Raw genomic sequence first — 57,671 nt, 5'->3', positions numbered from 1 at the left:
GTCAAGCCCACCCGTCATCTCTTTCCTGTACCGTGCAATGAATGGGACAGTATTCCCTTCTTTCATTAACGCGATAACTTTTTGTACAATACCGGTATTAACTTCTGTTTCTTTTGCAACCCATTGTTCTATTTCAATTGCCACCATATGTTCCTCCTTCATGTACGAAACTAATTTTACCAAAGATAGCGTAAAATGAAAAAAGCCAACCAGATTCGGCTGACTTATCACGCGTCATATCGTATCGCAATTAACGTTGTATCATCATACCTAGATCCGCCAACAGTATATTCATAGTCCATAACAATTTGCTGTGCATCTTTGTTCAGGAACATCCCCTTCGACAAGTCAGCATCAGAGACACCATCCGAAAACATGATAAAGTTCATTTCAGAATCCAGCTTATCGCTTACCACTTTGAATGGCCGGTGATAGCCTGCCAAATAACCTGCATTTGGTATATTACGTTTCTTTTTGCCATTTTTTAAGATAGTTAGCACACCAATGTTTCCAATTGAGGAAAAAGAATACCGTTGTGACAGGAAATCCAGTTTCAGAATACCGATAACCACGCCTCTTTTTCCTGATAATTGTTCATTGCACCGTTTAATTAATTGTTCAATTGTCGTATGAATATTACTTCGAATAATTTCCGTTACAATCCGCGATGATTCCATGGCAAATTCACCGCTGCCGAGTCCATCTGCTAGGACACATAAAAATTCATGCTCTGTTTCGGTGTAAAAATAGCTGTCACCACAGTAGTACTGTCCTTTCTTGGCCTTCTGGTAAACAGCTACATCCACTTTTCTTCGTTGATCAGTCAATCAAGAACCTCCGAGCTTTCCGATTGAATAGCTTCCCGCAGTTTTCTTAATGAACGGCGCTGCAGTCTTGAAACATGCATCTGGGAAATCCCAAGCAACTCCCCTGTTTCTTTCTGGCTCATCTGATCAAAATAAGTGCAGCGCAGAATTTGCTGTTCACGTTCAGATAGCACCGGTAAAATTTTCTCCAGCAGCATTTGCTGATCAATCGTATCATAACCATCTTCACTGTTTCCTACAAGATCAAGGATAGCAACCGTACTACCATCGGAGTCAGCTTCAATTTTCCGGTCGACGGAAAGTGCCTTATAACTTTTGCCCATTTCCATCGTTTCCAGTACTTCTTCTTCTGCCACTCCAAGATGGTCAGCAATTTCACGGATTGAAGGGGAATCCTGATTGGAGGTGGTCAATTCTTCGACAGCTTTTTTGATTTTCGGACCAAGTTCTTTAATTCTTCGCGGTACATGAACACTCCAGGTTTTATCCCTGATAAACCGTTTGATTTCACCTATAATTGTTGGAATTGCGAATGATTCAAATGACTTGCCATAGGACGCATCATACCTTCGCACTGCAGCCAGCAGTCCAATCATGCCCACCTGAACAAGGTCTTCATGAATCGTGCTGTTCTTTGAATACTTTCTGGCGATGGATTCGACTAAATCATTATATGCCAGGACAACCTTCTCCTGCATCGCTTCATCTGTCGGGTCCTGCTGGAGATGTTCGATCCATTGGTAGACCTCATCTCTCCCTTTATTGTGTTGTTGAGATTTGGTCGTCATCAAGGCCCACCTCGGTTTCATAAAGGTACTTCGTCATTAACACGATAACACCATAATTGTTGTTAATTTCCACTTTATCCATTAACGCATTAATTAAGAAGAGCCCAAACCCACCTTCACGCAAATTTTCCACCGGTTCGGACCGGGTGTATGGTCCAATCCCACCTTTAATTTCCTGCAGGTTAAAGCTTCCACCATGGTCTGCAACCATAACCTCCAGTCGATTTTCGTACACACCAAACCCGACAGTTATCTCGCCATCATCTCCCTCACGGTACGCATGATCGACAGCATTCGTAATTGCTTCCGAAATCGCAACTTTCAAATCTTCTATATCCTCATAGTTAAATCCCATACGGCTGGCAATTCCGGAAATGCTTAAACGGACAACACCGACATACTCTGCTTTTGCAGGTATTCTCATTTCGATAAAATCAAATTTTTCCATTACTCATTCCCACCTCTGATTGCGGTATCGATGTCAATAATTTCATCCAGACCGGTAATTTTAAACAGACGCGATACACGGGACTGCAGATTTACCAGTTTCAGGTGACTGCCTGTCTCTTTTGTTGATTTTAATGCACTGATAAAAACCCCAAGCCCGGTACTATCCATATAGTTAACGTCTTCCATGTCCACTTCAACGGTATGTCCGGATTCTTCCGTTAACGGCAATATCGTACTTTTCAGCCTTGGAGCCGTATAGGCATCAATTTCCCCTGTCAATTGAATAACGGATTTCATATCCTGTTTCACCACATCTATTGTAAGTTCCATTTCCATCCTCCTAGAACACAAGTAATAAGGGTATTCATTATAGCAATACCTTCTTTTTCCCTGTAATCGGCTGATTTAAACTTCCTGTCGCAAAATAATCAATGTGAAATCATCCCGCAGTTGAAAACCTTGCAGACGCTCAAAGTATTTGTATACGCCATTGACTATTTCCTGTGCTGGCAGATGTGAAAAATATCTAATGGTCTCCAGAATTTCTTCGCTTTCAATAAAACGATCGCCCTGCCTGCACTCGGTCACACCGTCCGTCAGCAAAACAACCATGTCTCCTTTTTCAATGCTGCATTCATATTGTTTGTAACTGGCATCGGGTGATACACCAAGCACAAGCCCTTTTGCCTCAATTTCTTCAAACGTGTCATGTGCGGCATTGTAATAAAACCCGGGCTCATGGCCTGCAGAAGAATATCGGAGTTTGTTTTCTGCTGGAAGATATTGTGCGTAAAACATGGTAATAAACATACTTGGATCCACGTTGCGTTCCACAACCCGGTTCAGATTTTTCAAAATCGACTTCGGACTCATTGTTTCTTCCGTAAAGCTGTCCATCGAATATTTGATCATGGACATGCATAATGCAGCAGGTATCCCTTTTCCAATCACATCTGCAAGGGCTATTCCAAGAGAACCATCCTTACCTTTAACAAAGTGATGGTAATCACCGTTCATTTGATGTGCCGGAACACTTATGACACCAATATCGAGGTTATTAATCGTCGGTGTTGTTGTAGCGAGCAGCGTATCCTGCATACCGGCAGCCACTGATATTTCGGACTTCAACTCCAGCTGCTGCTCTCTTAACGCCTGATAATCCTGTAATGCCAGACCGTATGATATCATTGTTTCCAGCAAAAAATTCATGGAATGCCAGATATGTTCAGGTATGTCAGGGTATAGTTCAACTAAAGCCTGATTATGCAGGTTAACAATTTCTTCAGGTGGAATACCATTTTTTATAAATGTTTTACTGATTTGTTCGGCCCCATAAAGAGATTGTTCATCCAAGCTCTGGATGTAATGTTTAAGGAATTGTTTATAGTGTGCTGCATCCGTATTCAGCATATCCATGTACACGTAGCCCCCATTACAAATTTAATGGGGAGAACTCTCCGTCTCCCCCTGGTATATCCGGGTCTATGAACCTGTCTGTTTATCCCGGTGCAACCGTTCGTAACCCCTCCACTGATTAAAGTTACGTGTTATCTGACCCACTTGATTGCCCTAATTTCGGTACCTTTTCCATCGGCAGATTTGATATCGAACTCATCCATCAGCCGTTTCACACCCGGCAGACCAGCACCCAGACCTCCCGATGTTGAATATCCGTCCTCCATAACCTGACTGATATCGCGGATTCCCGGACCATCATCTGTACAAATTATACTTATTCCTTTTTGTTCCAGATTTTCAATAACATCAAAGCTAACTTTTCCGCTTCCGGCATATAAGTATATATTTCGAGCTAATTCAGAGATTGCCGTTGCGATTCGCGCCTGGTCAACGGTTCCAAATCCAGTCTTTTTGGCGATTTCCCTGCCAAGCTGCCGGGCAGCAACAATATCCCACTCTTTATTTATATTGACACAGGATTGGAGATCCATCATCATTCCCCCAATTCCTGATGCAGTTTTATCAATCCCTGCTCCAAATCTAACGCAGTCGGTACATTATTCAGATGGATTCCCAAATCAATTAATGTCATCGCAACTGCTGGCTGGATTCCGGTTAAAACCACTTTCGCCCCCATTAGATCTGACATAGTAACGACATCACCCAAAACTTTTGCAATAAATGAATCAATCACTTCGACGGATGTTAAGTCAATTACTACTCCTGATGAACCGCTTTTATGAATTTTGTCCAATAAATCTTCCTGAAACTGTATTGCCGTGTTATCGTCAATCTCTGTCTGAATGGAAATTAATAAATAGTTGTGCAATTTTAGAATTGGTATTCGCATCACGATCACCCTTCACCTAGAGAATCAATCATTTCTTCTATTTCGCCGTACTTTTTATCGAGATCAACAACTTTTCTGTCGGTGATTTCCAATGCTTTCCGGAAACCCTTTTTCAGCGAACTTTTCGTCGGGAATTTGCCGAGGTCAATACCCAGATTAACAATCGTCTGGGCAATTTCAGGACGAATCCCGACAAGAATGCACGTTGATCCAATCAAACGCACTGCCTCTGCGGCCTGAATAATATGATGGGCCACCATCGTATCGACAACTGGAACCCCTGTGATGTCAATTAGGACAACCTCAGAATTGTGCTTAATAGCGCCTTCCAAAAGGTTTTCCATAATTAATTTGGCCCGTTCCGTATCGATCGTTCCAATCAATGGCATAATCGTAATCCGTTCCATCACTGGTATTAACGGCGCTGACAATTCCTGAAGTGCCACGCGTTGCAGTGATACAATGTGCTCCCAGCTTCCTGTATACTCATTAACCAGCTGGCGGATAATCGGCTCCGTCCAGTTATCAACACTCTGCAGCACGTTCGATATGTACGTTGAATCAACCTGATCAGACTGGCTGAGAATGTAATCAATTGTTACACGACGAAATACTTGCAGTCCATCTGTTATGTAACTCAGCGGCCAGCCAAGGTTAATCAGTTTTTCCGAGAAATCTTCCACAGTTTTTGAGTTTCCCTGGTTCTTGATACTGGCAAATATCACATTGACGAACTCTCTGTTTGTACTTTCAAACAATTCTTCCGATATACTGGATGTGTAATTATAATCCTTCATGGAACCAATCTCATCCAACCATAAGTGAACAATGGAATCACTATTCTCCATAGCAATCTTTTTAAATTTCTCGTCCATGGTTTCCCTCCTGAAATATATTGAAAACGGTTATTATAAAATTCGATATACTGTAATACTATCATTTCTTGTCGAGTTTAGCATGGTATATAGTGCTTCCTTTAATAATGAATCATTTTTACCATTATATCACATGATCGGGTCCCTTGATTTTCACATTTTATGCCACTAAAAAATACCCCATTTGCTTTTTCAGCGGGGTATTTCCTAATGGTCATACATATCTTTAAGACCTAAACTTATTTCCAATGCTTTATCAATTTTCTCCATCATCGCTTTGTCGAGTTTTGTAATTTTATCGGTTAACCGTTGTTTATCCAATGTCCGGATTTGTTCCAGCAATATAACAGAGTTACGGTCAAAGCCATACCGTTTCGCATCAATTTCCACATGTGTCGGCAGTTTGGCTTTTTGAATCTGTGCAGTAATTGCCGCAACAATGACAGTCGGGCTAAAGCGGTTACCTATATCATTCTGCAGGATCAACACTGGGCGAATGCCCCCCTGTTCGGACCCTACGACAGGTGATAAATCGGCGAAATATACTTCGCCACGTTGAACGATCAAAAGCTTACACCCCGATCACGGAGCGCTCTAGGGTGTTTTTTTCGGCCTCCTCTTCGGCTTGAAATGCCTCCGAAGCGATTGTTAGATTAATTCTGGCCATTTCTTCATAACCTTGCTGCATAGATTCACGAAATTGTTGAATGTGCTCATCTTTTTTATATTCCAGGTAATTTCTTGTCGCTTGACATATGAAGTCGCTTAAATCACTTTGTTCATACTTCATTAATCCATCCACCTCGTTTATCAGGTTTTTTGGTAGTCGTACTAAAATCTCCTGTATGCTCTCTGACAAAACCATACACCTCCGCGAACTGTTGAACCGAACTCCATTTAATTCTTTTTTTATAATATCATTCTCTGACAAGGTTTGCAAAGGCTTATAGAGAAATTCTTTGAAATACAGAAAATTTATAAGAACGTGCACATCAGCATATATTAAAAAGAAGAAGCCCTGTTACCTATGTTTATTTGATTTTGGAAAGATTATGCATTGACCGAACAGGTTTTATTCGCCCGTGTAGATTCTGGGAACACGGCTGCTGATCATACATGGTATTTCATAGCTGATGGTATTCAAATAATCCGCAACCTCGTCAACTTCAATCATATCATTCTGCTGTCTTCCTATCAGTGTGACCTCAGTGCCGACAGGATATTCCTTATCAAGTCTAATCATGGTCTGATCCATACAAATCCGTCCAACTATCGGCATGCGCTTACCATCAATCAGCACTTCAATATCCTGCAGCTTACGAATCCACCCGTCTGCATAACCAATCATAATAGTCCCAATCCATTCATAATCCGAGGTGGTGTACGTTGCCCCGTAACTCACCGACTCACCAGGTGCAAGCTGTTTTACATGAATCAGTCTGCTGTGAAGGGAGAAGGACTGCTTCAAATCAATGTTCCGTTCCCCTTTCACCGTGGAAGAAGGATACATCCCGTACATCGAAATGCCAAACCGGATATAATGATGCATTTTCTCGGGAAAGCGGATAGATGCGGCACTATTGCCGGTATGAATGGCCACCGGGTCAGTCCACATGCGCTCGAATGCTGTCATCAATCGATCAAAGCGCTCATTTTGCATATGAAAATAATCTGTACCCGGTTCATCGGCAGTAGCAAAGTGTGTATAAATTCCGGTTAATTGAACGTTTGATTGATCCTTTAGTTCATCAATAAGCTCTTTCAGTTCCTTCTCAGTACGGAGTCCAATCCGTCCCATTCCGGTATCCCACTTCATATGAAGCTTCAATGTCTGCGGAAGGGAAATTTGGTTTACTTCCTGCAGCCACTCTTTTTGAAAAAATGTCAGCGTAATATCTTTTTCTGCAGCAATTGCCACATCCTTTGGCGCTACCCGTCCAAACACTAAAATTGGTACATCGAATCCGGCTTCCCTTAAGGTGAGCGCCTCTTCAAGGATGGCCACCGCAAGCATTTCCGCTCCACTTTGCAAAGCCCTTTCTGCGACTTCAACTGCACCATGTCCATACCCATCCGCTTTGACTACTGCGATGACACTGCAGTGCTGCGGTATTCGCGCTCTTATTTGGTTTATATTATATTCGATTGCATCCAAATCAACTTCCGCCCATGTATCTCGGTAAATTGTTTGTGTCATGTCAGTATAACTCCCTTCCATCCTCTATCTGGTACCATTTTATCTTAATCTGACATAAATAAAAAGCAGACCCCCTCTCCTTATGAGTCTGCTTGCCGCTCTTCATTTACTTCACTTCTTTACGCTCAACGGATTTTGCCACTTTGATTAATTCGGATTCGGTCAATTCTTCGCTGGCGAGATAAAAATTCACCCCATTATTGGTCCATTCAATTGCATTACCGGATAGTGCTCCAATGGAATGTCCGAGATTTACAATTTGACCGTTAACGTATTGTGGAGAGGCCATCGTCGGAACAGTTTCCAATTTTTCTTCGACCAGGGTAAAGTTTTTATCCCCGGAAAATGTCATAATCACCCGTTTTCCATTTTCCAGTGCAACCTCTTTCTTTTTCGTCAGTTCACTGCCAGCCATATAAAATGGAAATACTACCGATAACGCATCTTTTTTCACATCACCGGAAACTGCAGAATCAGTATTGTCGGCGGACATATTTTTGTCCATTTCAAAGTCGCCTTTCTTGAAACCCGGATTCGTATTAAACTCGGAGAAAGCGACTTCCACCAGTGGATTTTTGTCTTTATCCAATACTTTAACCATTACCGGTGTAAAGGTTTTCTTGTCAAAATAAATTTTCTGGTATGGCAGGTTATTGTTGCTTTGGTAGTTCGTTTTGGTTTGGAAGATGTAGTATTTTTCCCCCACTTTGAATGTGGCATCTTTATCCTTTTTCAAATCATTGACCAATGACTGAAATAAATATGGCTGACTGCCGTTATCCGGCCATTCCTTCTGAAACTTAAAGCTTTTATTAAGCGCCGGCGACAGTACGAAAACACCTTCTTCATTCTTCAAGATGATTTGACTGCCCTTGTCATCCTTAGCATTATTCAATTTGACCCGGTAGAAATCTTTCTTCTTATGCCAAATATCAAGCTTGTATTTCTGTCCTTCCTGACCAGTGTTCATCTTCATCTCAGCTGTTGCCTTATACCCATTCATTTCTTCCAGTTTGGACTCCAGCTTATCAAGTACTTCCTCCTGAGATTTTTCTCCACAGGCAGCCAGTAAAAGAACAAAACCTAAAGCAACCATCATCCTGATAACAATCTGTTTTTTCATGGACATATCTCCCTTGTCTCATTTCACACGCGATTAATGCGTGGTTTAAACTGGACTAGGAGAACAATATTGTCACGTTTCAGCCGAAAATGTACGGTACACTTTTCCGATACCTTCCACAACATCTGTAGCCATCAAATCATAAACCGAATGAGAATTGGACACCAGTAAATCAGCAGCTTTCCCATGCACAAAACAGGCATTGCGCAAAGCATCAAACAGATCCTCGTGCTGCATGGTCATTGCCAAAATAATTCCTGTGAGCACATCGCCGCTTCCACCTTTTGCAAGCCCTTGATTTCCGGTCGTATTTACGGACTGATGTCCATTTGGCGCAGTGACGATGGTAAAACTACCTTTAAGGACGACAAATGCCTGATACATCCGGGCAAATTCGATGGAATATGCAAATGGCTCCCGCAGGATTTCCTGCACAGATACACCTGTCAGCATTGCCATTTCCCCGGGATGGGGTGTGATAACAGCAGGGGCTGTCCGGCCCTTAAATAATTCAAGGTCATGTTGAATATGATATAACCCGTCAGCATCCAAAATGAGTGGACCATCTACTTGCCTTACTGCGTTGATAACGATTGAACGAGTAGACTCGTGACGTCCAAGACCCATGCCGAGTGCGATGGCATCATAATTTTGATACGGAATCGATTGATCGCCACTGATTACCCCATCGAATTCTTTCAGTTTCAGATTGGTAGCCTCAATACACTGGGAGGCGATAACTGGTATTGCCTGTTTTACCGATCCGGCAGTCACAAGTCCTGCGCCCGCCCTCAACGCCGCCCGAACAGTCATTACAATGGAACCCGGCATCTCCTCACTGCCGCCGATGATAAGTCCACGGCCGTGGTCCCCTTTGTGTGAATCCTTTTTCCGGTCCGGCATCTTGTTTTTGAATTGCCGGTCTGTCCAGACAGATCGTGTTAATGATGTCTGAGCTGATTCAGGGAACCCGATATCAACTGTTTCCCACTCCCCGTAAAAAGGTGCCGTATGCTGCAGGAACGTGCTCATTTTGGGATAGCCGACTATTATGGTGTAGTCGGCCTGTACGGAATCAAACGCAGCCGCTCCCTCGTCTGCCGGAAGCCCAGAAGGAATGTCGGCAGAAATCACCCGAACCGGACTGTCATTAATCGTGTCAACAATTGTTTTAATTGGTTCGCGCAGCTCTCCCTTTACCCCGATTCCTAAAATCGCATCAATAACAATGTCGGTTTGGTTCAGCGCTTCGTCAATTTCAACCGGATCCCCAGTTATGGAAATACTTCCGCCACAATTGATAAACAGGTTTTTATAGTAACGTGCATCTCCTGTTATCTTTTCATCCGGAACAACCTGAATCACCGTTATCTGATATCCCCTATTCAGCAATGTCCGGGCAATAACATAACCGTCCCCGCCATTATTGCCTGATCCGGCGAACACTGTGATAACATCGGTATTTTTAATGTTGGATTCAATTCTTTCACTTATGGCACGGCCTGCATTTTCCATCAGCATTTTACCATCCATTCCGATTTCCTCTGTTGTATAGCGGTCAATACCGTACATTTCATTTGCGGTGACAATATACAATTTGTTCCCTCCTACCCGCACTAAAATATATGAGACAACCATTGCAATTATGCAGAATCTACCCGTGGTTATTTTCATGAACGTTGTCAGGTGTATTATGGGCCAAACAAAGCTGGAATTATATCCTTCCTGGCTCTTCTATCACTACTTGCGCAACAGCATAATCCCTGCTGTGGGTGATGGACAGATGTATGACCCATCCGTCGTATCTGCTGACCTGCATTGACGGCGCACCAGCCGCATTCGTGATGACTTCCATATCCTGAAAGCTGAGTTTACCAATTCCCCGGCCGCAAGCTTTGGCAAACGCCTCTTTTGCCGCGAATCTGCCGGCAAGGAACTCTGTTCTTCTGGAAGGGCTGTCCAACTTATCAAAGTAGCGTATTTTTTCCATTTCTGTTAGAATCCGTTCGGCAAAGCGGCTGTTTTTTACAAGTGCCCTTTGAATCCGGTCGATTTCAATTATGTCGATGCCAATTCCTTTTATCAAAAAATCACCCACCCTTCAGTTAGAAAAAGTTAGGATTGTTGCAGTTTCTTATTGTATTTTAGTACGATTATAATGATCATACTATTCATGGTATACTATTAAAATAATATATGAAAATTTATAATACAGGGAGCGCTGGAAATGTTTATCCGCACGGAAAGAAGTATAAAAGAATTCATGCAGTTTTATCCGATTGTTTCAACGCTGGTCATTATTCATCTCGTACTTTGGCTGATCTGCGATTTCCTGCAACTCCCATTTGCTGTCCAGCTGGAGGCATGGGGAAGCGGGAACAATTTCTATATCTATCAAGGGCAATACTGGCGTCTGATTACGCCGATTTTTTTGCATGCGGGACTTATGCATGCTCTGTTCAATTCGTTTGCTCTCGTTTTGTTTGGTCCGGCACTCGAGCAAATGCTAGGAAAATACAAGTTTATTTTGGCCTATTTTGCAGCAGGCATTGTGGGCAACATTGCAACTTTTTTACTCGGTCCGCCAATTTACATTTCCGTTGGCGCTTCCGGTGCCATTTACGGGTTATTCGGAATTTACATCTTCATGGTCGCATTCCGCAAACACCTGATTGACCAGAGCAACTCCCAAATCATTGTGGTGATTTTTGTTATTGGTGCAGTAATGACGTTTATCCAGCCCGGAGTTAATGTTTATGCACATGTTTTTGGATTCTTGGGCGGATTTGCAATAGCACCACCCCTGCTGACGAATGTACGCCCCTTCTCTCCGTGGCGAAACAAACGATATAAAAACAATGACGGCATTCAATTCGATCCAAACCGCTGGAAAAAGCGCAGAATTCCCAAAAACGTTTATAAATACGCATTTTGGACATTTCTCGCCATCCTTATTTTATTTGGGCTAATTGGGAGGATTTTTTAAAAAAGGTAGTTGGAATTACCAATACTATATAGTAAAAAAACACACCATGGCAGCAATGCCGTCATGGTGTGTTTTTAGATTGTATAAGAAATTATAAAATTTTGTAAATGAGGATAATTCACTTGCTCCTAATCAGCCACGTCCGGCTCCAGCGCCCAGCGACTAGCAGTGAACTTGGTGGGACGAGCATTTAGCGCAGTCCCAAACTTCACACTTCCTCACTACGATAAAGAAGACTTGCCGATTGGTGAAACCAGTGGCTTAGTCGCACTTATACCCTTGCGGTGAAAGTCAACATCGGTTCGTACTTTAAGGAAGGCCGACTAAAACCGGCCTTTACGGCCAACGTCGGCACACCCCTATGAAGGGGCGTGTATCCTTTTCGCTTTCGAGCATAAGATTCACTTTGACTTTCGCCATTATTGGCGATAAGTCAAGTTCATCTAATCTCATTGCGGATTAAGGAGGATCGGCTAACACCGCCGCTTTGCGCGGCAACGCCGACCCACACTAAATGGCAGGGCGCAGTTTGTACGTCGCTAAACGGGCGCTTCCGCTTTTGTTCCTACTCCCGGTAAGAATACCAGTCGGCTATTTGATTGACATCGGATTCTTCCAGTTCTTTCACGGTGAAATGTTTTCCCATGCCCATTTTTCCGATAATCGACAGTCTGACATTGGCAAGTCTTTGATGAACATGCACTCGATGCTGCTTTTTCTCAAAAGCCTGGACACGTTTATGGTACATTGTTATTGTATTCCTGCTCAAAAACCGGTAGCGCACTGTTAACTTTTTATCATCTTGACGAAAACCGCCATCTTTGTGGCGCAGAATGCCCAAATAGGCGCTCCCGGCCAGAACAATCAGGGGCAGCCATATAAAGGTTGGCAGAACGAAGGCGATTACCCCTGTAACGATAAGGAATAAAATGGATGAACGCAGCAAATAGAACTTGCGTGCGCGCTTTGGCAATGGCGTCAAGTCATTCGTTATTCCTGCGTATTCAGGCAGAAATTTTTGCAGAAACGGCTCCACTTCGTCCGCTTTCATAATCGGGAACAGAATCGATGAAAAATCCTCACCTTTATCCATGGATCCGCCGGCAATCTCTGCAAACACCGTTACATATCCAAGCGGCTGCCGAATCAGACTTTCTTGTATGCCTACTGCCTGAATCCGCTTCATCGGTATGGTCAGCTGCTTTTTTTCCAGCAGTCCACGTGTGATAAACAGTTCATCCTCCATTTTGGTGATCGTAAAATTGCCGTATTTAATCATTGTTCCAGCTATTCCGAGAATCCAGAGCAAGAGCAGTCCAATTAATCCCAATACAATCATAATCGTAATGCCCAGTTCGATTATCCATTCAAATGTACTGTCATAAAAATCATCCGGAATGAATTGTTCCAGTTCCGAGGACCCAAATGCAGCAATAGCAAGAATAACCCCAATACTGCCGGATGTGGTTCCAGCAATAAAAAGCCGCTTGAACGTAATCGTTGAAGATGGCCAATCTTCTTCAGCATCTTCCGGTTCATTGTCCTGTTCAACAGTACTTACCGTTTTCAATTCACGGCGTAATGCTTCCCCTTCCGAAAGCTTCACCGCTTTTAATGACGCTTCTGCACCCGTGCTGCTCCCGGCCGTTTCAATATTTACCCGGGTCAGTTTAAAAATGCGGTGAATCACACTGGACGTCAGGTCAATCGACTGAATCCGGTTTTTGGAAATATAGCGTTTTTTTCTGACAAAAATACCATATTCAATCCGTAATTCGTCATCCTCCACACGATAGGTGTACCGATACCACGATAAAATACTGAATAGAATCATCAAAATAAGAATAGCGGATGCGCCAAGTATAAAATACATAAACGCGCTGTCTTTAAATGAAATAAACCCTAAAATGATTGCAAAAGCAGCTTCTTTTACAACCCGTATAAAGTTAAAAAATACCGCAGCCGGATGGAGTCTTTTCTGTTCAGACATCATCTTCATCCACCCTTGCCAGTGCGGAAATACGATCCCTCAGTTCCGAAGCATCCTCTTCCAGCAGTGCTGGTATTTCATGAGTAGTAGCTGCGGTGGAAATCGTAACACTGGCCAGCTTGTATTTTTTCAAAATAGGTCCCTGCTGTGTATCCACATGCTGGACCCGGATCATCGGAACTAAAGTACGTGATACAATCAGGATACCGTGCTGAATATAGATTTCCTGTTCAAACACTTCATACCGCCATCTTCGCCAACGCAAAACCGGAAGTAAAAATACAAAAAAATAAGTACTTATTGCACTTATCACAATAGCAATTGCGATAATCCAAACCGGCCAGTCGAAAATAAAGGTTAGTACCGTCGCAGCAATCGCAGCAAACCATAAAATTGCGACGAAAATACCGGCAGTGATTTTCCACGCTTTGATTGCATCTTCTGCGATTGTATGTACTGGTGGCTGTCTCAATTGGAATCCCCCTTTTTTTGATCTATAGTTCTTATACGGAAGAAAGGAACACTCGTCAAATCTTATTTTACATCATTCCACACCAGGGGTACACATACATTTGTTCAATGGATTAGCCAATTATCAAACACAAACCAGAGACTTCAACCGTTGCAGGGCAATTATCAACCGTAAACCGAAATAATAAATGTTGTAGCACTTTGACCGGGGGAGTCGAATTTTTCTTCGGCGGCTTCCGGCTTTTCTTCGGCGGCTTCCGGCCTTTCTTCGGCGGGTTCCGGCCTTTCTTCGGCGGCTTCCGGCTTTTCTTCAGCGGGGTCCCCGAAACACTTCGGGCAGCAGCTTTAACGGCACTTTTAAAAAATATCAAAAAAGCTCCTTATCCAAAGGAGCTTTTAACTAGCTGTTATGCTTATTGTTTTTGTGATTTCTGCGTTTTTGGTAATTTCCTTTACGGTTATAGCCGCCGTGACCACCACGTTTTCCCTGTCCGCGTTTTCCGTAAAACTTTTTGTTATTGTTCCGGTAATTTTTGCCTTTTCCGCCTTGTGGTTTTTTAACACTGATCGGCTGGACGGAGGAAATGCGTACCGGTGTATTTTTGCGTTCCTTTGTCAGCATTTTTAATGCAGCGGAAATGACTGTTATCGAGTCATGGTCCTGAAGCAGATCGCTTGCTGTTTCCTGATAATCAGTTAAATCCTTTTTATCAATCGTGCGTAGCAGCTTGTCCACCGCTGCCTGCTGCTTGCCGCGCTGTGCTTCCTTGTTGGTTGGCGGCATAATCCGCTTCATTTTGCTTTTGGTCACCTGTTCAATTATTTTGAGATGGCCCATTTCCCGCGGTGTGATGAATGAAATGGCTTCACCGGCTTTCCCGGCCCTTCCTGTTCGGCCAATCCGGTGCACATAGCTTTCCGGATCTTGTGGGATATCAAAATTATAAACGTGCGTTACGCCTGAAATATCCAATCCGCGTGCCGCCACGTCCGTTGCAACGAGCACTTCCACACGTCCATTTTTAAATTTATTTAAAACGGACATCCGCTTGCCCTGTGTCAGATCCCCATGAATTCCTTCTGCTCGGAACCCTCGAATCTGCAGACCTTCCGCAATCTCATCCACCCGCTTTTTTGTACGGCTGAATACAATCGCCAGTGCTGGTGCATTGATATCCAAATGGTTGGTAAGCGTATCGAACTTATATTTTTCCGGTACTTCAATGAAATACTGGTCAATATTTTCCACAGTCATTTCTTTCGCTTTCACTTTCACTTCTTTTGGTGAATCCATCAGATTTGTGGCAATATCACGGATTTCCTTAGGCATTGTTGCAGAAAACAGCAATGTCTGCCTTTGTTCAGGAATATTTTTTAAAATCTCTTTAATATCGTCAATGAAACCCATATTCAGCATTTCATCAGCTTCATCCAAAACTGCAGTCTGGATACCGGCAGTCCGGATTGTCTTCCGGCGCATATGGTCAAGCAGTCTCCCTGGTGTTGCCACGACAATCTGCGGACCATCTTTTAGCGCACGTATTTGCCGTTCCATATGCTGTCCGCCATATACAGGCATTGCCCGAATACCCCTGAATCTTGCCAGCCGGTTAAGTTCTTCAGCAACCTGTATGGCTAGTTCTCTTGTCGGGGCAACGACCAGCCCCTGAATCTTCTTCTGATTTTTATCGATTTTATCGATCATGGGAATTCCAAATGCTGCCGTTTTTCCCGTCCCTGTCTGTGCCTGACCAATTACATCGTTTCCTTGCTGAGCAAGTGGTATCGTCTCCGCCTGAATTGGCGTTGCTTCTTCAAAGCCCATTTTTTCCAAAGCCTTCATAATGGGCTCTGAAATATTTAATTCTTTAAATGTTGTCACCTTAAAACTCTACTCCTTTTTATTCCAATAAAATCCAGAAAAACTCAGGCCTAGCCCCGTTTTATAGCGAGTACCAAAGTTTTTCCATAAGGTCATCCTTAACTTATACTTTCAAACGTTATAAATTATGAGGCTTCACCCAATTCAGGAAGAGCCTCATCCTAGAAATCACATGCGAATAACAGTCAACCTATCATAACACATGTCCCTTCATGATTTCCACTACTTCCTAAATGATTTTTTCATTCAGGAATGTTAAACTGTATGAGATTACATATAAACGTTAAGGAGGAATACAATGCGCCTGCCTCCGTTCAATCCATATATAGCAGTTATTATCGGTGTAATATCCGTATCATCAGCAGCAGTTTTGGTAAAATTGGCTGATGGTGCACCTGCTTCGATTATTGCCAATTATCGCCTTTTATTTGCCGTTATCCTTATGGCCCCGTATATTTTCGTCAAACACCGCAATGAATTTCGATTAATTCAAAAAAAAGATTGGCTGCTTTCCATACTGGCCGGCGTCTTTCTGGCATTTCATTTTATTCTCTGGTTTGAATCACTGAATTATACATCCGTGGCAAGCTCCACTGTGCTTGTTACGATGCAGCCTATCTTTGCCTTTCTGGGAACATACTTTATATTTCAGGAACGTTTTTCTCCGGGAACCGTAATCAGCATGGTTATCGCCTTATTTGGCAGCATTATTATCAGCTGGGGAGACTTTCGTATAAGTGGACTGGCCTTATTTGGTGATTTTCTTGCACTCATGGGCGCCGTAACCGTTACCGCCTATTTCCTGCTTGGGCAGCAGCTTCGAAAACAATTATCGCTTATGACCTACACCTTTGTCGTTTATAGTATCAGTTCCCTGACACTCATTCTGTATAATTTGGTTTTGCAAAACGAATTTTTTGGTTACTCCGCCAACCATTGGCTTATTTTTCTCGCACTGGCCGTCATTCCGACATTTTTTGGGCATTCATTGTTCAACTGGGCACTGAAATGGCTCAGTACTTCAACCATTTCGATGGGGATTGTGTTTGAGCCAATAGGTGCTACAATTCTGGCCTATTTTATATTGGACGAAGTTGTATCATGGTCACAGTTCCTTGGCGGGACAATCGTTATTTTCGGGTTGTTTTTGTTCATTATGAGCACAACCCGGAAATCAAAGGTAACCATTGCACGAAAGCATCATCATTAATTCAGTTTCCATATCAGAATAAACTATGAAATGGGGAGTTGTCATGACTATTCAATTAATGACGGACGGGGGAGCCGATATTCCAAAACGGATTGCAGAGGCAATGGACATTGTTACGGTTCCTCTTTACCTGCACTTCAAGGATCAACATTATAAAGCCGGGGAAACCATTGATTTAAAAACGTTTCATCAAAAGATAAAAGATACAGATGAACTCCCCCGCTCCGCAGCACCCAGTCCTAATGATTTTTATGATGCATATAAACGAATCGAAAGCAGTAAACCCATTATAATGCTCAGCTTATCAAAAGGCTTAAGTGCAACGTACGAAAATGCAAGACTTGCTAAAAATATGCTGCTTGAAGAAGAACCGGATCGAAAAATAGAAGTGATCAACACAAAAACTGCTTCATGCGGAATCGGTCTTCTGCTGCATGAAGCCAAAGTCAAAATAGAAGAGGGTTTTACCTACAATCAGCTTGTGGAACACCTCCATCAGCTTGTTGAGCAGACAACAACGCTATTTGTACTAAAAACGCTGGAAAACCTTATTAAAGGAGGGCGCTTAGACAAGGTCAAAGGCACAATAGCCAAAACTCTTAACATTAAAGTGCTGATGAAAGCAAGTGAAGAGGGCACGATTGAGGTAGCTGACCGGGTTCGCGGTGATAAAAAATCCATCCGGCGATTTATTGAACAAATAGGTGAATATACGAAAGACTTTGAAGATAAAGTGATCTCCATGACTCACTGCAATGCCGAGGATCGAGCCAAACATGTTCTTGAAGAGATTCGCAAAAAATATCCCTTCAAGGATGCCTACGTAACCGAAATGGGTCCGTTGATTGCAACCTACGCAGGAGAAGGCGGCCTGGTGATTTCATTTTTAAAGGATTAGGAAGACAAAAGCAGGGAGAGTGCCATGAACGCATTCTCCCCGCTTTTAACCTGGGCTTTTCAGCAGAAATTCATGAACCAGCGTATTAAGTGTGTCTTTGTCGTCTCCCAGGCAGATTAGATGCCTGGAACGTTCAAAGAAGATCACTTCCGTCTGATCAGAGGTGATTTCTTTATCCATATAATAAACCGTCTTATATGGAACCATTCCATCCTGCTGACCCTGAGCAATTAATACAGGCAAATCCAATTCCTTCAAGTATCTGCGAGTAAACCGCACGAGTTTTAGGAATTCAATATTTGCTTTGAATGGGACTTCACCAAGCTTCTGCTTATAGTGCAGGTATAGTTTGTTTTCCCGCAGCCTTCCTTTAAATCCGTCCATAACAGCGTCCTTAACATCCTTAGCCATCTGGCGAAACGATAAATACTTACCTGCCGGAGCAAGAAGCACTAATTTATCTGTCGGGTATTTTGCTGCCAGATACGAAGCAATCATGCCGCCCATTGAAAAGCCGATCATGTAAATTTTTTCATATTTACCCTGCATCTGTTTTAGTTTATTTTCTGCTGTTTCCAGCCATTTTTTGTGGGATGCATTTTCCAGCGCTAATTTGCGTCCATGGCCCGGCAATGTCGGCACCTCGATATGCCAATCCGTATACTCCTTTAAATAGCGTACAAGCGGATCCACTTCATATGGACCACCTGTGTAACCATGAATTACCAGACATGCAATCATACAAATTCTCCTTTGTCGTCCTTCACTCTTTATTTACCCCTTTACGGCATTCTTCATGCAAAATGAAAGCTGATGAATGAAGTTTTCACCAGCTGACTCGGATTATTTGAATTGCTTCATGAGTGCGCCAATTTGTTTAACAACCGGGGAAACCTGTTGAACGGTATTGGCAACCTGGCCGATTGTGGACATCAGTTTATCCAGGTCAACGTCCTCTTTTTTTTCTTCAAAATAATGGAATAGTTCATTTCCTTCAGCTGCTTTGTGGAACTGACTGCCTGACTTGTTAACCGGGTGCCAGTTAAGCGGTTGTTTCGGTTTTGAAAAATACTCAAAAGGTGTCTGAGGGGTTTCTTTTTGTTTGGGAACCGGTTTATTAAATGGCGATTGCTGCATATATGGCCGCTCATGGTTCGCGTAATTGAAATATGATTTAACCATTACACACACCTCTTCTGCAAGTTCTTTCATTAAAATATGCTGAAACTGCAGAAAGTGTGCGGAACGCTAATAACTTCCATATTCAGAACTAAAAAAGGTACTGCCCTGATTACCTGCACTTAAAATCCGATTAATTTTATTTTTTTGCAGTCCCAGAACCATTTGATCATCAACAAAAGTAACCGGTGTACCGAAAACGCCTTTCTCCTGAAGCTGTTCCATATATTCATGATTTTCACTAACATTTTTGGTTTGAAAATTTACATTCAGCGTATTTAAATGTGCCAGCAATTTATCACATTGGGAACAGTCATCACTTACATACACAATCACATTTCTCTCATTCATAGATGATATCCTCCCTGAAGTTTGTGAATTAATAGTTAAACTTCACACATTATTTACCCACGTATTAAATAAAATAAACGAGTTTATGTGAAAAAGATTACAATAACGTTACAAAAATTATTGGCAAAAGTCACTGCTGTGCCCGGCTGACAGTATTAGAATTTTTTTAGCTTCCAAAAAATAACAAAGTACGCTTCCAATAGAAGCGTACTTTACATGGCCTGTTCCTGATGGGTAATTGATATCCCATTTATTAACTATAGAACAGAAGCCCATCCCATTTACAGAATACAGGATGCCTAACTTATGTGCTGTGATTCAAATCACACATACTACACTCTTTTTATATTTGTCCCAATTTAGTGCCTGCATTTTTTTCTGAGTAACTCATGGTGTGACGGGAAGGTATACCATCTGAATGTGACCGGGAAGTATACTGATTCTATCAGGGGTGACACCATCCACTTCACCATCCATATCAACATTCATTTCCTTACCTGTTGAAATGAAGACAGATGAAGTCTGGAAATGAACAACCTCCGTAAGCTGATCCGCATCTGTATCGGGATGATTCATGGCCAGTAATTCACGTAATGATGCAATGGTTGAATCTTTAATAATGAGCACGTCCAGCAGTCCATCAGACGGGCTTATAGCAGGAACAGGAAATTGTCTGGTTCCGACAAACTTTCCATTTAAAACCAGAACCATAACCGCTTCACCATTATAGGTTTCGTTCTCGCTCGTTATTTTATAAGAAAACGATTCTGCCTGGTTAACCGTTTTTAATGTACTCATAAAATAACTAAGCACGCCAAAATTCTTTTTATGTGCTTCATCGATATTTAACGATGTTTCCGAAACAAGACCAATCCCCCAGAAATTGAGAAAATATCGTTTATCAGCATTCCCAATATCAATACCTGTTATTTCACCATTCACGATTGCATCAGCGGCCTGTCTCAAATTTTGCGGCATATTCAGCATCCGGCTGAAATCATTGCATGTCCCCCCGGGAAGAATCGCAATGACGGGGCGTTTTTTCAGGGGAGCAATACTGTTTATACATTCATGAACGGTACCATCTCCGCCAAGAATGATAATCAGGTCAACTTTTGGTGCGTAGTCCACACATGTACCTTTCAGATCCTCTATCGACATTGTCTGCATCACAGTCAATTCCTTGATGGACATGGACAAAACAGGCAATGTTTCAGACAAATTCTGTTTTATTTCAGCTGCATTTTCATTGCCATTGAAAATGAACAGGGCTTTTTCATATTTCATCGTACATTACCTCCAAAATTACTCCCGTTTGCCTAATAGTTAATATGAAATCATCATAACACAAGTTTTGCTGCCTGTTTTTAAAATTTAATCGGTACAATTGGCGAAGTGGAAAACTTCCCGGTTAAGAGAGTATTTTGAATTAGAGAAATCAGCTAAATTGACAACGCAAATATTTTAACTTAAGGTAATTCTGAACATGGTAATGGTATTGAATTTCATATATAGGAGGCACAATCTATGCCACATCTTTTTTCTCCATTAACGATTAAGGATATAACATTACGTAATCGAATTGGGGTCTCCCCAATGTGCCAATATAGCTCAGAGGACGGTCTGCCGAATGACTGGCATCTAGTGCATCTTGGTTCCCGCGCTGTTGGCGGTGCAGGGCTGGTGATTGCTGAGGCGTCAGCTGTTGAACGAAGAGGACGCATTTCTCCGGAAGATTTGGGTATTTATTCAAACAACCATACAGAAGCTTTCAAAAGGATTACCCAGTTTATCAAAGACCAGGGCGCTGTTCCGGGGATTCAACTGGCGCATGCCGGCAGAAAGGCATCCACATATGCCCCGTGGAAACAGAAGGAATTTGGCGTTAATGTCCCGGATGACCAAGGCGGATGGGAAGTTGTCGCCCCTAGTGCTGTTCCTTTTTCCGAGAACAACCGCGTGCCAAAGGAAATGTCTAAAGCAGATATTCAAGAGGTACAGGAGGCATTTCGCCTGGCAACAGCCAGAGCCCGGGACGCGGGATTTGAGTGGGTTGAATTTCATGCAGCCCATGGTTATTTAGCACATAGTTTCTATTCACCGCTAAGCAATCAGCGGACAGACGAATACGGCGGCAGTTTTGAAAATCGGATCCGGTTTACAATCGAAACGGTTCGGTTGATGCTTGAAGAATGGCCGGAGAAGCTGCCATTTACTGTTCGGATATCCAGCTCAGACTGGGAAGATGGCGGCTGGACGATTGAAGATTCCATCGCACTGTCCAAACTCCTTAAAGAAGAAGGAGTAGACCTGATTGATTGCAGTTCCGGGGGAAATACACCGAATCCATCAATCAATGTGGGACCGGGTTACCAAGTCTCCTTCGCGGAAGAAATCCGTCACAAGGCAGATATTGCAACTGCAGGTGTGGGGCTGATCACAGATGGTATGCAAGCTGATGACCATATCCGCAACGGACGATGTGATATCGTGCTGATGGCAAGAGAAATGCTGCGGGATCCATATTTCCCAAAACAAGCCGCACATGATGTCCATCAATCCGAAAACCTGGACACACCACCACAATACGAGCGCGGGTGGTAAAGGGAAGGATTCCTTTTCCCATCTAAAAGTGGAAAGAGATAAGTTAGTTACTAAACATTTTAAGCCGAACAGCAATTTTAGCTGTTCGGCCATTTTCTTTTTTCGTCCTTTTCATACTATACGTCTTTATTTAATACGATGTACATTCCTTAGTCTGCTCCATTATTCTTTAAAAAACTTAGAATACCCTTTATTAATCCATCCACCAATGGAAGATCAGGGTCGCTGTAAGCGTCCATATTTTCCCGGCGATCTTTCGGTGCTTTTTTCAGTACATGATTCATTTTGGGAATCAAAAGCAGTTTAGAATTTTCGTTCGCCTGATGGAGTTTTTTCGCCGCACTGACCGACACCTGAATATCATGCTTTCCATTAACGATCAGCATTGGGATCTCCAATTTTTGGATCTCTTTACTAGGATTATATTGCATCCAAGAAGATAGAAAAGACTGAACAGACGGACGAAAGACGCTTTGTAATTGCTGGGGTACATCCTTAACATGTTCGCCTTCCTTAAGTTTATCCAATATGTCCTTGCTTTCTTGCAAAAGATTGTCAGGCAATTGTTCTTTTAATTGATTATACATTACCTGATTAATGGGTTGACCTGCACCTGCCAAAGAGATAAAAGCATCAACATTCGTTTCCTGTGCAGCAAGCATGCCAACGAGTGAGCCCTGACTGTGTCCGGTAATGCCCACCTTTGAAAAACGTTGGTCATTATTCAGTTTTCCAGCCCATGCAACAGCATCGTTTACAAATCGATCGAACGTCAATTTCTCTTCCGGAATTACTGCGGATTGATTTTTACCTACACCCCGTTTATCGTAACGGATACTGGCTATGCCGTGTTGGGCCAGTTGCTTCGCTAAACGTTTCAAACTGTCGTTTTTCCCGGGAAGTGCTGTTGAATTACCATTACGATCCGTGGGGCCTGAACCAGGAATAATAATCATGACCGGATAAGGGGTATCTCTTTTTGGGGTCTCCAATTCGGCATACAATGTCCCTTTATCAGTTTCCAGCTTTAAAAATTGTCCTTCATCTTCTTCCGTTTGATTGGCTTCCTGTTTATCCTTGGCATTCTTCAATTCAAAGGGAAACGACTGGCCATTCTGTGTGAATGTTCCTTCGATTGTATCGTCCTTTAGCGAACCGTCAAACGCAATATGCTGCCCTTGAATATTCGCCTGAAATGAAACATCCGTCTTGTCCGTTGTAACCTTTGAAAGTGGGTAGTCTTTCACTCCCTGAACCGGAATGCTAATTGTTCCATTCAGTTTTTCCCCAACATCAAATGAAACAATGATTGGTAAATCCTGCTTTGGTAATTTAATGGAACCCTGCCAGGTACCTTTGATTGTGTCCGCCAAAGTATCAGCCCTTTGATCTTTTTGTCCTTCTCTGTGATCATCACCACAGCCCGTAACTAACAGCAGAACGACGCTCAAAAGCACAGCAATCATGACTATTCGTGCTTTCATTTAATAACTCCTTCCCAACCTGTACTAGCAAACCAATTCATCATCAACACAGAACAAATCAAGTTAAATTATCATACCATTTCCTCTATACAGCCTACGATCCAACTTGGAAAAAGTTTCACTATCTACTTATATTGTCTTATCAGTGCGGAAATCTTTATTTTAAACGCCATAAAAAAATAGCAGCCGGGTTCCCGGCTGCTATTTTAATGGGATCCTATTCATTATTGGCATCGCTGGCATCATCTTGATTATTACCCTCATCATGGCTGTCACCACGATCATCATCCCGGTTATTCGAATTGCTGTTTGTATCATCAGCACTATCATTTTCATCCGTATCAATTGACATCACGATAATTTCACCCGTATATGCATCGATATCAAATTCTGCTTCTTTCTTATCCGACTGGACCTCAATTTCATAAATCAATCGGTCATCATCTTCATCCAATTCACTGCTAATGACCGTTCCAGAAACCTCTTTCAGCGCGATTTTTTGTGCTTTTGCGGCGCTGACTCGGGGTTCCTTGGATGGTTCGTCATCTTTGGATGCGTTCTTTTTATCATCGTTTTTTTCCTTTACATTATCGTCACGGTCATCCCTGTCGTATTCTTCATCATCTGCGTCATCATTTTCATTTTTGTCATCATCTTTATCGAATCGGTCATCGTCCTTTTCATCTGAATCAGCCTTGTTAACACTTTGTTTTTCCAAGGAGAGGACATCACCTGTATTTCCATCAAAAACAATATCGTATTCTTTTCCATCCTGAACAACTTCTACCTCATAAACGGCACGCTTTCCTTCTTTATCAAGCTCAAATTCGGTTATTTTACCAGGATATTGCTTCTGAATCTGGTCTTTAATCTGTTCCATTGACAATTTCGGTGCTGCCTGTGAAGCGCTTGTGTGATACATACCAAGTCCAAGTGCGGATAAGCCGAGCAAAATACTTAAAATAAATCCTACTTTTTTCTTCATGTTAAATGCCTCCCTGTTTTCATCCTGTGTACATCTTATCCCTTTCAGATGAAAGATCGATGTGTAAAAGATTAGAATTCGATGAGAAACATATTAGTTTTCATTTATAGCTGGCAGCCTCATGCTAAAGGCAGTGCCTTCACCCGGTTCACTGCTCACAGATAAGCTGCCGTGGTGTTCTTCCATAATAACTTTTGCGATGGCCAATCCAAGTCCAGTACCGCCTAACTCGCGGCTTCGTGATTTTTCAATACGGTAAAACCTGTCAAATATTTTTTCTGATTCTTCCGGTGGGATTCCCTTGCCATAATCCTGCACATTTATCTGTACGGTCAATCCCTGCTGTGAAATATGGATGTCCACCGCCTTGTCGCTGTATTTCAGCGCGTTGTCCATTAAAATATACACTACTTGCTGCAATTGATCATGATTCCCGTTAATATACATTTCATCGGTCTCTGTTTCAAAAACCAGTTCACGATCATAGGCACCCTTGAATTGATCCACTATTCCCTGAACCAATTGGACAACATTCAGCTTGCTGTAAGTTTCCTGTTCCTGATTTTTGGCAAGCAATAGCATTTGCTCAACCAGCTTTTGCATACGATCTGCTTCCGAATCAATCGCCTGTACAGACTCTTGTAAAAGTTCCGGATTATCCCGTCCGCGCCGCTGCAATAATTGTGCGTAACTTTTCACGATGGAAATTGGCGTTTTCAGTTCATGTGATGCATCCGATACGAAAATTTCCTGTTTTTCGAAGTTATCCTTCAAATAATCAATCATCACATTAAACGTCTCTTCCATTTCATACAGTTCATCATGCGATCGGTTCTCGAGATTAATTTTTTTCCACGTGGTGTGGGTTACATTTTCCCTCATTGTGGACGTCAAGGACTTTATCGGTTTTAAAATAAACCGTCCCAGCAACGTTCCGGCAATGATTGTCGGAATCAGTACGATGATTGATGCCACCACTAACACATAAAACAGTGTTTCCATCGTTTCCGAATGTGCCACAAGCTGCTTATATACCTGTAATGTTGCAACTTCTCCGTTTTCCCAGATGATTGGTTTGGAAACAGTCAAAAAATCAGCATTATCCTTTAGAGGGATGACGCTGCTTGTTTGTTTTGTTGCGTAACTTGAAGGCAGATTAAGATAAGACTTGTCCTTTGTCAATGTTGACATAAGCATACTGCCATCTTTTCCAACGACCCGAATCATTCCATCCGTCGGCAAATACGCCTTCAGCAATTCACTCTTTGCTATCGTAGAGGAATCGTTTAAGGCTGTGACAATTTCATCCGTCTGCTCCGTCAGTTCCGTCCTTTCCCCATTCAGTGACATTGTATGAAACATATAATAGATAGCCGTGTTGACCAGCAAAACAAGAATCAGCATAAACAGACTAGAAAATAGACGGATCTTCGTTGATAACTTCATTGCGCAGTTTCCTTTATCGTATACCCGACACCACGAACCGTTTGAATATACTGGCTGTCAAAATCTTTATCAATTTTCTGCCGTAAATAACGGATATAAACGTCCACTACATTGGTGTCGCCATAATAATCAAAACCCCAGACATGTTCAATTAACTGATCCCTGGTTAACACCTGATTTTTATTTTTCAGCAAGTAGATGAGCAAATCAAATTCGCGGGGGGTCAGTTCAATTTGGTGATCATTCCGCTTCACTTCACGTGTACCAGTATCAACAACAAGCTCCCCAATTGCCAGTTGACGACTGTCCATTTCAGCTGTTGTCTGCAGCCGTAAATGTACACGAATACGGGCGAGCAGCTCCTCAATTTGAAACGGCTTCGTCATATAGTCATTCGCCCCAAGATCCAACCCGCTTACTTTATCATGCACCTGATCTCTTGCTGTCAACAGAATAATCGGTGTTGTCCGGTTGCTGCGCCTGAATCGCCTCAACACTTCCATCCCGCTCAGTTCCGGAAGCATAATATCCAGCAGTACAAGATCCCATCGATTATTTTCCAATTTGTTCAGTGCATCTTTTCCATTGTCAGCAATATCCGTTGCATAATTTTCATATTCCAGTTCAAGCTGTAACACCCTGCTGAGCTTTTGTTCATCTTCCACAATTAAAATGTTTGGTTTACCCATATCAATCACCTGTTTCATAAATACCTTTTCATGTACTATACCAAACCTTTATGGAAATGTATCGAAAAACGGCTATAACTGGCTGGCAAACTCGCGGAATGATTACAATTTAGAACGGTTGATGTTCCGCCCTGTGCGGTTGATGTTCCGCCCTGTGCGGTTGATGTTCCGCTTGTGCGGTTGATGTTTGGTCCCGTGTGGTTGATGTTCCGCCCTGTGCGGTTGATGTTTGGTCCCGTGTGGTTGATGTTTCGCCCTGTGCGGTTGATGTTCCGCTTGTGCGGTTGATGTTTGGTCCCGTGTGGTTGATGTTTCGCCCTGTGCGGTTGATGTTCCGCTTGTGCGGTTGATGTTTGGTCCCGTGTGGTTGATGTTCCGCCCTGTGCGGTTGATGTTCCGCTTGTGCGGTTGATGTTTGGTCCCGTGTGGTTGATGTTCCGCCCTGTGCGGTTGATGTTCCACCCCGAACGATGATGTTTCCCAGCAGCAACATAACATGACAGGCAGCCATATCCAAAGCACACCCGTCAGCGTACCTTGGCAAAAATACACGTATCCCGCAATTCATCCCCATCGACTGCAACTGAATCGTTGCAATGGACTCCTTCCAACGTAAATCCAAGTCTTGCCGGTATAGCACGACTTCTCACATTTTTTGCATCGCACTGAACTTCAATACGGTTGGCACCGAGCTCGCTGAAGGCGAATTTCGTCAGACCTTCCACCGCTTCTGTTATGTATCCTTGTCCAGTTTTTCGTGAATCAAGCCAATAACCAATCTCAAATTTTGGAACATCCCAATCAATCCGGTGCAGACCAGTCAATCCGAGCAACTCTCCCGTCTCCCGGTGAAAGATGTGCATCCGCAAATCCGTCCTTTTCAAAAACGCAGCATGTGCTTCACGAACATTTGCCTCGACTTCTTCAGCGGTCTGGTCTTTTTGGGCAAACGGCAGCCACTTTTTCAACTCCACTTTACTTGCCTGAATCGCTGCATAAACAGCCTTACCATCACCGGGTTTTGGCATCCTAATATACAATCGATCCGTATAAAATTCAGTTGAAAAGTCACTTAAAATTGGGTTCTGCATCTGCTTCCATCTCCCTCTGCAAAAATAAATTTCTTTTCATTATATCCATTTTTCTGTAAAATTGCGATAACAACTTTTTAAGGAGGTGAAAAAATGCTTGCACTTGACCATATTATTCTTGCTTCTAAAGATCCGAAACAGGCTGCGGAGGCTTTTGCCAACAGACACAATGTAACCGTTCTGAAAGGTGGCAAACATGAAAATTGGGGAACGTACAATTACCTTGCTTATTTCAGCAATGACTGTTATCTGGAGTGGCTTGGAATTTTCGACGAGGATTTAGCAGCCAAGTCCGAAAATCCCCTGATTGACCAACTTGTCCGCACATTAAACAGTGATGTGGAGGGGGCAATTCAATATGCACTGCGAACGTATGGTATGGATGATTATTTGAAGCATTTTCATGAACAGGACGTATCATTCACCGGACCAATTGCCGGAAGCAGGAATCGCCCAGACGGTTCACTCCTGGAATGGCGAATGCTTTTTCCGCAAGCTGAAATCATCCGTCATCCGTTTCTAATTGAGTGGGGTGACGAAAAAAACGTGCCGACCGACTCCAGCCTCATCAACCAACAGCAGATCGACACCATATATCCGGTAATAGCTAACTCAAACGACTTCGATACCATTTTCCAAACAGATCATCAACTTGCAAACGTACAGTTTAAACCGTCCGCAATGATGAGATTTTCCATATCCAAATAACCCGCAGTCAAAATACTTGCGGGTTTTTGGTTGCAAAATAATCCATTTGAAGAGGTCATCGAGCGTGCCTAAAGAAGACAAATGTTCCAACCAAGTTACACCAGTTACGAAGATGGCCATCCCAATAGTTATTGCAAATTTTCTTGCTTTTTTCTGGTTATAATAGAGGATTCCACCCCTCACAAATAGAATACATATTATAAATTCTTAAGAAAAGGGGTTTTTATATTGACAGAAGAAATGGCGAAAAAAAGAAACACACCATCCACATACACCATCGAACAATTTATGAACACGGAGAGCATAGCGGGTGTATCTATTTCATATGATGATACGAACATTTTGTATGCAAGTGACAAATCAGGGGTATATAATGCCTATTCCATTAGTAAACACGAGAAAGCTCCCAAACAGTTGACACATTCGACAGATAATTCCATTTTCCCAGTTTCTTTTTTCCCGGAAGATCAACGCTTTTTATATGAAAGCGACAATGGTGGAAATGAAATAACCCACCTCCATTTGTGTGATGAAAATGGACAGACAAAGGATTTGACTCCAGGTGAAAAAGAAAAGGCAATGTTTCACGGGTGGAGCAGGGACCGCCGAAGTTTTTTCTATGAGTCAAACATACGAGATGAACGCTATATGGACCTGTATGAAATGGATGTAGAAACATTCACACCCCAGTTAATTTTTCAAAATGAGGAAGCCTATCAGATTACCGCCGTATCACCGGACAAATCTTCTATTGCCCTGCATAAGCCGGTAACAGCTAACAATTCGGATATGTACCTTTATTCACCTGAAGCAGGGTTAGAGCACCTTTCTCCACATGAAGGTGATGTTCAGTATATACCAATGACCTTTGATGCAAAATCATTGTATCTCTATTACGTGACCGATGAAGAGAATGAATTTCTTCAACTGAAAAAAATGCATGTCAAAACAAAAACCGTGGAAACAGTAGCTGAAGAAGACTGGGACATTATGATGGCCAAATTTTCACCGAATCATAAATATCTTGTTTACGCATTTAACAACAATGGGAAAATAGAGATGAACATTTTAGAAACGCAAACTGGGGCTTATTTGGAAATTCCAGGCCTTCCTGACGGACAGATAAGCGATGTAACCATTTCCGAAAGCGAGAATCAACTGGCTTTTCTATTAAACAGTTCCAATGCACCGGCGAACCTGTACGTTTATGATTTTAACGGGGATAAGCTGCAATGTTTAACCGATACGCTCAATCCGGAAATCGATCAAGATCATCTCGTGGAAGCAAGTGTTGTACATTATGAATCGTTTGATGGACTGTCTATTCCGGCGATCTATTACGAACCGGTCACAGCCAGCGAAACAAAGGTGCCTGCACTTATCTGGGTACACGGGGGTCCTGGCGGGCAATCAATGGTCGATTACAATCCGATCTTCCAATATCTTGTCAACCAGGGCTATGCCGTACTAGCGGTAAATAACAGAGGAAGTTCCGGTTACGGCAAGACGTTCTTCAAAGCAGCGGACCTGAAACATGGGGAGGTTGATTTGGCGGACTGTGTGGAGGCAAAAAAATTCCTTACGTCTACAGAACGCATCGACGAAAAGCGAATCGGCATTATCGGCGGTAGTTATGGCGGGTACATGGTTCTTGCTGCGTTAGCATTTCAGCCCAATGCTTTTAAAGTTGGTGTGGACGTATTTGGTGTTTCCAATTGGGAGCGGACATTAAAAGAAATCCCAGCCTGGTGGGAAGCAATTCGAGATGTCCTGTACAAAAAGATTGGCAACCCATACACAGATACAGCATACATTCGCAGCATATCACCCCTGTTCCATGCGGAAAATATTCAAAAACCGCTTATCGTCCTGCAGGGAGCCAACGACCCGCGCGTGTTGAAAGCCGAGTCTGATGACATTGTGGAATCTGTTAAGAAAAATGATGTCCCTGTTGAATATATCGTCTTTGATGATGAAGGACACGGATTCACCAAACGTGAAAATAGCATTAAAGGATTTTATGCAGTAAAAGAATTTTTGGATCATTATTTAAAGTAAACCTTATCAGGCGGGGAAAACTGGTTCCCCTCCTCCAATTCGATTTGGCACAAAATTGTTAGAGAATACTCTCCTTTAAATCAGTCTTTTCCCAACCTTTGCAAACATCTATCCATTCCTTGGAGAACGAATAATGAAATAATTCATCGTTGGTCAATTCTATGGCGGAGTTCGAGCTTCCGCAAGCCGGGAAAATGGTTTCGAAGCGTTTCATTGAGACATCTAGGTAGACGTCGATTTCATTTTGCAATCCAAACGGGCAAACGCCCCCTATCGCATGTCCAGTTTCCTCCAACACTTCATCAGGAGCGAGCATACGGGCTTTGAAACCAAATGTATGACGAAATTTCTTATTGTCGATTTTTGCATCCCCAGCGGCGACGACCAAAATGGCTTTTCCCTCTTTTCTTCTTAAAGACAATGTCTTTGCGATTCGCGCAGGAATTACGCCAATTGTGTCGGCTGCTTGTTGAACAGTAGCACTCGATGTTTCAAATTCCATCACATCATCTTCACGATTCCATTCTTTAAAATACGCTTTTACATTTTCTAGTGACATCTTCTTCATTCTCCACTGTTGGTATTATACAGAATAATAACACACGTCAGTTAGAATAAACGAACAGGTTACTCAGCCAAACAACTTAACCACCTGCTCCTAAAAGATTGCTCCTCAATCCGCTTCCATACAATTTCGACCAATGTAATTATTTAAGATTTTAGGTAATTAGAATATTTCGATTGCATTTTAACACACATTCGAACATTGAATGACTAATTTCCATAAGACCGGACGCCAAACCCCTATTCCATATTCTTATATTTTCAAACACAAGATTCCATCTTTTCACTTTTTTCCGGGGTATCATTTACTTTGGGTTTAATAAAAACAGCCGATAAACCTATAAAACTAAACAGAATAAAGGCCATCTTGTAATCAATCGATTGTATCAGCGTACCTGCTATTGCGGATCCAATAATTTGACCGAGAGCTAGAGTCAAAAACGGTAGACCAATCCCCAGTGATGATTGTCGAGGATACAGTTTAACCCCCCACACAAGTAAAACACCCGTTAAAAAGACATATGAACTCCCAAAAAATAATGCTGATAGATAAATCAATCCGATTTCTGAATGAAAAATCGGAAGGATCACAATGGATAAAAAGGCAATAATAACGGTTAGTCTATACGCCTTACCAATCCCTAGTTTTTCAATTAAATTTCCTGCGATACCCCCAGCGACTCCTGATACACCAATCATAATCCAAAATATAGACGTAGTTAAATGGGATAAGTCGCTTTCATTCGTTATATAATCCTTCGAAAAAGTCCAATAGATGGCTGTAGCAATTCCCATTACCAGAGAAGCAATAACAAGGAAAATAGACTTTTTCATATCTGCTTTTTTAAAGGAAAATATCTTTTGTCTGGACTCCTCTTGCTTTTTAATTCTAGGAATATTTATGAAATTCCAAATCAAAACTGCTAACGCTGCAAAGGTAAATAAGGTGTACACCATTCGCCAATCTCCCGAAAAAAATAACACGATAGGCCCCGAAATCATAACCCCAAAACCCGTTCCCGCATTGACCCAAGTATTTGCTTTATCTTGAAACGGTTTTTGAACCGTTTCTGCTACGACTTCACCGTACGCAGGTGATCCAAAACCTGTACTTGCACCCGCAACGAGGACACCTACAGCAAGCATAATCTCATTTGTGGAAATCGCCATTAAAAGCATACCCACAAAAGCAGAAATTCCTGCAGCTATAATTGATGGACGTGGCCCCAACTTAGGAATGAAAAGCGTTGAAAGGGTAATGGCAATACAGTAGGCAAAATAAGAACTGGATCCAATAACGCCAGAGATTGCAGGACTCATATCCAATGTTGATGAAATATCAGGTAACATTAATCCATAGCCGAATCTCGCTAAACCGTATGTTACTGCAATCATTGCTATGCCCGGTAATACGATCCGTTTCACATTAATCCCTCGCTTCGTTTAAAATAAGGTTGCTCAATTCTTTCGTATGGTGGATGATTCCATCAGGGGCAAATGCTTCTGCCATTGTAGTCGCTCCTTCCAGCACAAGCGCTACTTTAGTTGCGGTAAAATATGGTTTGTTTATACCTTCCTCCAGAGCTGCGGATTGAATATGACTTAATACTTTTTGTTTATGATCTTTAACAAACTGAGTCACCTTTGTCTCAAATTCAGCGTATTCCTCAAGTGCACGGAAAAATAAACATCCCTTGGCATTCTGTTCAGTAATCCATTGACAATGAGCATCTACAACTGATCGTACAGATTTCTCTCCCGCGAGTGATCTCAAATAGTTAAAATACTTTTCTTCACGATATTTTAAAACACCCAAAACCAAATCATTTTTTGATGGAAAGTATCGGTATAATGTCATGGTAGCCACACCAGATTCTTTTAAGACCTTGTTGATTCCGGTGGCATGAAACCCACCATCTACAAATAACTGTTCAGCAGTTTTAAGGATTTGTTCTTCTTTTGGACGAATAGACATAATATTTCCTCCTTGAAGTGATGTAGAACGTTCTCTCTACATAAAGGTATCATATTACTTTGCTTAAATTCCACCGTAAAGTTTGAAACATAGAAAAAAGAGATAAATATTTTCATTGACGAAGAGTATTAAATGGGGTTTTATTACAATAAAAAATGATTATCCAAGGATGATTAAATCACAGTATATCCATCATCATAAATTAGAGGTAAGTCCAACGTCATCCGAAGATGCACCGTCAAAAGAGTTAAAAGAGTTTCCAAAGCTAAAAATAGTTTATTTCTTTCTTGGAATCTTTCTTATATTTTCCCAATCAGTTTCACTTAATCCCGCCTTTTAATTCAAAGCATCAATTTATTATAGATATGTATCCGTTAGCCCTAATTTTTATTCCGATTAGCGCCCATTGAGGAAGATCAAGGATGAATTTAACCACACATAAAAACGTGTTGTGGACAGTACTTTAAGACATAGGAACATACATACACCAAAAAAGATCTTCGTTTCCATCCACGTGGGTAGCGGAATGAATGCGGAAATGATTAGTCTGGCCTTGCTCATCATCTATCGAAATGAAACTTACCTTCTTCTGCTCAATGTGATGCTGTTTCCATAGATTTTGAAACAACTTGCTTTGCTGTTTTAGATTTAAAAGGAGTTGATTAAGAATGGGGTCCTCCGGAAAGCGGTCATAAATGCCGCGAAAGACTGCAACCGAATAGGTTGAAAATTCATCCCAATTTTGAATACGATCCCGAATACTTCCCTCCAAAAATAGGAGTTGCAGTAAATACCGTTCATCAGAAGCACAAGAAGAGAACGGAAAAAGCATTGTTTCCGCCCCTCGATTCCAAAAAATAACCTTGGAACGCTGATCTGTAATGAAGGATGGAAATGGTAAATCGTCGATTGTGGCTTGTAATGAATCATTATATTGTTCTTCATTCGGCAATGATAATGCTTCATTATACGCTAAGTTGAAAAGATGTTCTTTCTCGTCAGGACAAAGTTGTAACGCTTGACCAATATTCATTAAAACATCCCGTGAAGGTTGAATGTCTTTTCCCTGTTCTAACCATGTATAATACGTCACACTAACGTGGCTAAGATAAGCAACTTCTTCCCGGCGCAGACCCGGAGTTCTTCGTCTTCCCGAAGTCATGTAAATACCGGCTTCTTCAGGCTGAACCCGTTCTCGCCTGGACTTTAAAAATTGGCCAAACACCTTGGAATGTACACTTTTTTGCATAATACTTGTTCATTCCTTTCTCATTGCATTACCAGTATAGCTTTCATTTTGCTTAAGATAAAATGATTTGTCCAACTTAACTGGTTGATACAGGTGTTTTAATATAGGCAATTTTTAAATCCTATTAATAACATTAATAGTATAAACATGCAGTGGTTGTTGCCAAATTTATTAGTTAAGATACAGGCATATTACAAATCAAGGAGGACATTTAATGATTAATAATCATGACGTTCCAAAACGAAAGCTAGGGAACAAAGGATTAGAAGTTTCCGCTATCGGACATGGTACGATGACCATGCCCGACAACCAATCTTCTGTTGATACCATTCGAGGGGCTTTGGATCATGGTGTCACTTTGTTTGACACCGCAGACCTTTACGGAAATGATGGTTATCTTCAGGCAAGGTTTGGAGATAATGAACAGCTGTTGGGCAAGGCATTAAAGGGCAGGCGTGATGAAGCTGTGATCGCAACCAAATTTGGGATCACTCATAATCAAGGTTATAAGGGAGATCCGGCTTATATTAAAAAGTCAGTTGACGCCAGCCTGTATAGTCTCGGAATCGATTACATTGACTTGTACTATCAGCATCGCTACGATCCGAATACTCCTATTGAGGAGACTATGGGTGCTTTAGATGATCTTGTCAAACAAGGTAAAATTCGTTATGTTGGTCTTTCTGAGACTCCAGCTGAAATCATTCGACGCGCACATGCGGTACACCCGATAACCGCAGTGGAAACCGAATATTCTTTATGGAGCAGGGACGTGGAAGATGAAGTTTTGCCGCTTCTCAAAGAACTAGGGATTGGCCTTGTTCCATACAGTCCGCTGGGCAGGGGTTTCCTGACAGGTCAGATTCAAAAATTGGAGGATCTCTCAGAAGATTACCCACAGGAGTTATATTCCCGTTTTCAAGGTGAAAATTTCACTAAAAATGTAGAATTAGCTTCCCGCATTGAAAAAATGGCTATGCAAAAAGGGTGTACGACTGCCCAACTTGCGTTAGCATGGCTGTTGGCACAGGGAGATCAGATCGTCCCAATTCCAGGAACCAAGCGTTTAGGGCGAGTCAAAGAAAACCTCGATGCCCTTCAAGTTTTTCTAACACAAGAAGACCTGGCAGAAATTGATCGAATATCACCGAGGGGAGCAGCCTCTGGGAGCAGGTTCTAATGTAACTGATTAGTTGTTTTAAATATTTTTTATAAACTTCAAAACAAAAAGGCTTAGACTATTTTTCTGAAATGAGTCTAAGCCTTTTTACGAAAACGATGCTAAAGGGTAATGTGAAAAGGTAAAAAGGATGGTGGTTGGACACGATGTTTGTCGTGTTTTTGAAACAGCCATCATTATTATCGTACATACCTTTTTCCCATCAGGTCGATTTCTATACTTTATTCCGGAATGGCCCCCGATTAATGAATAGCTCACCTTGAGACTAATGAATAATAATCCTATCCGATTATAAATTAAGTAAAAAAAATAAAGACATAGATTTGACATAAAAAATAAGACAATTATAATGGTAAACGTTGGATTTATTATGTTTAAAAATTTCTTAACACAATAAATATATTAAAATTTATTAAGAAAGGATGAATTCTTGCAACATGAAAAATCGACGTTTTGTATGGATAATTACACTTATAACCTTCGCTCTGCTGGTTACAGGAGGGTGCTCAAGCAGTACCGAATCTAGCAATCCAAATCAAACAGACACAGAAAGTAGTTCAAGCAAAACCACAGGAACCCAAAACAAAAAGAATAACAATGTAGCCAAACAATACAAAATGGGTGTGCTTTACCAACAAAAAAGTGCAGAGGTTCGCGCATTACAAGAACAAGCCTTTAATCTTGCTAAACAGCAGCTAAATAACTATTTAGAAAACAACGAAAGCAGCAAAAGTCCTGCTGTCGTCACCGACTTAGACGAGACTGTTTTGGATAACACTCCTTATTTAGCCATGGGTGTCAAGGAAGGTTTCGATTATACAAATTGGGGCGACAAATGGGATGCCTGGGTTGATGCGGCCAGCGCAAAATTGATACCTGGGGCTAAGGGCTTCTTAAAGTATGCAGACAGTAAAGGTGTAAAGATCTTCTATGTGTCAAACAGGGTTGCTGAAAACGAAACCCCTACGATTAAAAATATGAAAAAACTTGGATTGCCCCAAGTTACAAAAGAAAGCGTCATGTTAAAAGGAGAATCTAAAAAGGAACGTCGCAGTGAGATAACAGAAGACTATGAAATTGCTTTGTTAACCGGCGATGACCTTCATGATTTTGCGGCCGTATTTAATGATGCTTCAACCAAAAAAAGAAACAAAGCTGTCGAAAGACTGGAAGATAAATTTGGCAGTAAATTTATAGTTCTTCCTAATTCCACCTATGGTGAATGGTCAGACGCAAAATTAAAAACCTGGAAATAATCAATGATCAAATTGGAATATGAGGAGGCAGTTTTATGTTAAAAAACTTTCAGAATCATAGAGGAATTTTTATTTTCCTAGCGTTTTTTATTATAGGTGTTGGTCTAATATCAGCACCACAGGGTGTACGAGCACATTCACAGGAAACGTCAGGTGATGACCCTAAACTGGTCTTTCCAGTAATTAGCGACACACAAATCGGCCGTGCAGAAGGGGGGGTGCAAAGATTTGAAAATGCATTTAGGCAACTTAATAACGTGGCACCAAAACAAGATGCTTTTGTATTTATTGGTGATTTAACCAGCCATGGCTATGAGAAGGAATATGATGCTTGGTTGTCCGTGTTTAATGAATATATACAACCTCAAACAGAACAAATAATTGGTATTGGCAACCATGAGTACGTTGGCCCGACTGTTAAACAGGCTCAAAAACGCTTTTTGAAGAAAACAGGGATGGATTCGCTAAATTATAGCAAGGTAATGAAGGGTTATACTTTTATCATGCTAGGTGAGGAAAGAGGATATTTCTATTCAAAAGAACAAATTAAATGGTTAGAAAAAGAGCTACAACGTGCTGAACAAAGAAATCCGAATAAACCAATTTTTGTGTTTATGCATCACCCTCTAAAGAATACTAACTACGGTACAGATCAATGGTACATTGATAAAGAGAATCAAAAGTTACTTCGCGATGCATTATCACAACACCCGCAAGTCATTTTAATGGCAGGCCATACCCATTATCCGGTCAGCGATCCAAGACAAATCTACCAGAATAATTTCACTTCGGTAAACTCCGGTTCTATTGCCTATATGTGGACAGAATCCGGATATCTTCAAGGAGAAGTGCCGCCGGTGGAAGTAAGTAATGGGCTGCTTGTAAAGGTTTACGATGATAAGGTTGTTATTAAACGTCGTAAATTCCATGCCAATGAATGGGTAGGGAATCCGTGGGTAATCAAAACACCTATCCAAAAGAAAAACTTTAAGTACATTGATACCAGAGATAATAAAAAGCCCTATTTCACAAATGATGCAAAACTTTCCGTTGTTCGGGATAAAACTACGTCTACTAGTGTCGGAATCAAATTTGACCAAGCACAAGATAATTTATTAACGCATTCTTACAATGTGACAGTAAAGAATCAAGAGACTAATAAAATTACTTTGGATAATAAGGCATTCTCTGAATACTATAAGGCACAGATTCCTAATCCTTTAACATTACCCGTTAATGGACTGAAGCCGGCCACAATATACAAAATTGAGGTAAGAGCCATTGATGCTTTTGAAAATAAGAGTAAAGATACATTAACCGCCACAGCAATAACCAAGGCAGAACATGCCGAGGGCATGAAAAAGCTCGTGAAACAATTCCAGGAGAATGGCGAATTCGCTACTGATCAGGCTGCTCAGTTCCTAAAAATACATTTGACAGCCCTAAGTCTTTACGAAGAAAATGAATTAGCCGAAAAGATAGTCAAACACATGGAAGGCTTTAAATTGCTTCTTGACCATCAGAAAAAAAATAAGTTAATTTCTGAAAAAGTTTATGACGTTTTAAAAGCTAATGCTGATTATATAATTCAGAAATGGAAATAGATTGAAAGACTTAGAGTACGGAAGCATCCCTTATGTTAAGGTAATGACTTGTCACAGGGGGGACTTTTTAATCACAAATGATGCATAGCCGGGGTATGACAACGATCCCTACAGAGCAAAAAATGGGCGCAAATTTCCGAGTTTGCGCCCTAAATGGAATAATTGTAAAGCTAATAAAGCTTTTTTTAATGCTGCGTTTTCCTGCCCAAGCTCCTTGCATTTTACTTAGGGATACAATTTGCCCAATACGATACGCGTCGCGCAATGCTAAACTCTTCAGTTCAAGCACTAATGATCTGTCTCCAGGGATCTGTCTATATAAATCTTCATGTTCTGATTTTGCTAGTATTTTTTCAAGTTCACGATGCACATAAAAGTATTCTTGTTTTGTAACTTTCCAATTTTGAACCGTCGCAGTTGGTAATCGAAATGTAGATTTATTATTTTCTGCCTGGGGTTCATTCGCTGTTTTACCAAGAGTTGGAGTTTTTCTTGGCGGTTGCCAAAATCAGTGAATTTGAGACACTTAGCTTAAAAGGAACCCTCTCCTCCAGTCATAATACAGTTCTATGGTTCTTAAACAATATGCCCATTTGGTGCAAGTTGGACGCTAATTTTATTTAAGATAAGTGCCCGCTAGCGTAACAAGAATATTATTCAAAAGACTTAGCTGTTTTAATAAATCTTTTTTTGTCTTTTTTCGGACAATGTTTTTGCTCCCGAACCTGATTGATTTAGTTGCTTCTACCACATAACCAGGAAATTGCAGCGTAATTATATATTACACAGATTAAGTCAATGCCACCAAGATAACCCCAACAAGCATAACTCCAGCAGCTATAACCCTCTGTAGACCAAACCCCTCTGCAAGAAGTTTTGTTCCCATGAAGGTACCAATTAAAATACTTATTTCACGAACGGGGGCAACATGACTAACAGGTGAGAATGTCATGGCGGTAAGAACGAGGATATAGGCAAGTGGGTTAAGGATGCCTACTCCTATTGCTTCTTTTCGGTATTTTAGCCAGTCATACTTAATTTTTGTCCAATTACGAATCGCTTTTGGGGTAAGAAATACAAGCTGCCAAAGAATACTTCCATAACTCAACAATAATGGAGGAATAAGAAATACAGCAACAGCCCCTTTATCAAAAAGGGTGTACCCAGAAATGATCACACCTATTACAAGGCCATAAATGAGCGGTACAATTCTATTTGATTTTCGAAGCCTTTGTAGCCCTCCAGTAATCATAAAAATACTGCTAACAATCAGAAATATCCCGGTTATTCCAGTGGCTGTTATTTTTTCATCAAAAATAAAAACTGCAGCAATTGCAACAATCACTGGCCCGGTACCCCTGGCAATAGGATAAACTAAGGAAAAATCACCAATTCTGTACCCCTTTTGTAGTGTCAGCGAATAAGCAAGGTGGATGAGAGCACTTCCCAATATAAATCCCATTTCTACCCAACCAATATGAATCTTAGAAAAAATAAACATTCCAACCACAAGCGGTGCGTACACAATCGTACTGACAAGCATGTAAAGCCACACAAATGCGTACCCACTATTAGACCGCTTCGCCAAGTAGTTCCACGTCGCATGCATAAACGCTGAAATGATAATAAGTAAAAGTGCACCTACTGACATGAATACCCCCCACTTCAATTAAACGTTCTACCTTATTTAGTTATCATTTCAGTATAGGGCCTACTGGCGAATCTATCAAAGAAGTTGTGATTACCTGTGAACCCTGTCACCGGCCTGGATATCGTATTGACGCAATTTCTATTAGTTAATCGCGCAATTCTGGAACTGTCATTTTCTGCTATTAGCTAAATATTCATGAAGAAGGAGTTAGTGTAGTATTAAAAATACAAGAAACGGTACAAACGACAAAGATGCGCGGGAAGGATATTTTATACCTGCCACCTTCCCGTGTTCGGAAATGTCACCCTACTCTACATACACATCATTATTCCGCATATTTATAAACATCTGGTCTCAGGTTTTCAAATATGGGGATACTTTGTTGTTGTATTCTGCTACTTTTTGTATATTGACTTCCGCTGTTATGGTTGCTTCTTGGTTGCCTGCTTCAACAAACTGGGCCTAACGCGTAGGGTCGCCTCAATTTTGAGACAACCCTACTAAATAAACAGCTATTTCGCTTCTTTTAAATTCACATGATCAACTGTGTGATCACTGCCAACGACAAAATGAAGCTCATAATCTCCCGTTTCATAAACAAAGTCCATTTCATTTGTGTTAGGAACAGCTAGAATCTTATCCGCACTTCCTATTTGTTCACTCATTACGGCAGGTGTGATTCCACCAAGGTTTGTTTGTCTTTCAACACCTGTGCCAAAGTTTCGGATTTCAGATATGGTATTATCTTTATTATAAGCAAATCCATATCCAGGATTCCCCATATTCCAGCCATACAAATCAAATTGACCCTTTACCTTTGGGGGATTTCCTAACCTTTGATGAACGTCCTTTTTTGTGCTTTTATTGATTTTAAGCCCCTGAACCGCACCAGGCATTTCTCCATTAAAAGCATGATCATAAATGTTGTCTAAGTACTCAACTGCCTCTTGGTTTGTATTAGATGAATGGATGCCCGAAACAGATGATGCAGGAATATTAACATCGGGACTAGCAGCAGAAACGGACAACAACCATGTCCCGGATAATGTGAGACCGAAAGCAATTGCACCTACTAACAAACCTTTTTTAGCATTCATATTATCTCTCCCCTCATAGATTGTCTTTTAATTTTTACTGATTATCTTCCCGTCATTTACTGTTTAAAACATTTAGAAAACTTGGTTGTCACCAAGCCTTTAGGTGACGACCTTAGTTGCACTCATGCAGTAAGAAAGTTTTATACTTTCTTATCTACCAAAAAACGAAGTAATGCCTTCCACTATTCAACAAAATGGCTCTAGAAATAAATACGTTATTCCGCGAATGCGTCCAATAGCTTAATACACATGATTGAGGTCACCTGCAGATTATTGCAGCCCAGTCTACCACCATTAAACATATGAAAAGACCAGCGCTTCCCACAGTAAAAATCAAACGCTATTATAGAGTATGAACTTTCCATTTAATTGATAAAATAATTCCTTACCTCTTGCCAGTTTTCAACCCTGTCATAGCCTGTTTCATTACTGTTTTGTGGAGATGAGAAAAGTATTCCCTTGCCGGAGAATCGTTTAAAATGATGTACATTATCGTCGATAAGATAGTCAGCATTTAATATACCTTTGTCGCCGCAAAAAACAAAGTTCATATCATTTAAGAAACTAAAATGTTCCTTTAACCATTCATACTTCGCTGTAAATGATGTTGGAAACTCCATGGCGGCTGTAGTAATGAAAATTTCGAAGTGTTCATTTAATTCCTTTATTACCTCTTGACTATCTTCCATTACTGCTAAATCCTGAAAGAAGGTAGGTTCCAGTAAGATATTTTTCATTTCTACTTGAAACTCAGGTCGTAAGTCTTCTAATTTTATTCCATTTAAATCTTCAATTTTAATATTGTCGTTATGCAATTGATTAAAACGTGTTACATGTTTGGGTAAAGCATCAGCAATTACTTCATCCATATCTATTGCAATTCGTTTCATGTTACATCCTCCTTTGAAATCAAAGTATTATTGTTCAATTTACACAGATTCTCGTTCGATTATAGAATAAGGTACTTTTATTTTTTCTCTGGATTTGTTTAAAACAAGGTTAAAGGCCTCCTCACCAACTTTGGTTAGCTGGTGGTCAATGGTGGTTATTCCCAAAACACTGCCGGTCGGTTGATTTTCTTGACCGATGATAGCTAAATCAGCAGGAATATTAACTTGTTGAGACGTTGCATATAAATAAATTCCACCAGCGACTTCATCTCCATTTGCATATATGGCAGTTGGTCTTTCTGGTGACTGCAAGAATTTCTTCGCTGCTTCCCATCCATCATCTAAACATTGACAATCTGAAATATGATAATAAGTTGGAAGTTCACCAAAAACCTCATTATAAGCATCAATCATTTGGTTAGTGCTATTGCTTTCTAATCTGGCTGTTGTAAAAGCTACCGCAAAATGCCCCCGATTTTTTAATAATTGAAAGGTATCCAGATAGGAAGAATACCTATCACTATAGGAACAGCCAATCTCAGTGTTATGCGTGTATTCACAAGAAACAATTGAACCATAATTGCTATAGGGAATTATAGTCTCCCAATCACTTGCTCTTGAAGCTATAATGATTCCATCAAACAATTTGCTTTTTAACTTTTGCAAATAACCTATTTCCTTATTTTTATTATACTCTGAAGGAAGTACAGTTACAGAAAAATCATTCTCCGAAGCCTTATTAAGAATACCATTTAACATTTGATCAAATGCTGGATTGTTATTATATGGGAGAATGACCCCTACTGTTTTTGTTTCTCCCCTAATTAAATCAATCGCATTTTTGTTTGGTGTATAATTCATTTCCTCTATTACTTTTAAGACAGCCTCTCTTTTATCATCTGAAACATATTTGTGATTGTTTAGTACCCTGGAAACAGTAGAGACTGAAACACCTGCTAATTTAGCAATACCACTAATATTTGCCATACAAATACTCCTATTTCTTAAAATCAAGGATAACTACAAATTTAAATGCTGATAAGCATTAATGAAACTTAAAAAGTTTCCATCGCAATTCCATCTTATTCTAATGGAATGTTCTCCTACTATCAGTGTAGATTGTCTATTATTCCTCTCTTCTCCACTAAACCACAAAGACTCTTCAATGTTTATTGGTTTTTTACCAACTAAATATAATCTTTTATTTGTTAACAACAAATCTCCAAAATAGACATTCTGCATTCCATTGAAACTTTCAAATAATCCCGTAATAGAGGATATTATATTTTCGTCGTTTTGGATGGAAACCTTTCTCTTCATAAATTTTTACCTCCTTGAGTTGAAAATAAGCTTTATTTCACTCTAATTTGTGAAATGCATTTCAAGTCAAGGAATTAAAAAATCTTTTATAAATAATCTGTTCAGAGTCATATTTATCAAAATACAGTTATCCATTATTAAATCTGATCCATCTGATACTCTATTTTATTTATTTATAATTTCCAATGTAACATTACAATGAGGTGCGGACATTATCACAGGAGTTATTCCATTAACTGGTCCTAGAAAACAATAGTGAGCAAATTTCTTGTTCCTTGAAAGCACCCGATTGGGGAACAATCTGAATTGTTAAGAATAGTAATTAGCTATGAAAATGATAGCTAGGAATATAACAAGATAAAAAATTGTCCATATGATTGCTCTCGGTGGTATTTTTACCTTCTCCTCTTCTGTTTGTTTATTTAAAATACTTCTTGACCACCAAAAAACTGCTGTCCCCACCAAAAGGATTGTCATTTGCAAACCTGCTTTACCAGTAGTGATGAAATCGTAAATAGCCCATATTATCAAAGCTGCTATATAAAACATAAAAGCATTTCTTGCAGATTTTAAATTATGACTACGCTCCATTTCATCTGGCTTTTGTAGTTTCATTCCTCTTCCCCCCCAAAAATAAATAAATTGTCTACCTTGGTATTAAGGCTTATTGATAATTTGAAAGCTAAAGCAAGAGTAGGGTCATATTTATTATTTTCAATAGCATTAACAGTTTGCCTTGTAACATCACATTTGTGTGCAAGTTCTTCTTGAGAAATTTTCATTTCCTTTCTTATAAAACGGATGTTATTTTTCATTATTTTCACCTCAAAAAGTAAAAACCTTTTTACATATAAAGTATAAAAAACCACACGTAATATGTCAAATACTTTTTACATATTGCGTGTGTTGTTATTCAATATAATGATCCGATGAAGCAATAACAGGGGAAAAGATTGTTTAGGATTTGCGCCTATTATGGAACAATTGGTTAGCATTTTTTCCTATTTACTTTTATTGACCGTTTTATTGACCGCGATCGCCGTAATCCCGTTAAATGGGGGGTGATATTCATATACACAAGTAAACTAGATACTATAACAAAAAGTAAAATTTTCACATTATCCCTCCTCAGATCATTATGGATTGCCACTACAAAATTTTCGCTAAATGGCCCAATGATTCAATATGGGCACCAATCTTTATTAGAGATTATCGCCCGATAAATGAATAACGTTAATACGCAGATTTACTAAGAGTAATCAATGTTTCGCCTATATTATTTTTTAATTCAAAATGCTTTTCATCAGTGTAATGATATTTACTTTCAGTCCATTTGCTCTTTGGGTACTGCCATACAGGCATTGATCTTCTTTCTTTTGGTTCCCATTCATATCGTGGAAATATATGTGCATGTAAAAAGGCATCCGAGTTTCCATAGATTGAATAGTTAATTCTTTTAGGACTACATACTTCTTGTATTGCATCTCCAATTAACGTCATATCTAAAAGATATTCAGCCCTTTGCCGGTAATCCAGTTCATTTAAACTACTGAAGTTCTTAAATGGTAACAACAGACAATATCCTGGTAAAAATTGAGTGTCACCTATAACTGCAAATCCACTTTTAAGTTCAGTCATAACCATGGGATTTTCACCACGATTTGCTGCTGAAATACGACCCTTTTTCCAATCATTAGCATTGTTCACAATATTTACCTCCTGAGCATTTCGCGTTCCTTATACTATAGAATAAATTGGCACCAATATTATTAGGGATTTGCGCCCGATAATTGAAATGTCATTGTTTTATATCGTTGCATTGGGAACAAAGTATTCGATGATTATTTGCCCAGCTTTTTAAATTTGTAAAACCGTTTAACTCCTTTGCTTGAACTATAATTGCTATCTTATCATTGTCTTCTATTTCTTTATTGCAGTTACTGCATGTTAACTTTGGTGAAAACATCTAAGTTCCTCCTCAATTAAAATAGCCCTATCCCGCAGGACTGAGAGTAATTCTTATTCCGGAATGGCGCCCGATCGTATTATATGGTCAGCCGGTCATTGAACTGGTTGACCTATTTTTTATAGGTTTCATATGCTTGAGGAAGTCGGGGGAGGACGCTGGCGCCCGTGGGACTCGATCCCGTCCGCAATACTGTCCACCCCTTCCTTGTAGAAACATGTTTGAGGCTGGTTGGGACATGATCCCGTATAACAAGCGAAGCTATGAAACTACAAGGGATGTGAGGGGCGCACTGACGAATCTATCAAAGGAGTTGTGATTACCTATGAATCCTGTCATCGGCCTGGATGTCGCAAAAGGAGAAAGCCAGGTCCAAGCCTTTTTACAAAGGAAAAAACCATATAAGAAAAGTTTTAAATTTGAACACCATCTACAAGGACTTCACGCTTTTTATCAGTTTTATCAAGAGGTGGAACAGGTTTCCGGACAACCTCCGGCTGTCATTTTTGAATCCACTGGGCACTATCATGAACCTGTGCTTCAATTTCTTGAGGATTATGATATAACTTATTATGTCATCAATCCAGTCATTTCCTATGAAGCTCGAAAAACAAGCCTGCGTAAGGTGAAAACGGACAAAATCGATGCCTTCCATCTGGGGGAGTTGTATTACAAAGAAGATCTGGAAGTGTTTCAGAGGAAAACCGAACAATACCTGAATCTACGGCAATTAACCAGACAACACAGCGCTTTAACGGACAGCTATGTTGAAATCAAACTTCAGTTTCAGGCTGCTCTGGATCAGATTTTCCCGGAGTATCATAGTGTTTTTAGTGATCTTTGCGGCAAGTTATCCCTGAACACCTTACTGCATTATCCGACTTCTGCAGATATTCAAAAGGTCTCTCAACAGGCATTGGCCATGGAGATGCGTCAACTCGGAGCAAGACGTTCCGACGCATGGTTTTTCAATAAAGCAGCACAATTAAAAGATGCGGCTGCCCGCAATCCCTTTCAAGATCCGATCTGCCAGGGCCATGTCCTTAGCCTACAGATGTACATCCAGATGCTTTTTCAATACCAGGAGCATCTATCCAAATTACGAAAGGAAATTAATGCCTTGGCCAAGACCTTTGACGATTATGAATTGGTCCAATCCGTTCCCGGAGTCGGAGAAAAGATTGCGGCAACAATTATCTCCGAAATCGGGGGAATTGATCTGTTTGAACGTCCTAAGCAACTGGCTGCCTATGCAGGACTAGATCCAAGTGTTTTTGAGTCAGGCAAATATAGGGCATCCATTAACCGCATCACAAAAAGAGGATCATCAAGATTGCGTCAAGCCCTTTATACGGCTGTGCAGTGCGGTATTGCCAAAAACCGAAACAAGAAGCTTATAGCCTTTTATAATCGCAAAAGGAATGAGGGCAAGCCACACAAGGTCGCAGTAATTGCCTGTGCCAATAAACTCATTCACTGGGTGCATGCCATGTTAAAACGTCAGAAAGTCTTTGTAGATCAATCATAAGGATTTAATTAATTTCACAATAGTCTAAAAAATCTTATCGGTATAACGGTAAGGTTATTTGGCATGTTTGATTTAAGTATAACATGTTTTTTTGCACTTTTTCAGCCGTAAGTATTGACAGTTATTGGCTGGTATCGTATAAGCGATCCTGGTATCCTTCATTATTAGGGAAAAGCGCCCGTTTGCCTAAGATTGATTTTCCCCACTTTCCTCCGTGAAAACTCCCTCTGTCGCACCAGCCGGTGAAATTTTAAGAAAAAGTGGAATACGCAAAGCCTATGAGACTGGAAAAGGTTACATTACAATCCGGGCAAAGGTCAACATAGCACCAAACACATTACAGCAATAATTCATTAGTGCATCGTAGCTATAGAAATTATCCATACAAAAATTTTTCAGACATTCATGCATACCGTTTTACCATCAATGTGCTTATTGCATTTCAGTTTTTTCTGTACCAAAAACAATACCGCTTTGTTTGCGCGCTTTTTCTGTAACAGAAAGAACAATGGAACTCTGATTTTTGAGATACTCATAGGTCTGATTATCTTCATTCTTAATGATTTGTGTAAAATGCTCAATCTCGTACACCATATTGTTATCAACCGCAACCGACTTCAATGCCGATTCCTCTTTCGATGGAGTCTTGATTAACCGCAGATTATTTATCTCGCCGGCACCTTCAAACACCAATGTCCCTTCTTCACCGTGAATCTCACAGGAATTGAAAGAGTTGGCTATTTTCGAACAAAAAATTGTGCTTGTGAAACCATCATAAGTCAAAACCAATGTTCCGCTGCCATCCACACCGTTCTCAAACATTACTGGGTAATACGAAACGTTGTTCGGTTCGCCAAACAATCCTACCGCAACGGAAAGTGGGTACACACCCAGGTCAACAAGGGCGCCACCCGAAAATTCCGCTGTGAAAATGTTTGGCCTTTCTCCCTGCAGGTAGTTATCATATCGTGATGAGTACTGCACAAGCTGTAGTGACATGTTACGAACCCGGCCAATACGACCTGTATTTTCCTTCAACCTTGTAAAATTGGGCGAATGAATGTTACGCATTGCTTCAAATAAATAAACCTTATTTTCTTCTGCAGCCCGGTAGGCTTCCTTCCATTCTTTAGTATTTGAAAAAATTGGTTTCTCACAGATTACGTGCTTTTTATGTTTTAAAAGGGTAAGGACATGTTCATAATGGACTGAATTTGGGGATGCAACATATACACAATCAATTCGGCAGCTGCTTGCCATTTCTTCCAAATCTGTAAAATAGTGCTGTGCGCCATGTTTCTTTGCAAAATCGGCGGCCTTCTCTTCCGTCCGGGAGTAAACCGCTGTCAGCATAAATCCATCTATCTCCTTTGCCGCGCCAATAAATGCATCTGTTATCCAGCTTGTTCCAATTGTTCCGAATTTCATTTTTCTAGCCCTCCCATACAAATACTGCCTAACATCCGTGATGTGAGGCAGTATCATTGAAATACTTTTATTGTTCCAGTTTTTCAATCCGCTGTTCAAGTTTCTGTGTCATTTTCAATTGGGTAATCATCCGCTTAACCAATTGCAATTCAGCTTGTGCTGTCATGACGTGATCCTGTGCATGAATCATAAAGAAGTTTGGTGCTTCTTCGTCATCACTTTGAATCAGCTCTGTCTGATATTGATGTCCTTTTAAAAATTCCTCATTCGCTTCTTCAAGCAGTTTTTCAGCTTCTTCAAAATTGTATTCTTCAGCCTCGTTTAATGCTTCATATGCCGCACCACGGGCGTTTCCGCCATGTAAAATAAGCTGCATCATTATTTCTTCATAATTCATTTTGCTGACCCCTCTCTAGCTGTTTGCCGGTTCTGCATCGTTATATGAACTTTCTTCATCAACAAGTTGTTTTTCATACCGCTTAAAAAATGGATAGTAAATAACGGCAGCGATAATCGCGTTCATGATTTGAACAAGTCCCGCTATCACAGATCCGCCAGTTGCGATAAATCCGCCAAAGAAAATAGGCACTGTAAATGGTGGCTGAACAACCACTGGAGGCATTACACCGGTGGCAAACAGAATATAGTTGATGGTTACGATAATGACCGGACCTAATACAAACGGAATAATCAATATCGGGTTCAACACAATTGGTACCCCAAAGATAACCGGTTCGTTTATATTGAACAATGACGGAATAATTGCTGTTCGGCCAACCTGTTTTAGCTGAACAGATGCCGAGAACAGCATGAAAATCACCAGACCAAGTGTTGCACCGGAACCACCAATATGTGTAAACATGTGGAAGAAGGGCTCTGTTACGATACCAGTTGCTTTTTCCCCAGCTTCCACAGCGTCAGCATTTGCAGCAAGCTGTGTCATCCAAAACGGGTATGCCACTGAAGACACAACGTTCATTCCATGAATACCAATGGACCAAAGTACAAGCATTACTAAAATCATACCAAGTGCTGCCCAGTAAGAGTTGGATGCTGCTACTAGCGGACTGAACAGGTCCAATACCAATTGTGGAATTGTTTTTCCAAAGTTTTCCCAAACAATCCAGGCCAATATCCAAACCAACGGCAAAATAATCATGAATGGAACAAGCGCTCTGAAGGTTCGCATCACATACGGCGGTACACCCGCGGGCATTTCAAAAGCCACACCTTTATTGATAAGAAAACGCATGAGTTCGGTAGTGACTATACCTAAAATAATTGCTACAAATAATCCCTGTCCACCAAGATAATTTAAAATTTCTCCAAATGGCACTTGCGTAATATCTGTTACCGGAAATGCAGTCATGAAAAATGCCAACATGGAGAGGATACCTGCCATAACGGCATCCATATCTTCCCGGATTGCCAGACTGTACCCGACACCAAACGCAACAGTCATTGCCATTAACCCAAAAGTCAGATTGAATGGAAATAACAGCTGTGCCTGAATCGGCTTAACCGCATCTTCCCAAGCGTTTATAATCCCCCAGTCCAGTGAGGTTGGCGGGTTCGCGATAATCAGGAAAACCGCCCCGGTAATAATAACCGGTAACGCAAAAATAACGAATGCATCACGAATTGCCTGCAAATATTTGTTTTGCGCTATCTTACCCAATGGTTCCATCAGGTGATCTTCAAGCCATTGTGCTAAATTCATTGTTGATCCCCCTTTATCATGTTCAGTGCTTGATCAAGCACCTTATCGCCGTCCATTAATGCAAATGCACGCTGGTCAACCAGTTCAACCGGAATGCTATGCTGTTCTGCTACCTTGGTTACCTCCTTTTTCAGATGGCGTACTTGTGGCTCCAATAAAGCGACGTCATATTCGCTCGCTTTTTGTTTGAATTCACCTGTACCCCCTGCGAATGCCTCAAGGTCTATCCCTTTTTTTTCTGCTGCTTCCTGTACTTTTTTAGCCAACTGACTTGACGTAGCACCCCAGCTACATAAAATAATTAATTTCATATGGAATCTCTCCTTTTAATTGTATTAGTTTTTGGCAAGAATTCTTTTTGCCATGGCATCAATTTTCTGATAGTGCCCCATCAACCAATAGGAAAACCAAGTTGCGGCACAAATAACGACCGAAAAGGCTATACCGAATCCCAGAATCAGATTAGCGGATGGCTGATTGGTGAATACAGAATACAGTCCATAACCAATCCAAATCATTGAAAATACAAGTCCATATATAAATAAAAACCTTTTCATTTTAATCCCCCCTTTTTAATCCAACGTTTTTACCTTCTATACTTCCGGTTACACATAACAGGAAAGGATAACCATCGCGCAACCATATATATTTATGCAAAAAACATGCCAACATAAATGATGGCTGCACTTACAAGCAGAAAAGTGCCATAAGTTCAGTATTTCGGTGAACAAAATGTTTTTATAAGTTTGTAAAAAAACACAAAAAAATAATGTGTGCAATACTATTTGCACACATTATCGGGAAAGCTTAACTAATTCTTTTTTTATTTCATTTGTAAATTTGACCTGAAACGCTTCTTCGATTTTATGGAAAAGCGGATTCCAAAGCTTATGTTCCTTAGCTATAAGTGCCGTCGTGTTATCAATTGGAAATGAAGAAATATACTGCTCCAAGGTCCCCTTTACACGAACCGAAATAATCCGATCAACTAACACACTGAGATGCATCCACATGCCCAGTTCCCTGTTTGTGTCCCAGCTATAATAGTCACGGATTGGAGGAATGTGGTTATTTAAAATTCCTGCAATGGTTTTCGGGTTAACATAAGTAACAATTTCGCCAAGCCCCTGAACAATCAGATCATAAAGTTCCTCCGTTGAAACATCTTCTTCCACCGAAGGAATTTTTGACTGCCGGGTGATCTCCAGCAGTTTCAGCATCCGGGAAATTCCCTCCTGCTGCAGCAGTTCCCAAGCCGGAATATATGGAATACCATCAATGGAAACCGGTACAGTCCCAATAATTGCAATTACTTCATAGTAGCTTTTTAAATCATCAAGAACTGATGTATCTTTCGTACTGGGATCGATTCGCACCGTGCGGATTAACACATCCTGATCAAATGTGGAAAGCTGGTTTTCAATCCAGGACTCAAGTAATTGCGCCGCACCCTCACCTGTAAAGCATACCGTAGCAATCAGCCGTTTCTTTTTAATATTTGCCGATTCCTGTTCTTTTTCCATAAATGCAAACATGGCTTTTTTTGCTGCATCATACACATCATCCAATGTCTGATCGGAAGTTAATGATTTCCTGCCAGCCTCCAAAATCATAGGCAAATTCACACTTGATAGCGTTTTGATTGGTACATCCAGTTCATGCTTGATTGCATCACCCATCGTAATTAATGAACCAATATCAACGAGTATTAGTGCCCCTTTAGTATGTTTCAGCCCATTTATCTTATGTTTGACCCGTTCGTACGTGTCAGTGGCAGAGATGTTCAGCGGCATATCAACCGCATGGATAACATTACTTCCAAGCAAATAGTTTGTTACCTCTGCCATGGATGATGCCGTTGTTTTCCCATGAGTCACCAGAATGACTGCTATGGATTGTTCACGGGACGCTTCCCGCTGATACTGCTGGTCAGGTGTCAAAAAATGTGCAATCAATTCGACTTCTTCTGTCGGTAACTTCATTCCAATAGATTTCTGTAAGTATTCAGCAAGCTGATTTGCCGCTTGACGATAGGCTGTATTTGGATGAACCATTACCGGTATCGGGGCTTTGGCCACATCCCCCTTCAAATGGTTGCGGTAATTTTGCAAATGCAGCCCAATGACATACAGCTGATTTTCATGAATAGTTACAGACGGATTGTCTTTTAACTGGTTCGCCGCCTTTTTTAAAGCGGATAACAAGTCATCGCCAATTAGTTTTTGCCACCCCTGTTGCGGGCCACCCGGCTGCTGATACTTATCGGTCAGATCCCGAATATAATTCAGTACAACAGTTTGTGAATCTTCATTTTCATTTTCATCTGACCTGTCCAATCGCTGATATATATTCGGAAATGAGAAGGCGGCTTTTCCCCCCGATTTCTTCGCTTCAATCATCTGAACAGCCTGCAGCTCCCCTTTAGCTGATGGAGTACCTTCACCTGGGAAATCTTCCATTTTTATAACAACTTTCTCATCTTCCCCATTGATATACCGTAAGTAAGCACGGGCACAGACAATCTGTATATCACTTTTCAATTGACCAATATTCCCCGGGCAATTATACGTCAAAAATGCATCATGACAATTATCCTCAATGGCCAAGGATGTGTTCATTTTCGCGGCTTCTTCAGCTAGAAAATATTCAACCAGCGCCTCTCGCTCAGCGATGGTTCGTTCCCGGAGTGGCGGAATATTTAACTTAACGGAAAAACGTCGCCATAGTGTTGATAGCAAGTAATCTTGGGAATCCTCCGTAGTGGCACCGATTAAAGCTATGTTAGCAGTGCGTTCCTGTGTCGCCTCACCCAGCCGGCGATAAACACCCTTATCCATAAGATAAAATAACATTTCCTGTCCAGATGGCGGGAGACGATGGATTTCGTCAAGAAAAAGAACCCCGCCATTTGCCTGTTCGACCAACCCTTTTTTATCCCTGGCAGCACCGGTAAATGCACCTTCTTTAATCCCGAAAATCTGTCCAACAAGCAATTCAACATTCTGTGCATAATCAGCACAATTAAAAGCAATAAATGGTGCTTCTTTTTTATCTTTCGACTTTTCGATTGCCATTTCCGACAACGTTTCTGCTAAGTAGGATTTACCTGTGCCTGTTTCACCTGTCAGCAAAATTGGCAGTGGTCTTGACGGATACAAAAAGGCTGCCATACCTGTTTGCAAAATAGGCTGCAGACTATCGCCGGCTCCAATCACATCTGTACCTGCAGATTGATTAGGGACGGATACTTTAAATGCGTACTTTACCGGCTTGCCTGAAATTTTCACGGCTTTATTTGCTTTTACCAGGTCATTTAAATAACGGCTGGCGGTTGAACGGTCGATATCCAGTTGTTCTCCGATGTCACCGGCACTAAGTCCGTTTTCGCCTGCTTTACCGAGCTGTTTATAAATATCCATCATGCGACTCATAGTATGCTGATCCCCGTTCGTTTGTTAGTTATAGTCCACGTTTCATTTTAGCAGAAAAGTCCGAAAATGCATACAAACATATTCGATAAAAACCTTTAAAATCCTTGTGATAACAGGGAATTTTATTTATTCAGCGACCCCTGGTTAGCTAACAATAATCGGGACCGCAAATTACGCTTTTTTAAAAGAAAATGTGCGCAGAAGTTTTACACACATTTTAAAAGCGAAGCTGGCATATTAAAAGGAAGGCATATCTTCGCTGCTTCATCGTCCCGTATTTGTTTGGATTCCCTGTGACAAGACATCGCCTGCCACAGGGAGTTATTACCTTGTATCACCCTTAAGAAATCTATTGCCACTTCTTAATCAGGTAGTCAGCATCAGCCTTGAGAACCTTATAGGCTTTCTCAGAAATCAAATCATTTCCTTTTTGATGGTCCAGCAAACGTTTAAAACCTTTCATGTGTTTAACAACTTTTTCAGCTGAACCATTTTCTTCGTAACGGCTCACTGTAACCAGGTGAATGCGTAAAGAACGGGCAACACGGTCATTTGCGAATTCACCGGTTTCCTTGTAACGCTGAACAAGCATTTTCAAGTTAGTTGCAGTTGTTTCCGAAACTAACTTAATAGATTTAATCGGTCCACTATATATTCCGCCTCCACCTGTACCATCAAATACCCTAATACTAATAACATTATTCTGGCCGTATTTTATAGTATCAGCTGGAATAGTATATTCCCTCATTTGATTCCAAGCCGTTTTCGCTCCGTCCCAACCATCCCCAGTTGGAAACTTTCCAGATTGGCCAATCTTTTGGCCATTAAAATAGGTCGCGTCCATATCATCAATTTTTCCTAAAGTTACCTTCAATGAATGACCTTTCCACTCTTCAGGAATAAAAATCTCCTTCCGGTACCAGCCATAGACATTATTTTCCGTATAGTTAGAGTGTTCTTCCCAACTTGCCGGCAGGTTTACTTTTTGCCACCCGCTATCGTCGTATCCTGGTGCTTTCCAGTCGAGATTGTCCCCTTTGTGGAACAACCAACCACCCGCAAGTTCAATTTTAGGTAACGCTGCCAACTTTGACTCAAGATTACCGATGGCCACTTTATATACACCTATATTGTCAGAAGTTGAATAAGTAAATGTCACATCTTTACTTCCTCCCCCTGCTTGGGCAGGTACCTCAATCCTCTTCCTCTTGACTAATTCTTCATTAATAAAAAGCGGCACTTCTGCCACATCTTTATAGCTGCCAAAGTTAGTGACTTCAGCTGTTGCCGTAATTGTCTGATCTTGAGCTGATACACTAAAGTTACTGTATTCAAATATTGTTTTTTTCTTTTCTACCGTTATCTTTTTAGCAGGTAATCCGTTTACACTGATTCTGTGATCACCGGTTTTAAATAGTTTATTATAGGTGAATCTGATTTCCTCAGTACCTCCAGGAGCAACTCTTACATGCTTTTTTGCGACTGTTTTGCCATCAATTTGCAGTTTTAAATTTTTTCCAACGATGACATTGCCTTTATTTCTAATATTTACCTTTATTTCAAATGAATCATTTGATTGGATAGACTCAGGAACGTGTGTATAAGACAACTTCATTTTCTTTGCTTTATAATTTGGAAGTTTTGCTATTTCTTTTTTACTTGCTGGATAAATTCTGACGGCCTGCCCGCCCCCAGCTGCAAGAGACGCAACGAATGTGTCATTGGACTTCACAATGGCTTTCTTTATTGAAACCGGATTCGGGTTCGTTTTCCAGTCCGCGTTAGGTCCATCCGAGTAAATCTCTGCGACATATTTTTTACCCTTGTCTAAGAAATCGAGATCTATTTCTAAGTCTCTCGCTTGCTTATCCGTGATACTTCCGATATACCATTCTTCTCCTTTTTGGCGGATGATGCTGACATAATCACCAATTTTAGCTTTCGGTACAATGATGTCATCCCACGTAACTGGAACATCTTTGATGAATTCAAAGGCTGGTAAAATATTTCCGTCTTCGTCTTTATAGTTTTTGGGTTCATCCGCGACCATCTGGACCCCGCTGCTGATTGTTACATACAAAGCCAATTGTTTTGCACGGGTTGTAAGGACTCTAGTATTGGGATTGTTTGACGTTTTCACATCAAATATGCCCGGTGTAAAATCTATAGGTCCAGCCATCATTCTTGTAAATGGAAGGATTGTCGAATGCTTAGGTAAATTGTTATCGTCGCCAAAAGCAGCATATTCCATTCCACTAACTCCTTCACGACTCATCCAATTAGGATAAGTACGACGGAGGCCGGTTCCCTTAATTGGTTCATGGGTATCAATCATTATTTGATGCTTAGCTGCCTTTTTCACGGCTTCTAAATAATGATTAACCATATATTGACCATGGTGACTTTGGTCTTCTGGATTATGCATTCCGTTATCGGCTACGTAACCGCTCTTAATAGCATGAATTCCTAATTCTTGATATAAATCATATGCTTCATCCATTTGTTTTTCGTAATTTATGATGTTTCCAGAAGTCTCATTGTGCATAATATAGGACACACCATGATCTTGCGCATACTCGACAACTTCTTTTAAGTTATAGTCAGGATAAGGTTGAGTGAAACTAAATTCATCGCCATTTTCCATCCAATTTCCATCCCATCCTATATTCCATCCTTCAACTAACAGACCAATATTTTGATTTTCAGAATCAAGATATTTATAAGCGAAATCGATGTATTTTTTTGCATTTTCCGTTGTCGCACCGTGCTTTGGCCCTGATTCCCAAGTAGAATCGCCACTTATCATTTCCCACCAAATCCCGATATATTTCATTGGTTCAATCCATGACGTATCCTCTAAAGCACTGGGCTCATTCAGATTTAAAATCATATCAGATTCTACCAAGTCACCGGCATCGTCTCCTATTTGAATGGTTCTCCACGGTGTTTTCACCGGCAAAGCATCCTTCTTAACCTTGACATTACTATTTGGCCATGGGGCTAAATAACTTTTCAGTGTCGTTGATTCCCCATCTACCTTTTTTAAAGCCATGCCAGCATAATCAATAAGTGCCGCTTCATGAACAGTAAGGAAAGTACCTTCAGGTGTTTTCATTGTAAAAGGTGTACTAACTTCTTCTACTTCACTTAACGGTGTATTCTTATAGTTATATTCATAGCTATTCCAGTCATTAGGAATCCACCAGGAGGTATTGTCACTGGAAAATTTGAATTCCGTATTTTCAGCTGTAATCCGGATGTTTTTATCCAAATTTTCCTGTTCGGGCAGGACATACCGAAACCCTACCCCATTATTATAAACCTTAAATACTAAATTCATTTTTCTATTGGGAGCTTCTTTTTCTTGTAAATAAATCGTTAATTGCTTGTAGTGATTTCTTATTTTTGATTTTTCTCCCCATACGGGTTCCCAAGTATTATTAAACGTTTTCATAGATGTTTTCACAATCTTAAAGCTGCCTTTTAACGCCTTCTGATTTTTAAACTCAAATCCCAGGGAGGAAGGTTCAATAAGTTCTTCCCCTTTATAGGAAAGCTCATAATGTGGTTTACCATTCTCGGACAGTTCAAAATCCAAATGAACTTTTCCATTAGGTGAACTTATTGACGCCTTCTTTTCATGATCATTTTTATTTGGACTCTCCGAAGAACTTGCAAATGCAGTCGATACTGAAAGAGAAACCATCAAACTTAATCCTAAAAATAGTATCAGTGTATAACCCTTTTTATTGAACATATTCTCTCTCCTTCTAATATTTAAATACCAATATGACCTATCCTCTCATCAGTAGTTTTGTCACCATCGACTAATGTATAGAGTTTCCAAATTACCACCCCTAACTGTTTTCTTCTACCCTTCTACTTTATTAGAATGTAGATTTTTCCCTCCTTTGTTTAATAACGTTAAAAATATTAGTGCAAATTTAATGCCAATTGGAAATAATCCTGCTACATCAACAATCAAGAGAACAAGAAAAAATGTGTGCAGAGTTTTCTGCACACATTTTAATGGAATATATTTATAATTTTTTTCATATCTATTTTCCGCTTCCTTTTTCAGTATATCTATTTCTACCTGAATTATTTACAGATACCTCTTAGATGACCTATTGCTCCTAGTGGTCTTATGTCAAGAATTCGGACAAGTTAAATGTAGAAATTTCTTAGCTTAGCGATTTAACGAAGTCCACC

The 57,671-nt window shown here is 40.7% G+C and carries 59 protein-coding genes (1 of these 59 running past the window's edge); 10 read left to right on the top strand and 49 right to left on the bottom strand.

Features of this window, described 5'->3' with window-relative positions; translation table 11 throughout:
• From ABD010_RS15140 to acpS, 15 genes are all read right to left on the bottom strand, one after another.
• Nucleotides 1–147: the 5' portion of a Tex family protein gene (locus ABD010_RS15140; protein WP_343814919.1), read on the bottom strand. Its footprint begins 2,010 nt before the window's first position; the window shows 147 of its 2,157 coding nt (coding positions 1–147); the start codon lies at nt 145–147; the stop codon falls past the left edge of the window.
• A gap of 80 nt (nt 148–227) precedes the next feature.
• Nucleotides 228–827 carry a SpoIIE family protein phosphatase gene (locus ABD010_RS15135; RefSeq protein ID WP_343814917.1) on the bottom strand — a complete coding sequence of 200 codons (600 nt, stop codon included), beginning with the start codon at nt 825–827 and terminating at the stop codon, nt 228–230.
• A complete protein-coding gene (gene sigB / locus ABD010_RS15130) occupies nt 824–1,615 on the bottom strand; it encodes an RNA polymerase sigma factor SigB (protein ID WP_343814916.1) in 792 nt (263 codons plus the stop codon). Before sigB ends, ABD010_RS15135 begins: the two co-directional genes overlap by 4 nt.
• Nucleotides 1,587–2,063 (bottom strand): anti-sigma B factor RsbW, encoded by a 477-nt coding sequence (gene rsbW / locus ABD010_RS15125; protein WP_343814914.1) that lies wholly within the window; start codon nt 2,061–2,063, stop codon nt 1,587–1,589. Before rsbW ends, sigB begins: the two co-directional genes overlap by 29 nt.
• On the bottom strand, nt 2,063–2,395 hold the full coding sequence (locus ABD010_RS15120) for an STAS domain-containing protein (RefSeq protein WP_343814912.1): 333 nt from the start codon (nt 2,393–2,395) through the stop codon (nt 2,063–2,065). The genes rsbW and ABD010_RS15120 overlap by 1 nt, the downstream gene beginning before the upstream one ends.
• 75 nt (nt 2,396–2,470) lie before the next feature.
• Nucleotides 2,471–3,481, bottom strand: a complete 1,011-nt coding sequence (locus tag ABD010_RS15115) for a PP2C family protein-serine/threonine phosphatase (RefSeq protein WP_343814910.1) — start codon at nt 3,479–3,481, stop codon at nt 2,471–2,473.
• 131 nt (nt 3,482–3,612) lie between these two features.
• Nucleotides 3,613–4,014 (bottom strand): anti-sigma regulatory factor, encoded by a 402-nt coding sequence (locus tag ABD010_RS15110; RefSeq protein ID WP_343814924.1) that lies wholly within the window; start codon nt 4,012–4,014, stop codon nt 3,613–3,615.
• Nucleotides 4,015–4,016: 2 nt separating this feature from the next.
• Nucleotides 4,017–4,373, bottom strand: a complete 357-nt coding sequence (locus ABD010_RS15105; protein WP_174616498.1) for an STAS domain-containing protein — start codon at nt 4,371–4,373, stop codon at nt 4,017–4,019.
• Between the two features lie 5 nt (nt 4,374–4,378).
• On the bottom strand, nt 4,379–5,248 hold the full coding sequence (locus ABD010_RS15100) for an RsbT co-antagonist protein RsbRA (protein WP_343814907.1): 870 nt from the start codon (nt 5,246–5,248) through the stop codon (nt 4,379–4,381).
• A 207-nt stretch (nt 5,249–5,455) separates the two neighbouring features.
• On the bottom strand, nt 5,456–5,815 hold the full coding sequence (locus ABD010_RS15095) for a type II toxin-antitoxin system PemK/MazF family toxin (protein WP_343814905.1): 360 nt from the start codon (nt 5,813–5,815) through the stop codon (nt 5,456–5,458).
• 4 nt (nt 5,816–5,819) lie between these two features.
• Nucleotides 5,820–6,107 carry a CopG family ribbon-helix-helix protein gene (locus tag ABD010_RS15090; protein ID WP_174615750.1) on the bottom strand — a complete coding sequence of 96 codons (288 nt, stop codon included), beginning with the start codon at nt 6,105–6,107 and terminating at the stop codon, nt 5,820–5,822.
• Between the two features lie 213 nt (nt 6,108–6,320).
• Nucleotides 6,321–7,445 carry an alanine racemase gene (gene alr, locus ABD010_RS15085; RefSeq protein ID WP_343814898.1) on the bottom strand — a complete coding sequence of 375 codons (1,125 nt, stop codon included), beginning with the start codon at nt 7,443–7,445 and terminating at the stop codon, nt 6,321–6,323.
• Between the two features lie 106 nt (nt 7,446–7,551).
• Nucleotides 7,552–8,568, bottom strand: coding sequence for a LolA family protein (locus ABD010_RS15080; protein ID WP_343814895.1), 1,017 nt, complete (start codon nt 8,566–8,568; stop codon nt 7,552–7,554).
• A gap of 72 nt (nt 8,569–8,640) precedes the next feature.
• Nucleotides 8,641–10,164 carry an NAD(P)H-hydrate dehydratase gene (locus ABD010_RS15075; RefSeq protein ID WP_343814892.1) on the bottom strand — a complete coding sequence of 508 codons (1,524 nt, stop codon included), beginning with the start codon at nt 10,162–10,164 and terminating at the stop codon, nt 8,641–8,643.
• Between the two features lie 118 nt (nt 10,165–10,282).
• On the bottom strand, nt 10,283–10,654 hold the full coding sequence (acpS, locus tag ABD010_RS15070; protein WP_343814889.1) for a holo-ACP synthase: 372 nt from the start codon (nt 10,652–10,654) through the stop codon (nt 10,283–10,285).
• 141 nt (nt 10,655–10,795) lie between these two features.
• Here acpS and ABD010_RS15065 point away from each other — a divergent pair, with 141 nt between their 5' ends.
• On the top strand, nt 10,796–11,554 hold the full coding sequence (locus ABD010_RS15065; RefSeq protein ID WP_343814887.1) for a rhomboid family intramembrane serine protease: 759 nt from the start codon (nt 10,796–10,798) through the stop codon (nt 11,552–11,554).
• A 565-nt stretch (nt 11,555–12,119) separates the two neighbouring features.
• On the opposite strand, the gene ABD010_RS15060 is transcribed toward ABD010_RS15065, so the two are convergent.
• The 4 genes from ABD010_RS15060 to cshA all read right to left on the bottom strand — a co-directional run bounded on the left by ABD010_RS15060 (nt 12,120) and on the right by cshA (nt 15,897).
• Nucleotides 12,120–13,547 (bottom strand): PH domain-containing protein, encoded by a 1,428-nt coding sequence (locus ABD010_RS15060; protein ID WP_343814884.1) that lies wholly within the window; start codon nt 13,545–13,547, stop codon nt 12,120–12,122.
• A complete protein-coding gene (locus tag ABD010_RS15055; protein WP_343814882.1) occupies nt 13,537–14,016 on the bottom strand; it encodes a PH domain-containing protein in 480 nt (159 codons plus the stop codon). The genes ABD010_RS15060 and ABD010_RS15055 overlap by 11 nt, the downstream gene beginning before the upstream one ends.
• A 112-nt stretch (nt 14,017–14,128) precedes the next feature.
• Nucleotides 14,129–14,386 (bottom strand): hypothetical protein, encoded by a 258-nt coding sequence (locus tag ABD010_RS15050; RefSeq protein WP_343814880.1) that lies wholly within the window; start codon nt 14,384–14,386, stop codon nt 14,129–14,131.
• Between the two features lie 29 nt (nt 14,387–14,415).
• Nucleotides 14,416–15,897 (bottom strand): degradosome RNA helicase CshA, encoded by a 1,482-nt coding sequence (cshA, locus tag ABD010_RS15045; protein WP_343814878.1) that lies wholly within the window; start codon nt 15,895–15,897, stop codon nt 14,416–14,418.
• A gap of 298 nt (nt 15,898–16,195) precedes the next feature.
• Between cshA and ABD010_RS15040 the strand changes: the two genes are divergently transcribed.
• On the top strand, nt 16,196–17,107 hold the full coding sequence (locus tag ABD010_RS15040) for a DMT family transporter (protein ID WP_343814876.1): 912 nt from the start codon (nt 16,196–16,198) through the stop codon (nt 17,105–17,107).
• A gap of 43 nt (nt 17,108–17,150) precedes the next feature.
• Nucleotides 17,151–18,005, top strand: a complete 855-nt coding sequence (locus ABD010_RS15035; protein ID WP_343814874.1) for a DegV family protein — start codon at nt 17,151–17,153, stop codon at nt 18,003–18,005.
• A gap of 45 nt (nt 18,006–18,050) precedes the next feature.
• Here ABD010_RS15035 and ABD010_RS15030 read toward each other — a convergent pair whose 3' ends face one another.
• From ABD010_RS15030 to ABD010_RS15015, 4 genes are all read right to left on the bottom strand, one after another.
• Nucleotides 18,051–18,746 carry an alpha/beta hydrolase gene (locus ABD010_RS15030; protein ID WP_343814872.1) on the bottom strand — a complete coding sequence of 232 codons (696 nt, stop codon included), beginning with the start codon at nt 18,744–18,746 and terminating at the stop codon, nt 18,051–18,053.
• Between the two features lie 102 nt (nt 18,747–18,848).
• A complete protein-coding gene (locus tag ABD010_RS15025; protein ID WP_343814869.1) occupies nt 18,849–19,187 on the bottom strand; it encodes a YppG family protein in 339 nt (112 codons plus the stop codon).
• 66 nt (nt 19,188–19,253) lie between these two features.
• Nucleotides 19,254–19,535 carry a glutaredoxin family protein gene (locus ABD010_RS15020; RefSeq protein ID WP_343814866.1) on the bottom strand — a complete coding sequence of 94 codons (282 nt, stop codon included), beginning with the start codon at nt 19,533–19,535 and terminating at the stop codon, nt 19,254–19,256.
• A gap of 387 nt (nt 19,536–19,922) precedes the next feature.
• Nucleotides 19,923–20,822, bottom strand: coding sequence for a YegS/Rv2252/BmrU family lipid kinase (locus ABD010_RS15015; RefSeq protein WP_343814863.1), 900 nt, complete (start codon nt 20,820–20,822; stop codon nt 19,923–19,925).
• A 240-nt stretch (nt 20,823–21,062) separates the two neighbouring features.
• On the opposite strand from ABD010_RS15015, the gene ABD010_RS15010 reads away from it, so the two are divergent.
• Nucleotides 21,063–22,139, top strand: coding sequence for an NADH:flavin oxidoreductase/NADH oxidase (locus tag ABD010_RS15010; RefSeq protein WP_343814862.1), 1,077 nt, complete (start codon nt 21,063–21,065; stop codon nt 22,137–22,139).
• 149 nt (nt 22,140–22,288) lie between these two features.
• Here the strand turns inward: ABD010_RS15010 and ABD010_RS15005 are convergent, their stop codons facing one another.
• The 6 genes from ABD010_RS15005 to ABD010_RS14980 form a co-directional block, all read right to left on the bottom strand.
• A complete protein-coding gene (locus ABD010_RS15005) occupies nt 22,289–23,623 on the bottom strand; it encodes an alpha/beta hydrolase family protein (protein ID WP_343814859.1) in 1,335 nt (444 codons plus the stop codon).
• A 217-nt stretch (nt 23,624–23,840) separates the two neighbouring features.
• Nucleotides 23,841–24,608 (bottom strand): PepSY domain-containing protein, encoded by a 768-nt coding sequence (locus ABD010_RS15000; protein ID WP_343814856.1) that lies wholly within the window; start codon nt 24,606–24,608, stop codon nt 23,841–23,843.
• Nucleotides 24,609–24,701: 93 nt separating this feature from the next.
• Nucleotides 24,702–26,054: an ATP-binding protein gene (locus tag ABD010_RS14995; protein ID WP_343814853.1), complete on the bottom strand. Its 1,353-nt coding sequence runs from the start codon at nt 26,052–26,054 to the stop codon at nt 24,702–24,704.
• Nucleotides 26,051–26,743 carry a response regulator transcription factor gene (locus ABD010_RS14990; protein WP_343814850.1) on the bottom strand — a complete coding sequence of 231 codons (693 nt, stop codon included), beginning with the start codon at nt 26,741–26,743 and terminating at the stop codon, nt 26,051–26,053. Before ABD010_RS14990 ends, ABD010_RS14995 begins: the two co-directional genes overlap by 4 nt.
• Before the next feature lie 109 nt (nt 26,744–26,852).
• Nucleotides 26,853–27,254: a hypothetical protein gene (locus tag ABD010_RS14985; protein ID WP_343814845.1), complete on the bottom strand. Its 402-nt coding sequence runs from the start codon at nt 27,252–27,254 to the stop codon at nt 26,853–26,855.
• A gap of 16 nt (nt 27,255–27,270) precedes the next feature.
• Nucleotides 27,271–27,834, bottom strand: coding sequence for a GNAT family N-acetyltransferase (locus ABD010_RS14980; RefSeq protein WP_343814842.1), 564 nt, complete (start codon nt 27,832–27,834; stop codon nt 27,271–27,273).
• Nucleotides 27,835–27,927: 93 nt separating this feature from the next.
• Here ABD010_RS14980 and ABD010_RS14975 point away from each other — a divergent pair, with 93 nt between their 5' ends.
• Together ABD010_RS14975 and ABD010_RS14970 are read left to right on the top strand one after the other, a co-directional pair.
• Nucleotides 27,928–28,542, top strand: coding sequence for a VOC family protein (locus tag ABD010_RS14975; RefSeq protein WP_343814839.1), 615 nt, complete (start codon nt 27,928–27,930; stop codon nt 28,540–28,542).
• Nucleotides 28,543–28,770: 228 nt separating this feature from the next.
• The gene (locus ABD010_RS14970; RefSeq protein ID WP_343814836.1) at nt 28,771–30,600 is read left to right on the top strand and encodes a S9 family peptidase; all 1,830 of its coding nucleotides are present in this window, start codon (nt 28,771–28,773) and stop codon (nt 30,598–30,600) included.
• Nucleotides 30,601–30,658: 58 nt separating this feature from the next.
• Here the strand turns inward: ABD010_RS14970 and ABD010_RS14965 are convergent, their stop codons facing one another.
• From ABD010_RS14965 to ABD010_RS14950, 4 genes are all read right to left on the bottom strand, one after another.
• A complete protein-coding gene (locus ABD010_RS14965; protein WP_343814833.1) occupies nt 30,659–31,159 on the bottom strand; it encodes a YbaK/EbsC family protein in 501 nt (166 codons plus the stop codon).
• 266 nt (nt 31,160–31,425) lie between these two features.
• The gene (locus tag ABD010_RS14960) at nt 31,426–32,589 is read right to left on the bottom strand and encodes an MFS transporter (RefSeq protein WP_343814830.1); all 1,164 of its coding nucleotides are present in this window, start codon (nt 32,587–32,589) and stop codon (nt 31,426–31,428) included.
• Nucleotide 32,590: 1 nt separating this feature from the next.
• A complete protein-coding gene (locus ABD010_RS14955; RefSeq protein WP_343814828.1) occupies nt 32,591–33,139 on the bottom strand; it encodes a TetR/AcrR family transcriptional regulator in 549 nt (182 codons plus the stop codon).
• Nucleotides 33,140–33,602: 463 nt separating this feature from the next.
• The gene (locus ABD010_RS14950) at nt 33,603–34,364 is read right to left on the bottom strand and encodes a helix-turn-helix transcriptional regulator (protein WP_343814825.1); all 762 of its coding nucleotides are present in this window, start codon (nt 34,362–34,364) and stop codon (nt 33,603–33,605) included.
• A gap of 238 nt (nt 34,365–34,602) precedes the next feature.
• Here ABD010_RS14950 and ABD010_RS14945 point away from each other — a divergent pair, with 238 nt between their 5' ends.
• The 3 genes from ABD010_RS14945 (at nt 34,603) to ABD010_RS14935 (ending at nt 38,428) form a co-directional block, all read left to right on the top strand.
• Nucleotides 34,603–35,568, top strand: coding sequence for an aldo/keto reductase (locus tag ABD010_RS14945; RefSeq protein ID WP_343814822.1), 966 nt, complete (start codon nt 34,603–34,605; stop codon nt 35,566–35,568).
• Between the two features lie 437 nt (nt 35,569–36,005).
• Complete coding sequence (locus ABD010_RS14940; protein WP_343814821.1) at nt 36,006–36,824, top strand: 5'-nucleotidase, lipoprotein e(P4) family; 819 nt, start codon at nt 36,006–36,008, stop codon at nt 36,822–36,824.
• Nucleotides 36,825–36,859: 35 nt separating this feature from the next.
• Nucleotides 36,860–38,428 carry a metallophosphoesterase family protein gene (locus ABD010_RS14935; RefSeq protein ID WP_343814819.1) on the top strand — a complete coding sequence of 523 codons (1,569 nt, stop codon included), beginning with the start codon at nt 36,860–36,862 and terminating at the stop codon, nt 38,426–38,428.
• Nucleotides 38,429–39,218: 790 nt separating this feature from the next.
• On the opposite strand, the gene ABD010_RS14930 is transcribed toward ABD010_RS14935, so the two are convergent.
• The 9 genes from ABD010_RS14930 to ABD010_RS14890 all read right to left on the bottom strand — a co-directional run bounded on the left by ABD010_RS14930 (nt 39,219) and on the right by ABD010_RS14890 (nt 45,352).
• Nucleotides 39,219–40,079 (bottom strand): EamA family transporter, encoded by an 861-nt coding sequence (locus ABD010_RS14930; RefSeq protein WP_343814817.1) that lies wholly within the window; start codon nt 40,077–40,079, stop codon nt 39,219–39,221.
• 512 nt (nt 40,080–40,591) lie between these two features.
• The gene (locus tag ABD010_RS14925) at nt 40,592–41,176 is read right to left on the bottom strand and encodes a YjgB family protein (RefSeq protein ID WP_343814814.1); all 585 of its coding nucleotides are present in this window, start codon (nt 41,174–41,176) and stop codon (nt 40,592–40,594) included.
• 365 nt (nt 41,177–41,541) lie between these two features.
• Entirely contained in the window at nt 41,542–42,066 is a 525-nt protein-coding gene (locus ABD010_RS14920; RefSeq protein WP_343814812.1) for a 5' nucleotidase, NT5C type, read from the bottom strand.
• Between the two features lie 39 nt (nt 42,067–42,105).
• Nucleotides 42,106–43,053, bottom strand: coding sequence for a LacI family DNA-binding transcriptional regulator (locus ABD010_RS14915; protein WP_343814810.1), 948 nt, complete (start codon nt 43,051–43,053; stop codon nt 42,106–42,108).
• A gap of 33 nt (nt 43,054–43,086) precedes the next feature.
• A complete protein-coding gene (locus ABD010_RS14910) occupies nt 43,087–43,386 on the bottom strand; it encodes a hypothetical protein (RefSeq protein WP_343814808.1) in 300 nt (99 codons plus the stop codon).
• 309 nt (nt 43,387–43,695) lie between these two features.
• On the bottom strand, nt 43,696–44,001 hold the full coding sequence (locus tag ABD010_RS14905; protein WP_343814805.1) for a hypothetical protein: 306 nt from the start codon (nt 43,999–44,001) through the stop codon (nt 43,696–43,698).
• Nucleotides 43,998–44,201 carry a helix-turn-helix transcriptional regulator gene (locus tag ABD010_RS14900; RefSeq protein WP_343814803.1) on the bottom strand — a complete coding sequence of 68 codons (204 nt, stop codon included), beginning with the start codon at nt 44,199–44,201 and terminating at the stop codon, nt 43,998–44,000. Before ABD010_RS14900 ends, ABD010_RS14905 begins: the two co-directional genes overlap by 4 nt.
• 418 nt (nt 44,202–44,619) lie before the next feature.
• On the bottom strand, nt 44,620–45,093 hold the full coding sequence (locus tag ABD010_RS14895; protein WP_343814800.1) for an HIT family protein: 474 nt from the start codon (nt 45,091–45,093) through the stop codon (nt 44,620–44,622).
• 91 nt (nt 45,094–45,184) lie between these two features.
• Entirely contained in the window at nt 45,185–45,352 is a 168-nt protein-coding gene (locus tag ABD010_RS14890; protein ID WP_343814797.1) for a hypothetical protein, read from the bottom strand.
• 325 nt (nt 45,353–45,677) lie between these two features.
• On the opposite strand from ABD010_RS14890, the gene ABD010_RS14885 reads away from it, so the two are divergent.
• On the top strand, nt 45,678–46,880 hold the full coding sequence (locus ABD010_RS14885; protein ID WP_343814795.1) for an IS110 family RNA-guided transposase: 1,203 nt from the start codon (nt 45,678–45,680) through the stop codon (nt 46,878–46,880).
• A 432-nt stretch (nt 46,881–47,312) separates the two neighbouring features.
• On the opposite strand, the gene ABD010_RS14880 is transcribed toward ABD010_RS14885, so the two are convergent.
• From ABD010_RS14880 to ABD010_RS14850, 7 genes are all read right to left on the bottom strand, one after another.
• Entirely contained in the window at nt 47,313–48,308 is a 996-nt protein-coding gene (locus tag ABD010_RS14880) for a Gfo/Idh/MocA family protein (RefSeq protein WP_077324739.1), read from the bottom strand.
• Nucleotides 48,309–48,375: 67 nt separating this feature from the next.
• The gene (locus ABD010_RS14875) at nt 48,376–48,705 is read right to left on the bottom strand and encodes a PTS lactose/cellobiose transporter subunit IIA (RefSeq protein WP_077324738.1); all 330 of its coding nucleotides are present in this window, start codon (nt 48,703–48,705) and stop codon (nt 48,376–48,378) included.
• A 15-nt stretch (nt 48,706–48,720) separates the two neighbouring features.
• Nucleotides 48,721–50,028 (bottom strand): PTS sugar transporter subunit IIC, encoded by a 1,308-nt coding sequence (locus ABD010_RS14870; protein WP_077324737.1) that lies wholly within the window; start codon nt 50,026–50,028, stop codon nt 48,721–48,723.
• Entirely contained in the window at nt 50,025–50,339 is a 315-nt protein-coding gene (locus tag ABD010_RS14865) for a PTS sugar transporter subunit IIB (protein ID WP_077324736.1), read from the bottom strand. The genes ABD010_RS14870 and ABD010_RS14865 overlap by 4 nt, the downstream gene beginning before the upstream one ends.
• 24 nt (nt 50,340–50,363) lie before the next feature.
• Nucleotides 50,364–50,585 (bottom strand): hypothetical protein, encoded by a 222-nt coding sequence (locus tag ABD010_RS14860; protein WP_077324735.1) that lies wholly within the window; start codon nt 50,583–50,585, stop codon nt 50,364–50,366.
• 237 nt (nt 50,586–50,822) lie between these two features.
• The gene (locus ABD010_RS14855; RefSeq protein ID WP_343814783.1) at nt 50,823–53,459 is read right to left on the bottom strand and encodes a sigma 54-interacting transcriptional regulator; all 2,637 of its coding nucleotides are present in this window, start codon (nt 53,457–53,459) and stop codon (nt 50,823–50,825) included.
• A 349-nt stretch (nt 53,460–53,808) separates the two neighbouring features.
• Complete coding sequence (locus tag ABD010_RS14850) at nt 53,809–57,216, bottom strand: glycoside hydrolase family 97 N-terminal domain-containing protein (protein ID WP_217697232.1); 3,408 nt, start codon at nt 57,214–57,216, stop codon at nt 53,809–53,811.
• Nucleotides 57,217–57,671: the final 455 nt, after the last annotated feature.

The sequence above is a fragment of the Virgibacillus siamensis genome, from assembly GCF_039522605.1.
Taxonomy (GTDB): Bacteria; Bacillota; Bacilli; order Bacillales; family Amphibacillaceae; genus Lentibacillus; species Lentibacillus siamensis.
Note: the sequence above shows the minus strand (reverse complement) of the source record. Positions and strands in the feature narration are given on the sequence as shown.

Excerpts from the sequence above, each read along its gene's own strand:
- sigB (WP_343814916.1), bottom strand. The coding sequence starts at position 1,615 with ATGACGACCAAATCTCAACAACACAATAAAGGGAGAGATGAGGTCTAC.
- rsbW (WP_343814914.1), bottom strand. The coding sequence starts at position 2,063 with ATGGAAAAATTTGATTTTATCGAAATGAGAATACCTGCAAAAGCAGAG.
- ABD010_RS15120 (WP_343814912.1), bottom strand. The coding sequence starts at position 2,395 with ATGGAACTTACAATAGATGTGGTGAAACAGGATATGAAATCCGTTATT.
- ABD010_RS15115 (WP_343814910.1), bottom strand. The coding sequence starts at position 3,481 with ATGGATATGCTGAATACGGATGCAGCACACTATAAACAATTCCTTAAA.
- ABD010_RS15110 (WP_343814924.1), bottom strand. The coding sequence starts at position 4,014 with ATGGATCTCCAATCCTGTGTCAATATAAATAAAGAGTGGGATATTGTT.
- ABD010_RS15105 (WP_174616498.1), bottom strand. The coding sequence starts at position 4,373 with ATGCGAATACCAATTCTAAAATTGCACAACTATTTATTAATTTCCATT.
- ABD010_RS15100 (WP_343814907.1), bottom strand. The coding sequence starts at position 5,248 with ATGGACGAGAAATTTAAAAAGATTGCTATGGAGAATAGTGATTCCATT.
- alr (WP_343814898.1), bottom strand. The coding sequence starts at position 7,445 with ATGACACAAACAATTTACCGAGATACATGGGCGGAAGTTGATTTGGAT.
- ABD010_RS15080 (WP_343814895.1), bottom strand. The coding sequence starts at position 8,568 with ATGAAAAAACAGATTGTTATCAGGATGATGGTTGCTTTAGGTTTTGTT.
- ABD010_RS15065 (WP_343814887.1), top strand. The coding sequence starts at position 10,796 with ATGTTTATCCGCACGGAAAGAAGTATAAAAGAATTCATGCAGTTTTAT.
- ABD010_RS15060 (WP_343814884.1), bottom strand. The coding sequence starts at position 13,547 with ATGATGTCTGAACAGAAAAGACTCCATCCGGCTGCGGTATTTTTTAAC.
- ABD010_RS15040 (WP_343814876.1), top strand. The coding sequence starts at position 16,196 with ATGCGCCTGCCTCCGTTCAATCCATATATAGCAGTTATTATCGGTGTA.
- ABD010_RS15035 (WP_343814874.1), top strand. The coding sequence starts at position 17,151 with ATGACTATTCAATTAATGACGGACGGGGGAGCCGATATTCCAAAACGG.
- ABD010_RS15030 (WP_343814872.1), bottom strand. The coding sequence starts at position 18,746 with ATGATTGCATGTCTGGTAATTCATGGTTACACAGGTGGTCCATATGAA.
- ABD010_RS15025 (WP_343814869.1), bottom strand. The coding sequence starts at position 19,187 with ATGGTTAAATCATATTTCAATTACGCGAACCATGAGCGGCCATATATG.
- ABD010_RS15020 (WP_343814866.1), bottom strand. The coding sequence starts at position 19,535 with ATGAATGAGAGAAATGTGATTGTGTATGTAAGTGATGACTGTTCCCAA.
- ABD010_RS15015 (WP_343814863.1), bottom strand. The coding sequence starts at position 20,822 with ATGAAATATGAAAAAGCCCTGTTCATTTTCAATGGCAATGAAAATGCA.
- ABD010_RS15010 (WP_343814862.1), top strand. The coding sequence starts at position 21,063 with ATGCCACATCTTTTTTCTCCATTAACGATTAAGGATATAACATTACGT.
- ABD010_RS15005 (WP_343814859.1), bottom strand. The coding sequence starts at position 23,623 with ATGAAAGCACGAATAGTCATGATTGCTGTGCTTTTGAGCGTCGTTCTG.
- ABD010_RS15000 (WP_343814856.1), bottom strand. The coding sequence starts at position 24,608 with ATGAAGAAAAAAGTAGGATTTATTTTAAGTATTTTGCTCGGCTTATCC.
- ABD010_RS14995 (WP_343814853.1), bottom strand. The coding sequence starts at position 26,054 with ATGAAGTTATCAACGAAGATCCGTCTATTTTCTAGTCTGTTTATGCTG.
- ABD010_RS14990 (WP_343814850.1), bottom strand. The coding sequence starts at position 26,743 with ATGGGTAAACCAAACATTTTAATTGTGGAAGATGAACAAAAGCTCAGC.
- ABD010_RS14985 (WP_343814845.1), bottom strand. The coding sequence starts at position 27,254 with ATGGCTGCCTGTCATGTTATGTTGCTGCTGGGAAACATCATCGTTCGG.
- ABD010_RS14980 (WP_343814842.1), bottom strand. The coding sequence starts at position 27,834 with ATGCAGAACCCAATTTTAAGTGACTTTTCAACTGAATTTTATACGGAT.
- ABD010_RS14975 (WP_343814839.1), top strand. The coding sequence starts at position 27,928 with ATGCTTGCACTTGACCATATTATTCTTGCTTCTAAAGATCCGAAACAG.
- ABD010_RS14965 (WP_343814833.1), bottom strand. The coding sequence starts at position 31,159 with ATGTCACTAGAAAATGTAAAAGCGTATTTTAAAGAATGGAATCGTGAA.
- ABD010_RS14955 (WP_343814828.1), bottom strand. The coding sequence starts at position 33,139 with ATGTCTATTCGTCCAAAAGAAGAACAAATCCTTAAAACTGCTGAACAG.
- ABD010_RS14945 (WP_343814822.1), top strand. The coding sequence starts at position 34,603 with ATGATTAATAATCATGACGTTCCAAAACGAAAGCTAGGGAACAAAGGA.
- ABD010_RS14940 (WP_343814821.1), top strand. The coding sequence starts at position 36,006 with ATGAAAAATCGACGTTTTGTATGGATAATTACACTTATAACCTTCGCT.
- ABD010_RS14935 (WP_343814819.1), top strand. The coding sequence starts at position 36,860 with ATGTTAAAAAACTTTCAGAATCATAGAGGAATTTTTATTTTCCTAGCG.
- ABD010_RS14930 (WP_343814817.1), bottom strand. The coding sequence starts at position 40,079 with ATGTCAGTAGGTGCACTTTTACTTATTATCATTTCAGCGTTTATGCAT.
- ABD010_RS14925 (WP_343814814.1), bottom strand. The coding sequence starts at position 41,176 with ATGAATGCTAAAAAAGGTTTGTTAGTAGGTGCAATTGCTTTCGGTCTC.
- ABD010_RS14920 (WP_343814812.1), bottom strand. The coding sequence starts at position 42,066 with ATGAAACGAATTGCAATAGATATGGATGAAGTAATTGCTGATGCTTTA.
- ABD010_RS14915 (WP_343814810.1), bottom strand. The coding sequence starts at position 43,053 with ATGGCAAATATTAGTGGTATTGCTAAATTAGCAGGTGTTTCAGTCTCT.
- ABD010_RS14910 (WP_343814808.1), bottom strand. The coding sequence starts at position 43,386 with ATGAAGAGAAAGGTTTCCATCCAAAACGACGAAAATATAATATCCTCT.
- ABD010_RS14905 (WP_343814805.1), bottom strand. The coding sequence starts at position 44,001 with ATGAAACTACAAAAGCCAGATGAAATGGAGCGTAGTCATAATTTAAAA.
- ABD010_RS14900 (WP_343814803.1), bottom strand. The coding sequence starts at position 44,201 with ATGAAAAATAACATCCGTTTTATAAGAAAGGAAATGAAAATTTCTCAA.
- ABD010_RS14890 (WP_343814797.1), bottom strand. The coding sequence starts at position 45,352 with ATGTTTTCACCAAAGTTAACATGCAGTAACTGCAATAAAGAAATAGAA.
- ABD010_RS14885 (WP_343814795.1), top strand. The coding sequence starts at position 45,678 with ATGAATCCTGTCATCGGCCTGGATGTCGCAAAAGGAGAAAGCCAGGTC.
- ABD010_RS14880 (WP_077324739.1), bottom strand. The coding sequence starts at position 48,308 with ATGAAATTCGGAACAATTGGAACAAGCTGGATAACAGATGCATTTATT.
- ABD010_RS14875 (WP_077324738.1), bottom strand. The coding sequence starts at position 48,705 with ATGAATTATGAAGAAATAATGATGCAGCTTATTTTACATGGCGGAAAC.
- ABD010_RS14870 (WP_077324737.1), bottom strand. The coding sequence starts at position 50,028 with ATGAATTTAGCACAATGGCTTGAAGATCACCTGATGGAACCATTGGGT.
- ABD010_RS14865 (WP_077324736.1), bottom strand. The coding sequence starts at position 50,339 with ATGAAATTAATTATTTTATGTAGCTGGGGTGCTACGTCAAGTCAGTTG.
- ABD010_RS14860 (WP_077324735.1), bottom strand. The coding sequence starts at position 50,585 with ATGAAAAGGTTTTTATTTATATATGGACTTGTATTTTCAATGATTTGG.
- ABD010_RS14855 (WP_343814783.1), bottom strand. The coding sequence starts at position 53,459 with ATGAGTCGCATGATGGATATTTATAAACAGCTCGGTAAAGCAGGCGAA.
- ABD010_RS14850 (WP_217697232.1), bottom strand. The coding sequence starts at position 57,216 with ATGTTCAATAAAAAGGGTTATACACTGATACTATTTTTAGGATTAAGT.